General features: G+C 68.9%; 26 protein-coding genes and 1 tRNA gene (1 of these 27 running past the window's edge). 11 read left to right on the top strand and 16 right to left on the bottom strand.

What is annotated here, in order from left to right; genetic code table 11:
- From A5708_RS06135 to A5708_RS06110, 6 genes are all read left to right on the top strand, one after another.
- A protein-coding gene (locus tag A5708_RS06135) for an APC family permease (protein WP_231117827.1) crosses the window boundary here: on the top strand, positions 1 to 465 show its final stretch. The gene continues 789 nt to the left of window position 1, outside the view; the window shows 465 of its 1,254 coding nt (coding positions 790-1,254); its start codon lies beyond the left edge, outside the window; the stop codon is at positions 463 to 465.
- 94 nt (positions 466 to 559) lie between these two features.
- Positions 560 to 1,057, top strand: a complete 498-nt coding sequence (locus tag A5708_RS06130; RefSeq protein WP_065027761.1) for a flavin reductase family protein — start codon at positions 560 to 562, stop codon at positions 1,055 to 1,057.
- Positions 1,058 to 1,060: 3 nt separating this feature from the next.
- Positions 1,061 to 1,777, top strand: a complete 717-nt coding sequence (locus tag A5708_RS06125) for a pyrimidine reductase family protein (RefSeq protein ID WP_081292837.1) — start codon at positions 1,061 to 1,063, stop codon at positions 1,775 to 1,777.
- Between the two features lie 123 nt (positions 1,778 to 1,900).
- On the top strand, positions 1,901 to 2,242 hold the full coding sequence (locus tag A5708_RS06120; RefSeq protein WP_064880396.1) for a hypothetical protein: 342 nt from the start codon (positions 1,901 to 1,903) through the stop codon (positions 2,240 to 2,242).
- A gap of 171 nt (positions 2,243 to 2,413) precedes the next feature.
- A complete protein-coding gene (locus tag A5708_RS06115; RefSeq protein WP_065027760.1) occupies positions 2,414 to 4,222 on the top strand; it encodes a serine/threonine protein kinase PknE in 1,809 nt (602 codons plus the stop codon).
- 111 nt (positions 4,223 to 4,333) lie between these two features.
- The gene (locus A5708_RS06110; protein WP_065027759.1) at positions 4,334 to 5,836 is read left to right on the top strand and encodes a serine/threonine-protein kinase; all 1,503 of its coding nucleotides are present in this window, start codon (positions 4,334 to 4,336) and stop codon (positions 5,834 to 5,836) included.
- Between the two features lie 10 nt (positions 5,837 to 5,846).
- Here A5708_RS06110 and A5708_RS06105 read toward each other — a convergent pair whose 3' ends face one another.
- The 5 genes from A5708_RS06105 to A5708_RS25990 form a co-directional block, all read right to left on the bottom strand.
- A complete protein-coding gene (locus tag A5708_RS06105; protein ID WP_065027758.1) occupies positions 5,847 to 7,331 on the bottom strand; it encodes an MFS transporter in 1,485 nt (494 codons plus the stop codon).
- A gap of 45 nt (positions 7,332 to 7,376) precedes the next feature.
- Positions 7,377 to 9,167 (bottom strand): N-acetylglutaminylglutamine synthetase, encoded by a 1,791-nt coding sequence (ngg, locus tag A5708_RS06100; protein WP_065027757.1) that lies wholly within the window; start codon positions 9,165 to 9,167, stop codon positions 7,377 to 7,379.
- Entirely contained in the window at positions 9,164 to 10,969 is a 1,806-nt protein-coding gene (locus A5708_RS06095) for an N-acetylglutaminylglutamine amidotransferase (RefSeq protein WP_065027756.1), read from the bottom strand. Before A5708_RS06095 ends, ngg begins: the two co-directional genes overlap by 4 nt.
- A gap of 156 nt (positions 10,970 to 11,125) precedes the next feature.
- Complete coding sequence (locus A5708_RS06090; protein WP_065027755.1) at positions 11,126 to 42,421, bottom strand: non-ribosomal peptide synthetase; 31,296 nt, start codon at positions 42,419 to 42,421, stop codon at positions 11,126 to 11,128.
- A 56-nt stretch (positions 42,422 to 42,477) separates the two neighbouring features.
- Positions 42,478 to 42,702, bottom strand: coding sequence for an MbtH family protein (locus A5708_RS25990; RefSeq protein WP_081292836.1), 225 nt, complete (start codon positions 42,700 to 42,702; stop codon positions 42,478 to 42,480).
- A gap of 1,196 nt (positions 42,703 to 43,898) precedes the next feature.
- Between A5708_RS25990 and A5708_RS06085 the strand changes: the two genes are divergently transcribed.
- Complete coding sequence (locus A5708_RS06085) at positions 43,899 to 44,693, top strand: GAP family protein (RefSeq protein ID WP_065027754.1); 795 nt, start codon at positions 43,899 to 43,901, stop codon at positions 44,691 to 44,693.
- Between the two features lie 39 nt (positions 44,694 to 44,732).
- Here A5708_RS06085 and A5708_RS06080 read toward each other — a convergent pair whose 3' ends face one another.
- Positions 44,733 to 45,479 carry an ANTAR domain-containing protein gene (locus A5708_RS06080; RefSeq protein WP_065027753.1) on the bottom strand — a complete coding sequence of 249 codons (747 nt, stop codon included), beginning with the start codon at positions 45,477 to 45,479 and terminating at the stop codon, positions 44,733 to 44,735.
- Positions 45,480 to 45,573: 94 nt separating this feature from the next.
- Positions 45,574 to 46,806: a fatty acid desaturase family protein gene (locus tag A5708_RS06075; protein WP_065027752.1), complete on the bottom strand. Its 1,233-nt coding sequence runs from the start codon at positions 46,804 to 46,806 to the stop codon at positions 45,574 to 45,576.
- 442 nt (positions 46,807 to 47,248) lie between these two features.
- Between A5708_RS06075 and A5708_RS06070 the strand changes: the two genes are divergently transcribed.
- The 3 genes from A5708_RS06070 to A5708_RS06060 all read left to right on the top strand — a co-directional run bounded on the left by A5708_RS06070 (position 47,249) and on the right by A5708_RS06060 (position 50,002).
- Positions 47,249 to 48,805, top strand: coding sequence for a succinic semialdehyde dehydrogenase (locus A5708_RS06070; RefSeq protein ID WP_065027751.1), 1,557 nt, complete (start codon positions 47,249 to 47,251; stop codon positions 48,803 to 48,805).
- A 108-nt stretch (positions 48,806 to 48,913) separates the two neighbouring features.
- Entirely contained in the window at positions 48,914 to 49,492 is a 579-nt protein-coding gene (locus A5708_RS06065) for a cyclic nucleotide-binding domain-containing protein (RefSeq protein WP_065027750.1), read from the top strand.
- Between the two features lie 75 nt (positions 49,493 to 49,567).
- A complete protein-coding gene (locus A5708_RS06060) occupies positions 49,568 to 50,002 on the top strand; it encodes a DUF4383 domain-containing protein (protein WP_064953314.1) in 435 nt (144 codons plus the stop codon).
- A gap of 22 nt (positions 50,003 to 50,024) precedes the next feature.
- Here the strand turns inward: A5708_RS06060 and A5708_RS06055 are convergent, their stop codons facing one another.
- Complete coding sequence (locus A5708_RS06055; RefSeq protein ID WP_065027762.1) at positions 50,025 to 50,324, bottom strand: hypothetical protein; 300 nt, start codon at positions 50,322 to 50,324, stop codon at positions 50,025 to 50,027.
- A gap of 260 nt (positions 50,325 to 50,584) precedes the next feature.
- Between A5708_RS06055 and A5708_RS06050 the strand changes: the two genes are divergently transcribed.
- On the top strand, positions 50,585 to 51,256 hold the full coding sequence (locus A5708_RS06050; RefSeq protein ID WP_065027749.1) for a DUF2510 domain-containing protein: 672 nt from the start codon (positions 50,585 to 50,587) through the stop codon (positions 51,254 to 51,256).
- Positions 51,257 to 51,265: 9 nt separating this feature from the next.
- Here the strand turns inward: A5708_RS06050 and A5708_RS06045 are convergent, their stop codons facing one another.
- The 8 genes from A5708_RS06045 to A5708_RS06010 form a co-directional block, all read right to left on the bottom strand.
- The gene (locus A5708_RS06045) at positions 51,266 to 51,601 is read right to left on the bottom strand and encodes a hypothetical protein (protein WP_065027748.1); all 336 of its coding nucleotides are present in this window, start codon (positions 51,599 to 51,601) and stop codon (positions 51,266 to 51,268) included.
- A gap of 1,111 nt (positions 51,602 to 52,712) precedes the next feature.
- Positions 52,713 to 52,786: transfer RNA gene (locus A5708_RS06040), tRNA-Pro, on the bottom strand.
- A 192-nt stretch (positions 52,787 to 52,978) separates the two neighbouring features.
- Complete coding sequence (der, locus tag A5708_RS06035; protein WP_065027747.1) at positions 52,979 to 54,379, bottom strand: ribosome biogenesis GTPase Der; 1,401 nt, start codon at positions 54,377 to 54,379, stop codon at positions 52,979 to 52,981.
- On the bottom strand, positions 54,376 to 55,059 hold the full coding sequence (gene cmk, locus A5708_RS06030) for a (d)CMP kinase (RefSeq protein WP_065027746.1): 684 nt from the start codon (positions 55,057 to 55,059) through the stop codon (positions 54,376 to 54,378). Before cmk ends, der begins: the two co-directional genes overlap by 4 nt.
- Positions 55,056 to 55,799 carry a pseudouridine synthase gene (locus A5708_RS06025; protein WP_065027745.1) on the bottom strand — a complete coding sequence of 248 codons (744 nt, stop codon included), beginning with the start codon at positions 55,797 to 55,799 and terminating at the stop codon, positions 55,056 to 55,058. Before A5708_RS06025 ends, cmk begins: the two co-directional genes overlap by 4 nt.
- Positions 55,799 to 56,506: an SMC-Scp complex subunit ScpB gene (scpB, locus tag A5708_RS06020; RefSeq protein WP_065027744.1), complete on the bottom strand. Its 708-nt coding sequence runs from the start codon at positions 56,504 to 56,506 to the stop codon at positions 55,799 to 55,801. Before scpB ends, A5708_RS06025 begins: the two co-directional genes overlap by 1 nt.
- Positions 56,507 to 57,322: a segregation/condensation protein A gene (locus tag A5708_RS06015; RefSeq protein WP_065027743.1), complete on the bottom strand. Its 816-nt coding sequence runs from the start codon at positions 57,320 to 57,322 to the stop codon at positions 56,507 to 56,509.
- Positions 57,319 to 57,671: ParA family protein (locus A5708_RS06010; protein WP_155765909.1), on the bottom strand; the 353-nt coding region annotated here is incomplete at its 5' end. The genes A5708_RS06010 and A5708_RS06015, both read right to left, overlap by 4 nt.

Here is a 57,671-nt window from a genome sequence, read left to right as displayed (position 1 = left end):
CGGGTGGGCGCGGTGGTGGCGGCGGCGGGCTCCCTGCTCGCCCTCATCCTCGGTGTCTCGCGCACCACACTGGCCATGGCGCGCGACCGCCATCTGCCCCACGCCCTGGCCGCCGTGCATCCACGGTTCGGGGTGCCCCACCGCGCGGAGCTGCTGATCGGCGTCGTCGTCGCGATCCTGGCCGCCACCACCGACCTTCGGGACGCCATCGGGTTTTCCTCCTTCGCCGTGCTGATCTACTACGCCATCGCCAACGCCTCCGCGTTCACCCTCGGCCCCGACGAGGGGCGCCCGCACCGCGCCATTCCGGTGATCGGACTGCTGGGCTGCGTAATGCTGGCGTTCGCGATGCCGTCGTGGTCCGTACTTTCCGGTGTGGTGGTGCTGGGCGTCGGCGTCGCCGCCTACCTGATTCGGCGCTTCGCTGCCCCGATGAGGTTGCGGCGCAACCGGAATCAGGCCTGACTTCGGCGAATTTCGCCGGGGTCGGTCGCACACCGCCGCCGAGCAATTCGCGCCGACGCGATTCCCCGCGGGCCGAACGGGGAAGTCTGACCGGATGTCCGACCCGGGAACCGAAGCATTCGACAAGCTGGTGGCGCTGTTGAACTATCCGATGTACGTCGTCACCACGCAGGCCGACGGCACCCCGGCCGGCTGCCTGGTGGGTTTCGCCAGCCAGACGAGCATCCATCCGCCCCGCTTCCTGGTCGGCCTGTCCCGGCGCAACCACACCTTCCGCATCGCCCACGACGCCTCCCACCTGGCCGTGCACGTGTTCGACCACGACCACCTCGACGTGGTCGAACTCTTCGGCAGCCAGACCAGCGACAAGGTCGACAAGTTCGATCGCTGTGCCTGGCACCCCGGCCCCGAACGGCTGCCCATCCTCGACGACGCCGCCGCCTGGTTCGCCGGTGAGATCCTGGAACGTTTCTCGCTGGGCGACCACGTCGGGCACCTGCTGGCACCGGTGGACGGCAGTCCGCCAAGGGAACTGGAAACCTGGGTGTCCTTCGGCGACGTGCGCGAGCTCGAACCCGGCCATGAGGCCTAGCGCGTGAGCGAGTCGCCCAGGATCAGTGCCGTCCCCAGCATCATCGAACTCGCGCCGTTCTACACCGATGCCCCGGATGGCGTGCGCGCCAACATGATCTTCAGCGCCGACGGCGCCGCCGCGTTCGGCGGTCGCGCCGGTCCGCTGTCATGCCCCACCGATCAGCGGCTGTTGCACATCCTGCGCGGCCTCGCCGACGTCGTGCTCGTCGGCGCCGGCACCGCGCGTGCCGAAAACTATGGCCCGGTAAAGCTGAGCGATGCGGCGCGCGCCCGACGGCACCACGAAGGGCGGGCCGAACCACCACCCATCGCCGTGGTGAGCCGCAGCGGTGAACTACCGCCCCGGCTGTTCAGCAATCCGGATCAGCCGCCGATCCTGGTGACCTGCGCACGAACCGCGGCCCAACAGGACCCCGACGACGACCGGCAGCACGTCATGGTCGCCGGGGAGGACTTGGTGGACGTATCGCGCGCGGTCGCGATGCTGCGTGAGCAGGGCATGCGCCGCATCCTGTGCGAGGGCGGCCCGACACTGCTCGACGAGCTGGTGGAAGCCGATGCCGTCACCGAAATCTGCGTGACGCTCGCCCCGAAGCTGGCGGCGAGCCAGCCGGTGGGCCAGCGGCCACACCCGGCGCGGCTGCCCGCCCCGGTCACCATGCAACTCGAGCACGCGTTGGTCTGCGACGGCTATCTGTATTTGAAATATCGCCGATGAGCCCGGCCGGGCTCGCCGGAAATGCGGGTGCACAAAAGCGCTCAACATGCAGCCGACGGCGCCTCTTCCTATGATGAAAATGCCCGGTTTCAAACCCGATCAAGAATAGGAATCACCGGCCAGGTGAGCAGTTCAGACCACGACCATGACTACCGTAATCTGGCGGTGAACCGACTGCGCCCCAGTGAAATTCAATGGGCGCTGAACCACGACGCGGTGCACGGCATCGCCTACGCGTTCAAGAACCCCGTCGCGGTCGCAGACTCCATCGAGGATCCCGACGACGACCGAAAGACCTACCTGGTGCGGGTCAAGCGCGACGACCTGGCCAATGCACTGGAAAAAATCAACGAATGGATCTTCGACAACCCCGGACCGGCCGGGATGCAGGCCTACGGATTCGTCCGGGCGCTGTCCCGAGAAGGGCTCACCGAACGCGCCACCGGTGACGACGACAACCGTTAAATTCACACCGTCGAATTAGCTGGCTTTCGTTATTCGCCGTGCTCCGCGGTCGCGAAAACCTTAGCCTTATGCCTGCATGCCACCGCATACGCGGATTCGGCGCAGTCGCCGGCCCGCTGCCGGCGCCGGCGGCCGGTTTGCGGCGCACGGCTGGCGGGTGAGGAGTGTTCGATGGGTGACGCGACCGTGGATTCGCGGGAGGGTACGCAATTCGGGCCGTATCGGCTGCGGCGGTTGGTTGGTCGTGGCGGCATGGGCGACGTCTACGAGGCCGAGGACACTGTTCGCGAGCGCATCGTGGCCCTGAAGCTGATGTCGCGCACCCTGTCCAACGACCCGGTCTTCCGTTCGCGAATGCAGCGCGAGGCCCGCACCGCCGGACGGCTGCACGAACCGCACGTCGTGCCCATCCACGACTTCGGCGAGATCGACGGCCAGCTGTACGTGGACATGCGGCTGATCGACGGCAAAGACCTGGCCGGCATGCTGAAGCGTTACGGGCCGATCTCCCCGCCGCGGGCGATAGCGATTGTCCGCCAGATCGGTTCGGCACTCGATGCCGCCCACACCGCCGGAATCCTGCATCGGGACGTGAAGCCGGAGAACATTCTGGTGAGCGCCGACGACTTCGCCTACCTTGTCGATTTCGGCATCGCCAGCGCCACTTCCGACGAAAAACTCACGCAATTCGGAACCACCGTGGGCACCGCCAAATACATGGCCCCGGAGCGGTTCGGTGACTCCGAGGTAACCACGAAGGCCGACATCTACGCGCTGGCCTGCGTCCTGTACGAATGCCTGACCGGCTCGCCGCCCTACACCGGCGACCAGCTCAGCGTGATGGGCGCGCACGTGCACCAGCCGATCCCGCGACCGAGCGCGGCCCGACCCGGCATCCCGGCCGCCTTCGACGCGGTCATCGCCCGCGGCATGGCCAAGAACCCCGCGGACCGCTTCCTCACCTGCGGTGACCTGTCGGCGGCCGCGTACGGCGCGCTGGCCGCACCCGACCAGGATCGGGCCACCGACATCTTGGAACGCAGCCAGATGGCAACGCCACCGGCCGCATTCGCCGGCCGGCCGGCCGGCGCCTTCGCACCCGGCGCCCCCGCCCCCGTGCCACACCAACCACCCGTCGGCGCCTGGCCCGGGCCGTCGGCCGCCGTGCAACCCCTGGCTTCCGGCGTACCGGGGCTGCAACCCACCGCGTGGGGCGGCCCGCCGGTCTGGACGAACGCCCCTGGCGCGGCGACGCCACCCTGGGGCCCACCGGCGCGGCCGGGCCGCAAGCCCTGGCTGTGGGTCGTTGTCGCGGCCACCCTCACGGTGGCGCTGCTCGGGGTGATCCTCGGCGTCGTCCGCCCCTGGGAATCGAAGTCCCGGCCCGCCCCGACCCCGCCTCCGCCACCGCCGGACGCCGTCGCGTTGCGGGTCCTCGATGACGGTGTGTTCGTAGGCAGTTCGGCGGCCCAGACCACGATCGACATCTTCAACGAACCCATCTGCCCGCCGTGTGGCAGCTTCATCAGGTCGAACGCCACCGACATCGACACCGCCGTGAACAACAAGAAGCTCGCCGTGCGCTATCACCTGCTCAACTTCCTCGACGACAAGTCGCACAGCCAGGACTACTCCACACGCGCGGTGGCGGCCACCTACTGCGTCGCCGCGCAGAACGACCCCAAGCTTTACGCCGACTTCTATTCCGGCTTGTTCGCCAGCAACTTTCAGCCGCAGGAGGGCGCCGCCGAAGACCGCACCGACGGCGAGCTCGCGCAATTGGCCAAGACGGTCGGCGCCGATGCCGCCGTCGTCACCTGTATCAAGTCCGGCGACGACGTCGGCACGGCCAGGGCGAAAGCGGCGAACGGCTACTCGACGCTGTCCGCAGACAACGCCAATTCCACGCCCTTCGTGTGGGACGGCAGCACCGCGGTGAACTACCAGAATCCGGCGTGGCTGACGAAACTCACCGGATAGCAAAGCCGCCCAACCGGGGCCGGCGGCCGGGCGAGCCGCGATCGCCGAGCCGGGGGATGTTGTACGTTTCCTGCGGCGAGTTGGCCTGCGGCGAGTTGATTGGAGTCGGCGATGAGCGACGCGCAGCGGTCGCGGTCGGGGACGATGTTCGGTCCGTACCGCCTGGGGCGGCTGCTCGGGCGCGGCGGGATGGGCGAGGTCTACGAGGCCGAGCACACCGTCAAGCAGTGGGCCGTCGCGCTGAAGCTGATGTCGCACACGTTCAGCCAGGATCCGGTGTTCCGCAAGCGAATGGAGCGCGAAGCCCGCATCACCGGCCGGTTGCTGGAGCCGCATGTGGTGCCCATCCACGACTACGGCGAGATCGACGGCCAGCTGTTTCTGGAGATGCGCCTCATCGAGGGCGTCGACCTGGACAGCCTGCTCGAACGGGAGGGACCTCTGCCCGCGCCCCGCGCGGTGGCGATCATCCACCAGGTCGCGTCGGCCCTGGACGCGGCCCACACCGCCGGGGTGACGCATCGTGACGTCAAACCGCAGAACATCCTGATCACCGGCGACGACTTCGCCTATCTGGTCGATTTCGGAATCGCCAGCGCCAAGACCGACGAGAAACTCACCCAACTGGGCACCGCGGTGGGGACCTTGAAATACATGGCGCCGGAACGCTTTTCGAGTGACGAGGTAACCTCGCGCGCCGACGTCTACGCGCTGGCCTGCGTGCTCTACGAATGCCTGACCGGGGCGCCGCCGTATGGCGCCGACAGCACCGGCGCGCTGATCACCGCGCACATGATGCAGCCCATCCCCAAACCCAGCGCGCACGGCGTGAGCCCGGCCTTCGACGCGGTGATCGCGGCGGGAATGGCCAAAGATCCGGGTGAGCGCTACCCCACCGCCGGCGCCCTGGCGGACGCCGCGCACCAGGCATTGACCAGCCCCGAACGCGAACGCGCCGCGACGATCCTGGAGCGCAGCAACACCGCGAGCGCCGAGGTCCCGATCAGCCCACCCGCGCCGCCGCGGCGCCGACGCACCCGCTGGCCGGTGGTGGCCGCCGCGGCAGTCGTCGCCGTCGCGATCGGCGCCGTCGGCGTGTGGCTGGTGCTCAAACCGACCAGCCAGCCGCAGTACCGGACGAGCTCGGGCAAGACCGCGCCGCCGTCCACCGCCGCCCCTGGCGGCGACCAGACGCGACTGATCAGCCTGCTCCCGCAGGGCTACCTGCCGGGCACCTGCACGCCGTCCACTCCCGAGTCGGGCAGCATCTGGGTGCATGCGGTGGCCATGGTGACCTGCGGACAGAACACCCAGCCCGGCGGCCCGACCCGGGCCACCTACGGGCTGTTCGGAACGCCCGACCGGCTGAATAAGGCCTTCAACGACGACGTCGGCAACGTCAGCCTGGTGAACTGCCCCGGCGAGGGCCGCTCACCCGTCAGCTGGCACTACGACGAGACCCCCAACGATATGGCCGGCCTGATCGCGTGCGGTAGCTACAACAACCACCCGAACGTGATCTGGTCCAACGACGCGAGGCTTATGCTCAGCGACGTCAGCGGCGACCCGGCCACTGTCGAAGACCTGCACACCTGGTGGGACGCGTACGGCTGACCCTTCCGGCCTAGTCCGTGACCGGTGCCGAATCCTCTTGGCGCTCAGCGTCTTCCACGGTCAATGGCAACGCCAGCTCCTCAAGCGGGCGCTGTTCGGCGGCGATGCCGAGCCACAGCTCGACCAGGCCGGCCGCGGCCATCACCACCGCCCCGATGAGGAACGACCAGACGACCTCGCTGCGCATGCCCGAGTTGATCAGCTGACCGAACAGCAGCGGGCCGGTGATCCCGCCGATAGCCGTGCCCATCGCGTAGAAGAACGCGATCGCCAGCGCCCTGGTCTCCATCGGGAAGATCTCGCTGACCGTCAGGTACGCCGCGCTGGCGCCCGCCGACGCCAGGAAGAACGCAACGATCAGCACACCGATGAAGGTCCAGACGCCGCCGGCCTGGGTGAGAAACACGATCGCCAGCGCCACCACCGCGACACCGGAACCGATGTAGGTCAGCGTGATCATCGGCTTGCGGCCGACGGTGTCGAACAAGTGCCCGAGCACCAGCGGGCCGGCGAAATTGCTCAGCGCCCACAGCACGAAGAACACCGGCACCATGTCCGACGGCACGGCGTAGAACCGGCTGAGCAACGTGCCGAGGTTGAACGTGACGCCGTTGTAGAGGAACGCCTGCCCGATGAACAGCGCCAGTCCGAGGATCGCGCGACGGGGATAGAGCTTGAACGCGACGGCGGCGATCTCCCGGAACGAGATCGCCGTGCGCTGGCGGATCCGCAGCGCCTTGCCCTGCGGTTCGGGCAGCGGTTCGCCGGTCTCCTGCTGGACAGCCTCTTCGATCTCGCCGACGATCTGCTCGGCCTCCTCGTCGCGGCCGTGGATGAACAGCCAGCGCGGGCTCTCCGGGACGTTGCGCCGCACCAGCAGCACGAAAATGCCCAGGATGGCGCCGATCCCGAAGGCAAGGCGCCAACCGACGTTGGGCGGGAAGTTCGAGGTGTTCAGCAGGATCAGCGCGCCGCCCGCGCCGGCGGCCGAACCCAGCCAATAGGTTCCGTTGATCACCAGGTCGACCCGGCCGCGGACCCGCGCCGGGATCAACTCGTCGATGGCCGAATTGATGGCGGCGTATTCGCCACCGATGCCGGAGCCGGTGAAGAAGCGGGTCAGGAAGAAATACCACGGGGCGAACGCGAACGCGGTGGCGACGGTGGCCACCAGATAGATCGCCAGGGTGATGATGAACAGGTTGCGCCGGCCGAAGCGGTCGGTCAGGTGGCCGAAGAACAGCGCCCCCGAACACGCTCCCGCGATGTAGATCGCGGCCGCCATGCCGATCTGTGCGGCGTTCAGCGAGATGCCGCTGTTGTGCTCCATGAGCCGGGCCGAGACGTTGCCCACCATCGTGACCTCGAGCCCGTCGAGCACCCACACCCCACCCAGGCCGACGACGACGCGCCAGTGAAATCGGGACCACGGCAGCCGGTCCAGCCGCGCCGGGACATGGGTCGAGATGGTCTTGGTTTGCGCGCTCGCACTCATGCGGTCTCCGTTCGGTTTGACAGAGATTTACCCACTCAGCGGGCGTCACCCACGATCGGAGCGGGACTCCTCGGGAGTCCAGGCCTGCGGCTGGCCGGGGTGGCCGGGAAACAGGAAGTCGATGAAGGCCGCGGCGGTCGGCTGGGGCTCGTGGTTGGCCAGCCCCGGGCGCTCGTTGGCTTCGATGAAGGCGTACTCGGCGCCGGTGACATCGGGCACCAGCAGGTCGATGCCGGTCACCGGGATGCCGATCGCTTCGGCCGCCGTCACCGCGACGCGGCACAGTTCGCTGTTCACGTGCGCGGTGACGTCGTGGATGGTGCCGCCCTGATGCAGGTTGGCGGTGCGCCGAACCCGCAGCCGAGTCCCCTGCGGCAGCACGTCGTCCAGCTTCCAGCCGGCCTCGGCGATAGTCGACTCCGTGAGGTCGTCGAGCGGAATGCGGGACTCACCGCCGGTGGCCGCCGAGCGGCGCCGGCTCTCCGCCGCGATCAGGTCCCGCACGCTGTGCTCCCCCGTGCCGATGATCTCCGGGGGCATCCGCAGCGCGGCGGCGACGACGCGTCCGTCGATCACCACCAGCCGCAGGTCGTCGCCGGTCACCCGCTGCTCGATCAGCACGTCCGGGTATTGCTGCCGGGCCCGCGCCAGCGCGGAGCTCAGGTCGTCGGGCCCGTTGTCCGGGAGGACCCCGACGGTGATGCCCTTGCCCTGCTCGCCACGCGTCGGTTTGACGACGACCTCGCCGACCTCCTTGAGGAAGGCGAAGTCACCCTCGTCGAAGGTGGCCAGCCGGGCGCGGGGCACGGTGATGCCCGCCTCGGAGACCAGGCGCCGCGTCAGCCGCTTGTCGTCGCACCGGCACATGGCCACCGCGGAGGTGTACTCGGACAACGATTCCCGGGTGACGACGCTGCGGCCCCCGTGGGTCAGGCGTATCTCGCCGGTCTCGGCATCGAGCACCTCGACCCAGATCCCGCGGCGCAGCGCTTCGTCGGCGATGATCCTGGCGTAGGGATTGAGGTCGTCGATCGTCTCCGGCGGCGGGGTGAACAGCGGCTCGTTGATCGCGTTCTTGCGCTTGATCGCCAGCACCGGGACGCGACGGAAGCCCAGCTTCTCGTAAAGCCCGATGGCGGCGGCGTTGTCGTGCGCCACCGACAGGTCCATGTAGGCGCGGCCCGCGCTGCGGAAGTGCTCGGCCAGCGCCTTGGTCAGGGCGCCGCCGACGCCCGGCAGCCCGGCGGCCGGGTCGACCGCCAGCGTCCACAGGCTCGACCCCTCTTCCGGGTCGTTGAACAGCAACTCGTGGTCGACGCCGGTGACGGTGCCGACCACGGCGCCGTCCTCGTCGCGCACCGCGAGCAGATACTTGACCGCCGGCACATGCTGATGGTTGTCCCAGATCACGTCGACGCCGGCCGGGACCATGCCACAGCGCACGTAGACGCGGTTCATGGCGTCGGCATCGATCGGGTCGTTGAGCGTGCGCACCGTCACGCCCAGCGGCGCCGACGTCAGGTCTGTCGTCGTGGGGGTGAAACGCAGCCGGTAGGTGTGGCTGGGGTCGATGAACAGCTCGGTGGGCGCCTCGGCGACCACCACGTGCGACTCGCGAGCGTAGATGCAGATGTCGCGACGCCCCGGCCCCTCGCGGCGCAGCGCCTCGACCAGTTCCTGGGAGTTCGCGAAGGTCTGCCCGAAAATCAGCCGGCCCCAACCCAGTTCAAGCTCGACATCCTTGGCCATCGCGTCGACCAGCTCTGGCGGCGACGCGTCATGCAGACCGAGCGTGATCGCCTCGGTGTGGTCGCCGGACGGATCGCCCTTGGTCATGCAACCGGGCCCGTTACACCATGACGCTGCAACCAGAGCTCGAGCAGGGCGATCTGCCACAGCTCGTTACCCCGCAGCGGGGTCAGTTTGCCGTTCGGGTTGGCCAGCAGCGCATCGACCGCGTCGGTGTTGAACAGGCCGCGCTCCTTGGCGGTGGGCGCGTAGAGGGCATCGCGGACCATGTCGAGATACGGGCCCTCCAGGTGGGTCAGCGCCGGCACCGGGAAGTAGCCCTTGGGACGGTCGATGACCTCCGACGGAATCACCCGTCGCGCAGCCTGTTTCAGGACACCCTTGCCTTCGTGCGCGACCTTGAGTTCCGGCGGGCAGGTCGCCGCCAGCTCGACCAGCTCGTGGTCGAGGAACGGAACCCGGCCCTCCAGCCCCCACGCCATCGTCATGTTGTCGACCCGCTTCACCGGGTCGTCGATCAGCATCACGGTCGTGTCGAGCCGCAGCGCGCGGTCGATGCCGGTTTCGGCGCCGGCCTGCGCGAAGTGCTCGGTGACGAATCGCAGGCTGGGATCGCCGGGCGCGACGATGCCCGATCCGACCAGCGCGTCGACCCCGGCGTCGTCGCGGTCGAAGAACGCGCCGCGGTACTGCGCGACGGCACCGTCCAGGGTGGCCGCGGCGGCCTCGCCCATCGGCGGGTACCAGTGGTAGCCGGCGAATACCTCGTCGGCGCCCTGACCGGACTGCACGACCTTCACGTGCCGCGCCACTTCCTGGCTCAGCAGGTAGAAGGCGACGCAGTCGTGGCTGACCATCGGCTCGCTCATCGCGCCGATGGCACCGTCGAGCGCGGGCAGCATCCGGTCGGTCTCGATGCGGATCTGGTGATGATCGGTCTCGAAGCGCTTGGCCACGATGTCGGAGTACTGGAACTCGTCGCCCTTGACGCCGCCCGCCGACTCGAAGCCGATGGAGAAGGTCGACAGCCCGTGCTGGCCGGCCTCGGCGAGCAGGCCCACGATCAGGCTCGAGTCCACGCCCCCGGACAGCAGGCAACCGACCGGCACGTCGGCGACCAGGCGGCGCTTGACCGCGAGCCGCAGCGTGGACAGCACAGCGTCTTCCCAGTCGCGCTCGGACCAGTCGGCGCGGTCGGCGTGGCGGGTGAAGTCGGGCGCCCAGTAGGTGGTGACGGTGCGCCTTCCGTCGGGCTCGATGGCGACCAGCGACGCGGGCGGCACCTTGCGGACGCCACGCAGGATGGTGTTGGGCGCCGGCACCACCGAATGGAAGCTCATGTAGTGGTGCAGGGCGACCGGGTCGATCCGGGTGTCGACGCCGCCGCCGGCCAGCAGCGCCGGCAGCGTGGACGCGAACCGGACGCGGTGGTTGTCCTCGGTCAGGTACAGCGGCTTGATGCCGAGCCGGTCCCGGCCGAGCAGCACCCGCCCGCTGTCGCGTTCGACGATGGCGAAGGCGAACATGCCGAACAGGTGGCTGACGAAGTCGTCGCCCCACCGGTGGTAGGCCTTGATCAGCACCTCGGTGTCGCTGTGCGAGAAGAAGCGGTAGCCGTACCCGCTGAGTTCTTGCCGCAACTCCTTGTAGTTGTAGATGCAGCCGTTCCACGCCAGCGACAGGCCCAGCTCCGAGTCGACCATCGGCTGAGCGCCGGCTTCGGTCAGGTCAATGATTTTGAGGCGACGATGGCCGAGCGCGACGCGGCCCTGCGACCAGGCGCCGCCCGCATCCGGGCCCCGTGGTGTCAGCACCGCGGCCATCGCTGAGACCGCCGCTACATCGGGCGCCTGCCCGTCGAGCCGTACCTCCCCGGTGACTCCGCACACGCCTTCGACCCTACCGTTGTCCGATTCGAAGCGCGCGTGAGCTCCGCCAAAAGCGCTGCAACGGGCCACGTACGGCGGCGATCAACGCATGGTGATCACCGCGATCGACGGATGTGTGAACTGGCTCGCACCGTCGCCACGAACCGGCGAGAACACTCATGACGTGGTGGGCAGCTCGTCGTCGCCGGATCCCGCGCTGAACCGTTCGTGCGGGGCCAGTTCGCGACGCCGCTCCGCGCGGAGAAGACGCCGGAGCTGGTCGCCATACATCTCGACCGAGTCGGCGGTCAGCATCTCGTTGTGCGTGCAGTCCACCGCGAACGTCAGGACGTCACCCGAGGCGTAGGGCTCCCAGGATCGGGCCAGCAGCGAACTGCGATCACTCTGATCCCGCACCGCGGAGAAGACGCTGAGGTCACCGTCGAAGAGCCTCGGTTCGTGGAGCCGGTAGAGCTCGATGTTGTCGTTGAGGTTCCCGACCAGCAAATCGACGAGCTGTCGGTGCCGGGAGAGGTCCGCGACGCCCGACTCGCGCAGCAGTTCCGCCAGCTGCTCATCGGTGGGCGGGCCGGTGTGCGCGTCGGTGCTGATGTCGTAGGCCCGCAGGACGTCGTCGAGCACCTGCTGCTCGCTCAGCGCGTGCTCGGGCAGGGCGATGCCGTCGTCGATGCTGGGTTGAGCGTCGAGCAGGATGAGGCGCCCGATCACGCAGCTGCGGCGCTGCAGCTCGATGGCGATCTCGTGGGCGACGACACCGCCGAACGACCAGCCCAGGATGTTGTAGGGCCCGCCGGGATAGACCTCTTGGATCCGGTCGGCGTACATCTCGGCCAGTTCGCGGATGGACCGCGGAGCGCCCTGATCGGCCTGCGGGATTTGCTGGATGCCGAAGATCGCGCAGTCCACGTACTTCCCGAGAACCTGGTACGGCCAGCTCACCCCGCCCGCGGGGTGGATGCAGAACAGCGGCACGCCGGACCCCTCCTGCAGGGTCTGCACCGGTACCACCTCGTCGGCGTCCGTCGCCTCGGCCTGCAGCCGCTTGCTCAATGCCTTGACGGTGGGCGCGTCGAACAGGGTGCGTACCGCCAGGTCAACGCCGAGTCCCACGTTGATCGCGGCGACCACGCGCATCGCCGAGATGCTGTCGCCGCCCAGATCGAAGAACGAGTCGTCGACCCCCACCTGCTCGGCACCGAGCACCTGGGCGTAGATGTCCGCCAGGGCCCGCTCGGTCGCCGTGGACGGGGCCCGGTACCCGCTGCCGATGTACTGCGCCGCCGGCAGGGCGCGGGTGTCGAGTTTGCCGTTGGGCGTCAGCGGGAGCGCATCGAGCGCGACCACCGCCGCCGGAACCATGTAGACCGGCAGCCGCCCGGCCAGCGCGGTGCGCGCCTCGCCCGGGTCGGCGGTCCCGGTGATGTACCCGACCAGACGCTTGACGCCGGGCTGGTCCTCGCGCGCGATCACTACGGCCTGGTCGACGTCGTCGAGAGCCGCCAGCGCGGCCTGGACCTCGCCGAGTTCGATGCGGTAGCCGCGGATCTTGACCTGTTCGTCGGCGCGGCCGAAGTACTGCAGCTGTCCGTCGGCGCCCCAGCAGACCAGGTCACCGGTGCGATACATGCGCGTTCCCGACGCGCCGAACGGGCACGCCACGAACCGCGACGCCGTCAGCCCGGGCCGCCCGACGTACCCGGCGGCCACGCCGTCGCCGGCCACATACAACTCGCCGACCACACCCGCGGGCACCGGCCGCAACCACGGGTCGAGCACGAACAGGGCCGCGCCGCCCACCGGCGACCCGATCGGCGGCGTTCCCGAACCCTGTGTCAGCGGGGCGCTGATCGCCACGCACATGGTGGTCTCGGTCGGGCCGTAGGCGTTGATCATCACCCGCCCCGGCGCCCACCGGTCCACCACCTCGGGCGGGCAGGCCTCGCCGACCACCGCCAGCGCCACCGAATCCAGGCCCTCCGGCGAGAGCATCGCGACCGCCGACGGCGTCTGGGTCAGCACCGTGACCTCCGCGTCGACGAGCAGGGCGTGGAAGTCCTTCGGCGAGCGCGCCACCGACTCGGGCACCACGACCAGCCGGCCGCCGCGCAGCAGCGCGCCGAAGATCTCCCAGACCGAGACGTCGAAGGCGTACGAGTGGCTCTGCGTCCACACGCCCACCCGCGGCAGGCCCGCGTCCAGGGACTCCAGCAGCTGGGTCACGTTGCGATGAGTGATGGCGACGCCCTTGGGGACACCGGTGGTGCCAGAGGTGTAGATGACATAGGCGATGCCGTCGGCCGCGGGTGCCGGCAACGGCGTGGCCGCCTGGTCCTCGATCCGTGGGTCCTCGATGTCGATGACCGCCAGGTCGGACCCGTTCAGCCGCGACCGCAGGCCCGCCGTGGTGACGGCGGCGACGGGCGCGGAGTCGTCGAGCATGAAGCGGATCCGGGCGCCGGGCGCCGCCGGGTCGATCGGCAGGTACGCCGCCCCGGTCTTGAGCACCGCCAGGATCGCCACGATCGCCTGTGCCGACCGCGAAAACAGCAGCGCCACAGACTCTCCCGGCCCAGCACCCTGATCGGCGAGCAGGTGGGCCAACCGGTTGGCGGCCTCGTCGACCTCGCGGTAGGTCAGCGACGTGCCGCCCCAGGTGATCGCCACCGCGTCGGGCCGGTCGGTGACCTGGGCGTGGAACAGGGCGGGAATCGACGGGAGTGCGGGCAGCGGCCGGTCCAGTACCGCGCGGTTACCGATCTCGTCCAGGCGGGTGCGCTCCGGCGCGTCCAGCAGGTCCACCGCCGAGAGCGGCCCGTCCGGATCGGCGGTCATCGCCAGCAGCACCCGCTCCAGCCGGTCGCCGAGCGCCTCGATGGTCGGCGTGTCGAAAACCCCGGTGTCATACTCCACCCGCAGGCCCACTTGCTGGCCGGACAGCGCGGCCTGCATGGTCAGCGGATAGTGGTTGCGCTCGAACATGTTGACGTCGGCGATCGCCAGTTCGTGATCGACCGCCATCGCCGAGGCGTCCAGCGGGTAGTTCTCGTAGGCGAACAGGGTGTCGAAGAGCTTCTCGTGACCGGTGATCCGGTGCATCTCGCTCAGCGACAGGTGCTGATGGTCGAGCGTCTCGGCGTGATCGCGCTGCAGCTGGCCGAGCAGCTCGGTCGTGGTGGTCGCCGGCGTCATGTTGGCGCGCACCGGGACGGTGTTGATCATCAGCCCGACCATCGATTCGGCGCCGACGACATCGGCCGGCCGGCCCGACACGGTGGTGCCGAAGGCGACGTCGTGCTGGCCGGTCAGCCAGGCCAGCAGCTGCGCCCAGGCGGCCTGCAGCACGGTGCTGACCGTGGTGTGGCTGGAGCGGGCCAACTCGCTGAGCGCCCGGGTGGTGTCCTCGGACAGCGCGAACGATTGCACGCCGCGGGCACCGAACTCGCACTGCTGCGGCGGCCCGACCAGCGTCGGGGTGTCGAAGCCGTCCAGCAGCTCACCCCACGCCGCGCGTGCGGCGTCGAGGTCACGCTCGGCGAGCCAGGTGACGAACCTGCGGTACGGCGCGGGCGCGGGCAGCCGCTGCCCGGTGTAGCAGGCGAACGTCTCGTTCAGCAGGATCGGCACCGACCAGCCGTCGAGCACGATGTGGTGGATGGTGAGGACCAGCCGGTGCCGGTCGTCGCCCATGCGCACCAGCGCCGCGCGGACGGCGGGCTGGTCGGCCAGGTCGTAGACCGCGGCGCGCTCGGAGGCGCATAGCCGCCGGATCTTCTCCTCGGGCTCGCTGCCGTTCGGCTTGAACTCGAGGCGCCGCCACACCATCGCGGGGTTCGCCGGGATGATCTGGACCGGCTCGTCGAATTGGTCGCGGAATCGGGCCACCAGGTGCGGGTGCCGGCCGACGACGGTGTGCATCGCGTCGCGCAGCCGGTCGCCGTCCAGCGGGCCGGTCAGGGTGAGATCCAGCTGCACGACGTAGAGGTGGTCGTCGTTGCCCCGCGTGGTGTTGGCGTGGAAGAGCAGCCCTTCCTGCAGCGGGGTCAGCGGCAGCACGTCGGCGATCCGCAGCCGGCGCTCGAGCTCGTCGATCTGCTGCTGGTCCAGGCGGGCCGGGAGGATGTCCGACGGGGTCAGGCCGCCGCCACCGGAGCGCACGTGCGCGCAGATGCCGGCCAGGGCCTCGAACCACAGCCGGCTCAGCCGGGTGATCTGTTCGCGGTCCAGCGCCGAGGCCGCCCACGTCCAGTTGGCGTGCAGCTGAGGGCCTTCCGCGGTATCCATGGTGCCGGCGTTGAGGTCCACGGTGTGCATCAGCGGCATCGGCACCGCCGTGCTGGTGGCGGTGGCCGACGAGCCGTCGGCGCTGATCCGCCACAGCTCGTCGGAGAGCTCGGCGGCCGCGCCGCCCAACCGGCCCAGGTAGTTGAACCCGATCGCCGGGTCGGCGCCATCGAGGTCGACCTCGTTGTTCAGGTACCGCAACAACCCGTAGCTCAGCGGATCCGGCAGCGCGCGCAGTTGTTCCTTGGCGTCCTTGACCAGCGCGCCCAGGAGCGGCGCACCCGCCGTGACCTGCGCCCAGGACAACCCGCCGACGTTCAGCGCCACCGGGTATTTGGTGGTGAACCAGCCCACGGTCCGGGACAGGTCCACTCCGGCGGCCAGCTCTTCGTGGCGGCCGTGACCCTCGACGTCGATGCCGATCGGCGAGCCGACGTTGCCCAGGAACTCGGCCCAGGCCAGCGCGAACCCGACCAGCAGGATGTCGTTGATGCCGGCGTGGAATGCGGCCGGCGCCTCGCCGAGCAGCGTGCGGGTGGTCTTCGCGTCGAGCGTCACCGACATGTTCTCGGCGGTCTCGTAGGTGTCGACCTCGGGCCGCACCGCCGGCAGGGCGGCCGGTGTCGCGGCGACCCGCCGCCAGGCGTCGGCCTGCGCGACCACCGCAGGCGACGACGCGTGCTCGGCGAGCAGCGCGGACCACCGGGCGAACGACGTGCCGCCGGCGGGCAGTGCGATCGGTTGCCCGTGGTGGTGCTGGCCCCACGCGATGTTGAGGTCTTCCAGCAGCACTCGCCACGACACCCCGTCGACCGCGAGGTGGTGAACGATCAGCACCAGCTGGCGGGCGGAGACCGCCCAGAGCGCGCTGAGCATCACCCCGGCGGCCGGGTTCAGCCGCGACCGCGCCTCGATGATCGCCGCGTCGGACAGCTCGTCGACGGCGTGCACGCGCTGAGCCGCGTCGACCGAGCCCGGCTCGGGCACGGTCAGCGACCATTCGCCGGCGTCATCGTCGACCCGCAGCCGCAGCATGGCGTGCCGGTCCAGCAGGGCCTGCAACACCGTCACCACGTCGGCCTCGGTGACAGCGGCCGGGGCCTGCAGCACCATCGTCTGGTTGAACTGATCGACCGGGCCGTCGACGCTGCGCAGCCAGCGGATGATCGGGGTGGCGGCGATGTCGCCGACGCCCTCGTCGGCCACGCCGTACTCGCCGTCCGTCACGCCGGCCACCCGGGCCAGCCGGGCCACGGTCTGCTCGGTGAAGATGTCGCGCGTGCGCAGCACCAGGCCCGCGGCCCGCGCGCGGGTCACCACCTGCATCGAGGAGATGCTGTCGCCACCGAGGTCGAAGAAGGAGTCGTCGATGCCGACCCGGTCGACGCCCAGGACCTGGGCGTAGATGCCGGCCAGGGTCTCCTCTACGGGGGTGCCGGGCGCGCGGTACCGGTCGACGTCGCGGTATTCGGGTGCCGGCAGGGCCCGCACGTCGAGCTTGCCGTTCGGCGTCAGCAGCAGCGCGTCGAGCGTCACGATGGCGGCCGGGACCATGTACGCCGGCAGGTGATCGGCCAGCCGGGTGCGGATCTCGACCGGGTCCGCTCCCCCAGTGATGTAGCCGACCAGGCGCTTGTCACCGGGCCGGTCTTCGCGGGCGATGACCACGCCCTGCTCCACGCCGTCCAGCGCGGACAGCGCCGAGCGCACCTCGCCGAGTTCGATGCGGTAGCCGCGGATCTTGACCTGCTCGTCGGCGCGGCCCAGGTACTGCAGCTGCCCGTCGGCGCCCCAGCGCACCAGGTCGCCGGTGCGGTACATGCGTGCGCCGGGCGCGCCGAACGGGCAGGCCACGAAGCGCGATGCGGTCAGTTCGGCGCGGCGCCAGTAGCCGGCCGCGACGCCGCCGCCGGCGACGTACAGCTCGCCGACCACGCCGTGCGGCACCGGTCGCAGGGATTCGTCCAGCACGAACGCCGCGGCGCCGGGCACCGGGGAGCCGATGGGCACTGGCGCGGTAGTGGGCGATCCCGCCTGCAGCGGCGCGCTGACCGCGGCGTACACCGTCGCCTCGGTGGGGCCGTAGGCGTTGATCATCGCGCGGCCGGGGGCCCACCGGTCGACCAGCTCGGTCGGGCAGGCCTCACCGGCGACGACCAACGCCGCGGACTCGAGCCCCTCGGGCGACAGCACGTCGGCGGCGGACGGGGTCTGGCTGATCACGGTGACGCCTTCGGCGACCAGCAGCGCGTGGAAGTCGTCCGGCGACCGGACCACCGAGTCGGGGACGACCACCAGGCGCCCGCCCTGCAGCAGCGCGCCGAAGATCTCCCACACCGAGACGTCGAAGGCCAGCGAGTGCCACTGTGACCAGACGCCCTCGCGGGGCAGGCCGGACTCCCCCGACGCCAGCAGCTGCGCGACGTTGCGGTGCGCGACGGCAACGCCTTTGGGCACACCGGTGGTGCCGGAGGTGTAGATCAGGTAGGCGATGTCGTCGGCGCTCGGCATCGGCAACGGGGTCGACGGCTGGGCATTGAGGTTCGGGACGGCGGGGGCCCAGATATCACCGACGTCGATGACGACGACGTGGTGGCCGTACAGCCGCTCCGCCAGCTCGGCGGTGCTGATCGCGACCATCGGCGCGGCGTCGGCGAGCATGAACCCTATCCGCTCGGCCGGCAGCCCTGGGTCGATCGGCAGATATGCGGCCCCGGCCTTGAGCACGGCCAGGATCGCCACGATCGCCTCGGCCGAACGCGGGAACAGCAGCGCGACCCGCTCGCCGCGGCTGACGCCCAGCCCGGCCAGGCGGTGGGCCAGCCGGTCGGCGGCCTCGTCGAGCTCGCGATAGGTCCACGAGCGGTCGTCGCAGCGCAGCGCCACCGCGTCCGGGGTGCGCGCCACCTGCTCGGCGAACAACGCCGGCACCGACGCGTCGGTGGTGGCGGGCGCGGTCAGCGCCGCGCGGTTGCCGAGAGCGTCCAAGCGGGCGTGCTCGTGCCGGTCGAGCAGATCGACCGTCGACAGCGCGCGGGTGGGATCGGCCGTCATCGCCTCCAGGACGCGCTGTAGGCGGTCGATCAGCCTCCGGATCGTCTCCGCGTCGAACACGTCGGTGCGGAACTCCACCCGCCCGCCGATCCCGGCGGGCTCGTTGTCCTCGGCCCAGCGCTCGGCCAGCGAGAACACCAGATCCATCCGGGCGACCTGAGTGTCCAGCGGAATCGACGTGACCTGCACGTCGCCCAACGCCAGCCCGGCGCCCGGTTCGCTGTCCTGCCCGGCGAAGTTCTGCCAGGCCAGCATCACCTGCACCAGCGGGTGATGCGTCAGGCTCCGGGTCGGGTTGACCCGCTCCACCAACACCTCGAACGGCACGTCCTGGTGCTCGAACGCCTCCAGGCTGCGCGTGCGCACCCGGGTCAACAGGTCGGTGAAGCTGGGGTCGCCGGCCAGGTCGACCCGCAGCACCAGAGTGTTGACGAAGAAGCCGACCAGGTTTTCGAGCGCGGGGTCGCGCCGGCCGGCGATCGGGAAGCCGACCGCCACGTCGGTGCTGGCGCTGATCTTGGACAGCAGAACGGCCAGGGCGGCTTGCACCACCATGAAGCTGGTCGAGTTGTACTCGCGGGCCAGCCCCGCGACCTGCTGCTGCAGGTCGGCCGGCCAGTCCACCTCGACGGCCGCACCGCGCTGGTCGGCCATCGGCGGGTAGGGCCGGTCGGTGGGCAGCTGCAACCGCTCCGGCATGCCGGCCAGCGCGTCCTGCCAGTAGGCCAGCTGCCCGGCGATGCGGCTGCCGCTGTCGGCGAGCTCGCCGAACTGGGCGCGCTGCCACAGCGTGTAGTCGACGTACTGCACAGCCAGCGGCTCCCACTCGGGGGCCCGCCCGGCGCACCGGCTGGCGTACGCCATTCCCAGGTCGCGGACGAGCGGCCGCAGCGACCAGCCGTCCGCGGCGATGTGGTGCACGACGGCGACCAGCACGTACTCGTCGTCGTCAACGCGGAACAGCGAAGCGCGCAACGGGATCTGGGTGGCCAGGTCGAAGGTCTCGAGAGCCGCGGCGTCGATGGCCTCGCGCAGCCGGCTCGCCGACCAGCCGCGAGCGTTCACGGTCCGCCAGCTCAGATCGGCTTGCTCGACCGGGATCACCACCTGCTGCGGCGTGTCGTCGGTGGCGGCGAACACGGTGCGCAGGCTCTCGTGGCGAGCCACCACGTCGGCCAGCGCCGCGCCCAGCGCCCGGACGTCGAGGCGTCCGTGCATCCGCAGCGCCGCCGCCATGTTGTAGACCGGCGACGGTCCCTGCAGCTGGTCGAGGAACCAGAGCCGGCTCTGCGCGAAGGACAGCGGGATGACCGCCGGCCGTTCGCCCGCCACCAGCGGGTCCAGCCGGCTTGTGTCCTCGCCGATGCGCGGCGCCAGCTGCGCGACGGTGGGTGACTCGAAGATGACGCGGACCGGGACGCCGACGTCCATGGCGCTGTTGACGGCCGCGATCACCCGCATCGCGGAGATGCTGTCGCCGCCGAGGTCGAAGAACGAGTCGTCGACGCCGACGCGCTCGACACCGAGCACGTGGGCGTAGATGCCCGCCAGGATCTCCTCGGTGGGCGTGGTCGGCGAGCGATACCCGGCCGCGGAGTACTCGGGTGCGGGCAGGGCGCGGACGTCGAGCTTGCCGTTGAGGGTCATCGGCAGCGCGTCGAGCACCACCACCGCCACCGGGACCATGTAGGCCGGCAGCCGCTCGGCCAGCTGCGCGCGGGCCTCGGCGGGATCGGCGGCGCCGGTGATGTAGCCGACGAGGCGCTTGTCGCCGGGCCGGTCTTCGCGGGCGATGACGACCGCCTGGTCGACGCCGTCGAGCGCGGCCAGGGCCGATCGCACCTCGCCGACCTCGATGCGGTAGCCGCGGATCTTCACCTGCTCATCGGCGCGGCCGAGGTAGTGCAGCTGCCCGTTTCGGCCCCAGCACACCAGGTCCCCGGTGCGATACATGCGCGATCCCGGCTCGCCGAAGGGGCAGGGCACGAAGCGCGTCGCGGTCAGCCCGGCCCGTCGCACGTAGCCGTAGCCGACGCCGCGACCGGCGACGTACAGCTCGCCGACCACTCCGGCCGCCACCGGGCGCAGCCACCCGTCGAGGACGAACAGCGCCGCCCCGGGCACCGAGGAACCGATCGGCGGCGCTCCCGAGCCCGCGGGCCCGACCGTCAAAGGCGTGCTCATCGACGAGAAGATGGTGGCCTCGGTCGGGCCGTAGACGTTGAGCATCGTGCGTCCGGGCGCCCAGCGGTCCACCAGCTCGGGCGGGCAGGGCTCGGCCCCGATCACCAGCGCCGCGGACTCCAGGCCCTGCGGCGACAGCATGCGCACCGCGGACGGGGTCTGGCTCAAGACGGTGACCTTCTCCGCGACCAGCAGGGCGTGGAATTCCATGGGTGAACGGGCCACCGAATCGGGCACCACGACGAGCCGCCCGCCGTGCAGCAGCGCACCCCAGATCTCCCACACCGAATAGTCGAAGGCGTACGAGTGGAACTGGGTCCACACCTGGTCGGCCGACAGCTCGACGCCGACGGCCGGCGCGTCGAACAGCCGGGTCACGTTGTGGTGGCTGACGGCCACGCCCTTGGGCACACCGGTGGTGCCCGACGTGTAGATGATGTGCGCGACGTGCGCCGGCGCCGGCGCCGGCAGGGCCGTACGGGGCTGACACGCCACGGCGCGGTCGTTGATGTCGATGACGATCAGGTCGTGGGCGTCGAGCTTGTCCGTGAGCTCGGCGACGGTGACCGCGGCCATCGGCGCGGTGTCGGTGAGCATGAAATCGATGCGGGCGGCCGGCAGCGCCGGGTCGATCGGCAGGTAGGCCGCACCGGTTTTCAGCACCGCCAGGATCGCCACGATCGCGTCCGCCGACTTTCCGAACAGCAGGGCCACGGCCTCGCCGGGGCGCACACCGCGCTCAATCAGCAAGTGCGCCAACCGGTTCGACTTCTCGTCGAGCTCACGGTACGACATGGACCGGCCCTCGAAGGTCACTGCCTTGGCCCGCGGGCTGCGCGCGGCCTGCGCGGCGAACAGCGCCGGGATCGACGTTTCAGTGCTGGGCTGGGCGAGTACGGCCCGGTCGCCCCACGCGTCCAGCCGGTCGTGTTCGGCGTCGTCGAGCACGTCGATCGACGACAAGCGCCGCGCCGGGTCGGTGGTCATGACGACCAGCAGCCGCCGCAGCCGCTCGATCAGCGTCGCGATTCGTGCCGCGTCGAAGACGTCGGTGTCGTATTCGATCTGCAGGCGCAGTTCCTTGCCGGGCTGGGCCTGCACCGTCAGCGGGTAGTGGGTGGATTCCCGGCTGGTGATGTCGGTGACGGCCAGCTCCTGGTCGGCCGACAGTGCGCCGGCGTCGATCGGATAGTTCTCGTACGCGAACAGCGTGTCGAACAGCTGGTCCTGTCCGGTGATGCGGTGAATCTCGTTGAGCGCCAGGTGCTGATGGTCGAGCGTGTGGTTGTACGCGCCCTGCAACTGGTCGAGCAGTTCGGCGGTGGTGGTGGTCGCGGTGATGTTCGCCCGCACCGGCACCGTGTTGATGAGCAGGCCCACCATGGTGTCCGCGCCGGCGACCTCGGCGGGCCGGCCCGACACGGTGGTGCCGAACACGACGTCGCCCTGGCCGGTCAGGCCGCACAGCAGCTGCGCGAAGGCGGCCTGCAGCACGGTGTTGACGGTGGTGTGGCGCGAGCGGGCCAGGTCGGTGATGGCCTGGCTGAGTTCGGCCGGCAGCGAGTACGACTCGACGCTCTGCTCTCCGAGCTCGGTGCGGTCCTGCGGACCGACCAACGTCGGGGCGTCGAAGCCGGCGAAGACCTCGGCCCAGGCCGCGCGGGCGGCATCGAGGTCGCGCTCGGCCAGCCAGTCGACGAAACCGCGGTAGGGCGCGGCCGCCGGCAGGCGCTGGCCGTAGTAGACGGCGAAGATCTCCCCGAGCAGGATCGGCATCGACCAGCCGTCGAGCACGATGTGGTGGTTGGTCAGCACCAGCCGGTAGCGCTCGGGTGCGGTGCGTAGCAGCGCCACCCGATAGGCCGGTTGGTCGGCGAGGTCGCCGCAGACCGCGGCGCGCTCCGCGGCGCACAGCCGCTGAACCCGCGCGTCGGCATCGGCGTCGCCGTCCAGCTCGAGGTACTGCCAGGCCGCCGCCGGGTCGGCCGGGATGACCTGGACGGGCTCGTCGTACTGGTCGCAGAACCGGGCCACCAGGTTGGGATGACGCCCGATCATCGTCTGCACCGCGTCGCGCAACCGGTCGGGGTCGAGCGGGCCGGTGATGCTGATGTCGAGCTGGCCCGCGTAGAGGTCCTCGGTCGCCTGCGCGGTGTTGGCGTGGAAGAGCAGGCCCTGCTGGACCGGGGTCAGCGCCAGCACGTCGGCGATGTGGTGTTGCCGCGCAAGCTGATCGAGCTGCTGTTGGCTCAGGCGGGCGGGCGCGATGTCCGACGGCGTCAGGCCGCCGCCGCCGGAACGCACGTGGGCGCAGATGCCGGCGAGGGCCTCGAACCACAGCCGGCCCAGGCGGGTCACCTGCTCGTCGTTCAGCGCCGAGGGCGCCCAGGTCCAGTTGGCGTGCAGCTGCGGGCCGCCCTCGGCCTCGACGGTGACCGCGTTCAGCTCGACGGTGTGCATCAGCGGCATCGGGATCGCGGTCGCCGCGCGGGTGACCGACCAGCCGTCGGGCTCGGGGCGCCACATGTCGTCGGTGAGCTCGGCCGCACCGCCCTGGCGTCCCAGGTAGTTGAAGCCGATCGGCGGCTCCGGGGCGTCCAGGTCGACGTCGGTGTTCAGGTAGCGCAGCAGCCCGTAGCCCAGCGGATCCGGCAGGGCCCGCAGCTGTTCCTTGGCGTCTTTGAGCACCGCGCCCAGCGCGGCGCCGCCTGCGGTCACCTGCGCCCACGAAATACCCTGTACCGCAAGGGAAACCGGGTATTTGGTGGTGAACCAGCCCACGGTGTGGGACAGGTCGACGTCGCGGCCCAGTTCCTCGTGGCGTCCGTGGCCCTCGACGTCGATGCCGACCGGCGCGCCCGGATCGCCGGCGAACTCGGCGCACGCCAACCCGAACGCGATCAGCAGAATGTCTTGCACGCCGGCGTGGAACGCGGCGGGCACGTCACCGAGCAGCGTGCCGGTGGTCTCGGTGTCAAGCTCCATGGCGAGGTGTCCGGCCGTGGCGAAGGTGTCCGCGTCGGGGCGCACCGCGGGCAACGCCGCGGGCGTGGCCGCCACCCGTTTCCAGGTGTCGGCCTGATCCACCACGTCCGGGTGGTGCGCGTGCTCGGCCAGCCGCGACGACCACTGGGCGAACGAGGTGCCCGCCGTCGGCAGCGTCACGGGCTGCCCGCTGTGATGCTGGACCCACGCGATGTTCAAGTCCTGCAACAGGATTCGCCAGGACACGCCGTCGACGGCCAGGTGGTGCACGATGACCACCAGTTGTCGGGTGGCGCTCGCCCACACCGCGCTGAGCATCACGCCGGCGGCCGGGTTCAACCGCGACCGCGCCTCGATGACCGCCTCGTCGGACAGTTCGTCCACCGTGTGCAGGCACGCGCGGGCATCCACCGAGCCGGGCTCGGGCACCGTCAGCGACCAGCCGGTGGCGGCGTCCTTGTCGACGTGCAGCCGCAGCAGGGCGTGGCGGTCCAGCAGCGCCTGCAGCACCGTGACGACGTCGGTCTCGGTGACCGCGGCGGGGGCCTGCACCAGCATGGTCTGATTGAACTGATCGACTTGTCCGCCAGCGCTTTCCACGTCCTGCAGCCACCGGATGATCGGGGTGGCCTGCACCGGCCCGAGGCCCTCGTCGGCCACGGCGGATTCGGCGTCGACCACTTCGGCCACCCGGGCCAGCCGGGCCACGGTCTGCTCGACGAAGATGTCGCGCGTCTTGCACACCAGGCCGGCGGCCCGAGCCCGCGTCACCACCTGCATCGACGAGATGCTGTCGCCGCCAAGGTCGAAGAAGGAGTCGTCGACGCCGACGCGCTCGAGGCCGAGCACCTGCGCGAAGATTCCGGCCAGAATTTCTTCAATGGCGTTGTCGGGGGCGCGATACCGGTCCGCGTCCTGATAGTCCGGCGCGGGCAGGGCGCGGGTGTCGAGCTTGCCGTTGGGGGTGAGCGGCAGGGCCCGCATCACCACCACGGCGGTCGGGATCATGTAGCCCGGCAGCCGCTCGGCCAGCGCGGCACGCACGGCGGCCGGGTCGGCGGTGCCGGTGACGTAACCGACGAGGCGCCTGTCACCGGGGCGGTCCTCGCGGGCCACCACGACCGCCTGCTCGACGCCGTCCACCCACGCCAGTGCGGTGCGCACCTCGCCGAGTTCGATGCGGTAGCCGCGGATCTTGACCTGCTCGTCGGCGCGGCCGAGGTAGTCCAGCTGCCCGTCCGCGCGCCAGCGCACCAGGTCACCGGTGCGGTACATGCGCGCGCCGGGCTCGCCGAACGGGCATGCCACGAAACGCGATGCGGTCAGGCCGGCCCGCTGCCAGTAGCCGCAAGCCACTCCGGCGCCGGCCACGTACAGCTCGCCGACCACGCCGGGGGGCACCGGCCGCAGCCATTCGTCGAGCACGAACGACGCCGCGCCCGGTACCGGCGAGCCGATCGGCACCACGCCCGGCGCTCCCGCCTCCAGCGGCGCGCTGATGGCGGCGTAGACCGTGGCCTCGGTGGGGCCGTAGGCGTTGATCATCGCCCGGCCCGGCGCCCACCGGTCCACCAGTTCGGACGGGCAGGCCTCACCGGCGACCACCAGCGTGACCGACTCCAGCCCGGCGGGCGAGAGCGCACCGGCCGCGGACGGGGTCTGGCTGAGTACGGTGACCTGTTCGGCGACCAGCAGTGCGTGCAGGTCTTCGGGTGAGCGCGCGACCGATTCGGGCACCACGACCAATCGGCCGCCGTGCAGCAGGGAGCCGAAGATCTCCCACACCGAGACGTCGAACGCCAGCGAATGCCATTGCGACCACACGCCGGCGCGCGGCAGTCCCGAGTCGCCGGAGGTCAGCAGCTGGGTGACGTTGCGATGCGTGACGGCAACGCCTTTGGGGACACCGGTGGTGCCCGAGGTGTAGATCAGGTAGGCGAGGTTCTCCGGATCCGGCGCCGGCAGCGCGGTGCTGGGCTGGCTGTCGATGGCGCGGTCGTTGACGTCGATGACCTTGACGTCGTGGCCGTCGAACCGGTCGGTCAGCTCCGCGGTGGTGATCGCGGCGATGGGGGCGGCGTCGCCGAGCACGAATCCGATCCGGGACTCGGGTAGCGCCGGATCGATCGGCAGGTAGGCCGCTCCGGACTTGAGCACGGCCAGGATTGATACGATCGCCTCGGCCGAGCGCGAAAACAGCAGCGCCACAGTCTGTCCCGAAGCGGCGCCGTGGGCCGTCAGGCTGTGCGCCAGCCGGTTCGACGCCTCGTCCAGCTCGCGGTAGGTCAGCGAACTGCCGTCGCAGACCAGCGCGACGGCGTCCGGGGTGCGGGCCGCCTGGGCGGCGAAGAGCGCGGGGATGGAATCGGTGCGGGTCGCCGATCCGGTCAGCGCGGCGCGGTTGCCGATCTCGTCGAGCCAAGCGTGTTCGGCGCCGTCGAGCAGGTCGACCGCCGAGACCGCCTGCGCGGGATCGCTGGTCATCGCGAGCAGCACGCGCTGCAGCCGGTCGATCAGCGCCTGGATGGTGGCCGCGTCGAAGACGTCGGTGCGGAATTCGACGGTGCCGCCGATGCCGGCGGGCTCACCGCCGTCGGTCCAGCGCTCGCCCAGCGAGAGGGTCAGGTCCATGCGGGCGGTCTGGGTGTCCACCGGTATCGGTGTGACGTCGACGTCGCCCAGCGACAGCCCGGCCGCGGGGCCGCCACTGTCGTGGCCGGCGAAGTTCTGCCAGGCCAGCATCACCTGGACCAGCGGGTGATGCGTCAGGCTGCGGGTCGGGTTGAGCCGCTCCACCAGCACCTCGAACGGCACGTCCTGGTGCTCGTAGGCGGACAGGCTGCGCTGGCGCACCTGCGACAGCACCTCGGCGAAGGTGGGGTCGCCGGCGACGTCGACGCGCAACACCAGGGTGTTGACGAAGAAGCCCACCAGCTCGTCGAGCGCGGGGTCGCGCCGGCCGGCGATCGGGAAGCCCACGGCCACATCGGGATTGGCGCCGATCTTGGACAACAGCACCATCAGCGCGGTCTGGACGACCATGAAACTGGTGGCGTTGTGCTGGCGGGCCACTTCGCCGAGGCGGCGCTGCAGCTCGGTCGGCCAGTCGATTTCGACCGTGGCGCCGCGCTGGTCGGCCACCAGCGGGTAGGGCCGGTCGGTGGGCAGCTGCACCCGCTCGGGCATCCCGGTCAGGGCGTCTTCCCAGTAGGACAGCTGGGCGGCGATGCGGCTGTTGCCGTCGTCCAGGTCGCCGAATTGCGCGCGCTGCCACAGCGTGTAGTCGACGTACTGCACCGGCAGCGGCGTCCAGTCGGGGCGGCGTCCGGCGGCCCGGCTGGCATACGCCACCCCCAGGTCCTGCACCAGCGGGGTGATGGACATGCCGTCGGCGGCGATGTGATGCACCACGGCCACCAGCACGTGCTGGTCGTCGCGGAGCCGGAAAAGCTCGGCCCGCAACGGAATTTGGGCCGACAGGTCGAAGGTGTAGCGGGCCGTGGCGCCGATCGCCTCTTCCAGCTGGCTTGCCGACCAGCCGCCGGCGTCGACGACCTCCCAGCCGAAATCGGCCTTGTCCGCGGGGATTACCACCTGCTGCGGGGTCCCCTCGGGGGCCGCGAACAGGGTGCGCAGGCTCTCGTGGCGGGCCACCACGTCGCCCAGCGCGGCGCCGAGCGCATCGGCGTCGAGCCGGCCGTCCAACCGCAGCGCGGACGACATGTTGTACACCGCTGAGGGACCCTGCAATTGATCGAGGAACCACAACCGGTTCTGCGCGAACGACAGCGGGACGACCGCGGGCCGCTCACCGGCCGTCAACGGCTCCAGTCCGGTTCCGCCCTCGCCGATCCGGGGCGCCAGCTGGGCCACCGTGGGCGCCTCGAACACGACGCGCACCGCGAGATCGGCGTCCAGGCTCGCGTTGATCGCGGCGATCAGGCGCATGGCCGAGATGCTGTCGCCGCCGAGGTCGAAGAAGGAGTCGTCGACGCCCACCAGCTGGGGCGGTTCGACGTTGAGGATCTCGGCGTAGATGCCGACCAGGATCTCTTCGGTGGGGGTTTCCGGGGCGCGGTATTCACCGGCGGTGTATTCCGGTGCCGGCAGGGCACGGGTGTCGAGTTTGCCGTTGGCGGTCAACGGAAGTGCGTCGAGTGCCATCACCGCGGCCGGGACCATGTAGGCGGGCAGCCGTTCGGACAGCGCGGCGCGCACCACGGTCGCGTCGGCGCTGCCGGTGATGTAGCCGACGAGGCGCAAGGCAGCGGGACGGTCCTCGCGGGCGATGACGACGGCCTGATCGACGCCGTCGAATCCGGCCAGCGCGGACTGGATTTCGCCGAGTTCGATGCGGTAGCCGCGGACCTTGACCTGCTCGTCGGCGCGTCCGAAGTACTGCAGCTGGCCGTCGGCGTTCCACCGCACCAGGTCGCCGGTGCGATACATGCGGGTGCCGGCTCCGCCGAACGGGCAGGCGACGAACCGCGATGCGGTCAGGCCGGGGCGGCCGACATATCCCGCGGCCACACCGGATCCGGCGACGTACAGCTCGCCGACGACGCCGGGGGGCACCGGCCGCAGCGACTCGTCGAGCACGAACAGCGCCGCCCCCGGCACCGGGGACCCGATCGGCACCGGCCCGTTGGCTGCCGAGCCCGGCGCCAGGGGCGCGCTGATGGTCACGCACATGGTGGTCTCGGTCGGGCCGTAGGCGTTGACCATGACCCGTCCGGGCGCCCACTGGTCGACCACCTCGGCCGGGCAGGCCTCACCGGCCATCACCAGCGACACCGACTCCAGGCCCTCGGGCGAGAGCATCGCCACCGCCGACGGGGTCTGGGTCAACACGCTGACTTTCTGGGTGACCAGGACGTCGTGCAGGTCTTGCGGAGAGCGCGCGACGGAGTCGGGCACCACGACCAGCCGGCCGCCGCGCAGCAGCGCGCCGAAGATCTCCCACACCGAGACGTCGAACGCCAGCGAGTGGCTTTGCGACCACACCCCCGCCGCCGGCAGGCCGGCGTCCAGCGATCCCAGTAGCTGGGTCACGTTGCGGTGAGTGATGGCAACGCCTTTGGGGACACCGGTGGTGCCCGAGGTGTAGATCAGGTAGGCGACACCGTCCGCCGTCGGCAGCGGCAGCCCCGTTTCGGGCAGGGTGTCGATGCGTCGATCGTCGACGTCGATGACGGACACGTCATACCCGTCGAACCGCCCGGCCAGGTCGGCGGTGGTGACCGCGGCGACCGGCTTGGCGTCACCGAGCATGAACTCGATCCGGGTGTCCGGCGAGGAGGGATCGATCGGGAGGTAGGCCGCCCCGGTTTTGAGCACCGCCAGGATCGACGCGATCGCCTCGGCAGACCGCGAAAACAGCAGCGCCACAGTCTGTCCCGGAACGGCGCCATGCTCCACCAGGCAATGCGCCAACCGGTTCGACGCCTCGTCCAGCTCCTGGTAGGTCACCGAGAGGCCCTCGCACACCAGCGCGACGGCGTCCGGCGCGGCGGCGACCCGGGTGGCGAACAGTTCGGGCACCGACGCGGGTGCGCTTGCAGGCCCGGTCAGAACACCGTTGTTGCCAAGCTCTTTCAGGCGGGCGTGCTCGGCCTCGTCGAGCAGGTCCACCGACGACAGCAGGTGCGTGGGATCGGCGGTCATCGCCGTCAGCACCCGCTGCAACCGCGCGATGAGCGTCTCGATGGTGGCCGCGTCGAACACGTCGGTGCGAAATTCGACCCGCCCGCCGATGCCGGCGGCTTCGCCGGCGGTGTTCCAGCGCTCGGCCAGCGAGAACACCAGGTCCATGCGGGCCGACTGGTCCTCCACCGGCACGGAGGTGACCTCGAGGTCGCCCAGCGCCAGACCGGCGGCCGGGTCGTCATGCCCGGCGAAGTTCTGCCAGGCCAACATCACCTGCACCAGCGGGTGGTGCGTCAGGCTCCGGGTCGGGTTGACCCGCTCCACCAGCACCTCGAACGGCACGTCCTGGTGCTCGAACGCCGCCAGGCTGCGCGCCTGTACGCGCTGCAGCAGTTCGGCGAAGCTGGGGTCGCCGGCCAGGTCGACCCGCAGTACCAGGGTGTTGACGAAGAACCCGACCAGCTGGTCGAGGGCGGGATCGCGCCGCCCGGCGATCGGGAAGCCCACCGCCACATCGGAACTCGCGCCGATCTTGGACAGCAGCACCGCCAGGGCGGCCTGCACCACCATGAAGCTGGTCGCGTTGTGTTCGCGAGCCAGGCGGCGCACCTGCTCCTGCAGCTCGGCCGGCCAGTCCACGACCACACTGTCACCGCGCTGATCGGCCACCGGCGGGTAGGGCCGATCGGTGGGCAGCTGCAGCCGTTCGGGCATGCCGGCCAGCGCCTGCTCCCAGTAGGCCAGCTGGGTGCCGATGCGGCTGGTGCTGTCGGCGAGGTCACCGAATTGGGCCCGCTGCCACAAGGTGTAATCGATGTACTGCACCGCCAATTCGGTCCAGCCAGGGGTGTGTCCGGCGCACCGGCTGGTGTAGGCCACGCTCAAATCGGCGCCCAGCGGCGTCAGCGACAGGCCGTCCGCGGCGATGTGGTGCACCACGATCACCAGCACATGCTCGTCCGCAGCGACCGCGAAAAGCTGTGCCCGCATGGGGATTTCGGCTGCCAGGTCGAATGTGTAGCGAGTCGCCGCCTTGATCGCGTCGTCCAGCTGGCCGGCCGAGCATGCGGTGGCGTCGACGACATTCCAGCCGAATTCGGCGCTCTCGATGGGCACCACCACCTGTTGGGGGGTTCCCTCGTGCGCCGGGAACAGGGTGCGCAGGCTTTCGTGGCGGGCCACCACGTCGGCCAGCGCCGCGCCGAGGGCCTCGGTGTCGAGCTGCCCGCGCAGCCGCAGCGCGGCCGCCATGTTGTACAGCGGTGAGGGGCCCTGGAATTGGTCGACGAACCACAACCGGTTCTGCGCGAACGACAACGGGACTACCGCGGGCCGCTCACCGGCCACCAGCGGCTCCAGGCCGCCGGCATTCTCCGCGACCCGCGGTGCCAGCTGCGCGACGGTGGGCGCCTCGAAGACGACGCGCACCGGAAGGTCGCTGTGCAGCGCGGCGTTGATCGCGGTGACCAGGCGCATGGTGGACAGCGAATCGCCGCCCAGGTCGAAGAACGAGTCGTCCACGCCGACCCGTTCGACGCCCAGAACCTGGGCGTAGATGCCGGCGAGGATCTCCTCGACCGCGGTGCTCGGGGCGCGGTAGTTGTCGACGGCCCGGTAGTCGGGCGCCGGCAGGGCGCGGGCGTCGAGCTTGCCGTTGACCGTGACGGGCAGCGCGTCGAGCACCACCACCGCGGCCGGGACCATGTAGGCCGGGAGGCGCTCGGCCAGCGCGGCGCGCGCCGTGCCGGGATCCGCCGACCCGGTGACATAACCCACCAGGCGCTTATCGCCGGGGCTGTCCTCGCGGGCGACGACGACGGCCTGCTCGACCCCGTCGAGCGCGGACAGCGCGGCCTGGATTTCGCCGAGTTCGATGCGGTAGCCGCGGATCTTGACCTGCTCGTCGGCGCGGCCGAAGTAGCGCAGCTGTCCGTCCGGGCCCCAGCAGACGAGGTCGCCGGTGCGGTACATGCGGGTGCCGGGTTCGCCGAACGGGCAGGCCATGAACCGCGACGCGGTCAGCCCGGGGCGACGCCAGTACCCGACGCCGACGCCCTGGCCGGCCAGGTACAGCTCGCCGACCACGCCGGCGGGCACCGGGCGCAGCCACTCGTCCAGGACGAAGAACGCCGCGCGCGTCACCGGCGAGCCGATCGGCGGAAATCCCGACCCGGCCTTCAGCGGCGTGCTCTTGCAGGCCCACATCGTGGTCTCGGTGGGGCCGTAGACGTTGACCATCGCCCGGTTCGGCGCCCAGCGGTCGACCAGCTCGGGCGGGCAGGGCTCGGCGCCGATCACCAACGACGTCCCGTCCAGGCCGTCGGTGGGCAGCAACCCCACCGCCGAAGGGGTTTGGGTCAGCACCGTGACGCCCTCGCGGACCAGCAGAGCATGGAACTCTTCGGGTGAACGCGACACCGAATCGGGCACGACGACGAGCCGGCCGCCGTGCAGCAGCGCTCCCCAGATCTCCCACACCGAGAAGTCGAAGGCATACGAGTGGAACTGGGTCCACACCTGCTCGGCCGACAGCGCGAAACCGAGGCGCAGGTCGTCGAACAGCTGCGCGACGTTGTGTTGGGTTACCGCAACGCCTTTGGGCACCCCGGTGGTGCCCGACGTGTAGATGATGTGAGCCAGGTCGGTGGGCGCCGGGGCGGGCGGCGCGGTGCTGGGCTGTTTCGCCACCGCCGGGTCGGCCGCGTCGATGACGATCAGGTCGAAGCCGTCGAACCTGCCGGCCAGGTCGGCAGTGGTGACCGCGGCCATCGGCGCGGCATCGGTGAGCATGAACTCGACGCGCGCGGCCGGCAACGCGGGATCGATCGGCAGATACGCCGCCCCTGACTTGAGCACCGCCAGGATCGACACGATCGCCTCGGCCGAGCGCGAAAACAGCAGCGCGACAAACTCTCCCGGGCCGGCGCCACGCTCGGCCAGCAGGTGCGCCAACCGGTTGGCGGCCTCGTCGAGCTCCCGGTACGTCATCGACCGGTTCTCGAACGTCAGCGCCACCGCGTCCGGGGTGCGGGCCGCCTGCGCGGCGAACAACCCCGCCACCGTCACCGGTTCCACCGGCTCGGCCAGGATGGCCCCGTTACCCCACTTCGCCAGTCGGGCGTGCTCGCTGGCATCCAGCAGATCCACCGAGGACAGCCGCCGCTCGGGCTCGGCGGTGACCGCGGTCAAGAGCCGTTGCAGCCGCTCGATCATCGCCTGGACCGTGTCCGCGTCGTACACGTCGGTGCGGTATTCGGCCGTCACGGCGATGCCCGCGCGCTGACCGGACTCGGTGAACCGTTCGGCCAGGGAGAACGTCAGATCCATGCGGGCGGTGTCGGTGTGCAACGGCATCGGGGTGACCTGCAGGTCACCCAGTGCCAGCCCGGCCGCGGGGGCGCTGACCTCCCCGGGGAAGTTCTCCCAGCCCAACAGGACCTGAATCAGCGGGTGATGGGTCATGCTTCGGGTGGGGTTGAGCCGCTCCACCAGCAGTTCGAAGGGCACGTCCTGGTGTTCGAAGGCCGCCAGGCTGCGCCGGCGCACCTGGGCCAGCAGCTCGGCGAAGGTCGGGTCCCCGGCGACGTCGACGCGCAGCACCAGGGTGTTGACGAAGAACCCGATCAGCTCGTCGAGCGCGGGCTCGGGGCGCCCGGCGATCGGGAAGCCCACGGCCACATCGTCACTGGCACTCATCTTGGACAGCAGCGCGGCGAACGCGGCCTGGATCACCATGAAGCTGGTCGCGTTGTGCTCGCGCGCCACCCGGCGCAGCTGCTGCTGCAGCTCGGCCGGCCAGTCCACCGCCAGGCGGGCGCCGCGGTGGTCGGCGACCGGCGGGTAGGGCCGGTCGGTGGGCAGCTGCAGGCATTCGGGCAGCCCGGCCAGAGCGTCTGCCCAGAAGTCGAGCTGCGCGGCGATGCGGCTGCCGCCGTCTTCCACGTCGCCCAGATACGCGCGCTGCCAGAGCGTGTAGTCGACGTACTGCACCGCCAGCGGCGGCCAGTCGGGGGCGTGCCCCTCGCACCGGCTGGCGTATGCCACGCCCAGGTCGCGCGCGAACGGCGTGATCGACCAGCCGTCCGCGGCGATGTGGTGCACCGCGACCACCAGCATGTGTTCGTCGTCGTTGACGGTGAAAAGCTCTGTGTGTAACGGGCTTTCGCTCGACAGGTCGAACGCGTACTGAGCCGCTGCCGCCATGCGTTCACGCACCCGGTCCTCCGGCCAGCCGCGGGCATCGATGACCTCGCAGCCGAAGCCGATCTGCTCGGCGGGAATAACCACCTGCTGCGGTATTCCGTCCGCTGCCGCGAACACCGTGCGGAGGCTCTCGTGGCGGCCCACCACATCGGCCAGCGCCGCGGCGAGCGCGTCCGCGTCAAGCTCCCCGCGCAGCCGCAACGCAACGGTGACGTTGTAAATCGGTGAGGGCCCTTGGAATTGGTCGATGAACCACAGTCGGGTCTGGGCGAACGACAGCGGAATCACCGCCGGGCGCTCCCCCGCCACCAACGGTTCCGGCCGATCACCGTCGCCGCTTGCCAGGAGCGCGAGCTCTGCCGCGGTCGGCGCCTCGAACACGGCGCGCACGCTGAGATCCGAGTTCATGCTGGTGTTGACGGCGGCGATCAAGCGCATGGCCGACAGGGAATCGCCACCCAGGTCGAAGAACGAGTCGTCGACGCCTACCCGTTCCAGGCCGAGCACCTGGGCGTAGATGCCCACCAGGATCTCCTCGGCCGCGGTGGCCGGGGCGCGATAACGGTCCACGTCCTGGTATTCCGGTTCCGGGAGGGCCTTGCGGTCGAGCTTGCCCGATGAGGTCATCGGGAATTCCTCCAGCGCCACGATGTGCGTCGGCACCATGTATTCCGGCAGCCACGCGCTCAGCCGCTCGCGCACCTCGCCGATCTTGGTGTTGGTGCGCGGGTCGTTGGCGTGGCTGGTGCGGCGCCGGATCCCGGTGGGCGGCAAGTAGAGATCCGTCAGGGGTGCGGTGTCGGCGGCATCGACGAAAACGGCGCTCAGAGTGCCGGATTGGGCGCCCCAGGTCACCGCAACGCGATATCCGAGCGACTCGCCGATGCGGTGCACCTCTTCGGCGACCGCGGCGTCGGCGACGGAGTCGGCTTGGGCGAGCGCGTCGGCCACGGGTTGCCCCTCGGCGAGCGCTGCTTCGACGCGGACGTCGGCGATGACGCCGGCGTGCGGGATGTCGGTGACGCGGACGACGGCGGGCCGTTGGGACGCCAACACGTCGCGCAGGCCGTCCAAGCCCGCGCATTCGGTCCACGACCAGGTGGGTGCGCCGGCGACGGAGCGCACGGGTGCCGGCGCTTTGCGGATGACGACGTCGTAGCGGTACCGGTTCAATTCGTTGTCGGCGAATCCACGTTTGACTTGGATGTCGACGCCACCGGCCGACGGGCAGTTGACGGCCCAGGTGGTGAAAAACTCGGGAGCCAACAGCAATTCGGTCTCACCGAGCATGGCGTGGCGTACCCGCTTGCGGAGTTCGGCTGCCTCGGTGGCCGAGGTGCCGCCGCGGGCCAGCGCGATCGCGGTCTGGAACGCGCCCTGCAGGCTGTGGTTGCGGACGTCACCGACGAACACGGTCCCGCCGGGGGCCAGCAGCTCCATGGCGTTGTCGATGACCTCGGCCAGGTATCCCGCGTTGGGGAAGTACTGAACGACCGAGTTGAGGATGATCGTGTCGAAGTGGCCGCGCGGCAGCCCGTCGGTGACGTGGGCCGGTTGGGTTCGCAGCTCAACCCGGTCGCGCCACGGCAGCTGCAGCCGCTCCATCGAGCGGGCCAGGTTCTCGATCGCCACCGGCGAGAAATCGGTGGCCACATACTCTTGCGCCTGCGGGGCGATCTGCGACAGCAGCAACCCCGAGCCCGCACCGATCTCGAGGACACGCCGCGGCTGCAGGGCGTTGATCCGGTCCACGGTGGCGGCGCGCCACTCGACCATCTCCTCGAGCGGGATGGCGTCGCCGGTGTAGCTGCTGTTCCAGCCGCGGAAGTCCTCGCCGAAGCCGGACTCGAGGTCGGCGCCGTAGAGGTCGTCGTAAAGCTGTTGCCACTCTTCGACGTTGTCCTCGTCATGGTCGGCGCTGATGGTGTGGTCGAGCGTGACGTAGGCGACCAGATGGGAACCGGTGCCGCCGTCGCGCACAGTGACGGCGGCCTGAGTGACCTGCGGGCAGGCCAGCAAGGTGTTCTCGATCTCGCCGAGCTCGATGCGCTGGCCGCGCAGCTTGATTTGGCTGTCGGCGCGACCGACGAAGTCCAAGTCGCCTTCGCGGGTCCAGCGCACCAGGTCGCCGGTGCGGTACATCCGCTCACCTGGAGCGCCAAATGGGTTGGCCACGAACCGTTCCGCGGTCAGGTCCACCCGCCCCAGGTAGCCGTGCCCCAGCGCCGGCCCGCTCACATACAGGTCGCCCATCACGCCGACCGGAACCGGCTTCAGCCAGGCGTCGAGCACGACCGCGCACACCCCAGGAAGCGGGGTGCCGATGCGAACCGGGCCGTCTGCCGACAGCGGCGCGCTGGAGGTGACCCACACGGTGGTCTCGCTCGGGCCGTAGACGTTGAACATCCGCCGCCCGGGCGCCCAGGCGGCGACCAGTTCCTTGGGGCAGGCCTCGCCCCCGATCATCAGCTTGTCGAAGCCGGGCAGCCGGGCGCGATCCAGCGACGACAGCACCGTCGGGGTCAGGAATGCCGCGTTGACCCGCTGGCTCTGTAGCAGGGCGGTCAGCGGCTCGCCGGCGTACACCTGTGGCGGTGCCACCACCAACGCGGCCCCCGACGCGGCGGCCATCGACATCTCGCCGACCGACGCGTCGAAGGTCGGCGAGGCCACCATCAGCACCCGCGTGTCGGAGTCCAAGCCAGACGACTTGCATTGCGCCGCGGCCCATCCCAGTAGACCGGCATGGCTCACCAGCACACCCTTCGGCGTGCCGGTGGAGCCCGATGTGAAGATCACGTAGGCGGAGTCGTGCGCGGTCAGGGGTGCCAGACGGTCGGCGTCGGTGATCGGCGCGGAGCTGTGCGCGGACAGGTCCAGCCCGTCGATCCGCACGACCGGGCGCGACCCGGCACCGGCGACCTCATCGGTGCCATTCGTCAGCACGCACACCGCGTCAACGGAGTTCAGCACGGAGGCGACGCGGTCGACCGGATGGTCGAGGTCCACCGGGGCGTGGATGCCACCGGCCTTGACCACGGCCCACCAGGCGACCACCAGTTCGGCGCACCGGCCCATCGCCACGCCGACGGCGCGCTCCGGACCGACACCCGCGTCGATCAGCTTGCGCGCCAGCCGCGTTGACCATTCGTCGAGTTCGCGGTACGACAGCTCCCGATCACCGTCGACCACCGCCGTCGCTTCCGGGGCGGTCGCCAGCGCGGAGGCCAACAGCTCCGGCGCCACCCCGATCGGCCCGGTGACGCCGGCGCCCGACAACCGCGAGAGCACCAGCTCGCGCTCATTGCGAGCCAGCAGCTCGACCGTCGACAGGCGCTGGGCGGGATCGGTGGTCATCGCCACCAGCACACGCTGGAATCGGTCCAGCAGCGAGGCGATTTCGGCGGTGTCGAACACCTCGGCGTCGTATTCGACGTGCAGGCCGAGCTCACTGCCGGGCAGCGCCTCCACCGTCAGTGGGTAGTGGTTGTACTCGCGGTTGGTGATCTCGGCGATGGCCAGCCCGTCGGCGCCCAGCGTCATGCCGTCTTCGACGGGGTAGTTCTCATACACGAACAGCGTGTCGAAGAGTTGGTCGTGCCCGGTGACGCGGTGAATCTCGCTGAGCGCCAAGTGCTGATGCTCGAGCGCATCGTTGTGGCTGTTCTGCAACTGGGCCAGCAGTTCCGCGGTGGTGGTCGTCGGGCTGATGTCGGCGCGCACCGGCACCGTGTTGATCAGCAATCCCACCATCGATTCGGCGTCGTCGACCTCCAGTTGGCCGACGCGGGACCGCGGGGTGCCGAAGACGACGTCGTGCTGACCGGTCAGCGACGTCAGCACCACCGCCCAGGCGGCCTGCAGAACGGTGCTGACCGTGGTGTGGCATGAGCGCGCCAGCTCGGTGAGCGCCTTGGTGGTTTGCTCAGGCACGCAGGTCTTTTCGAAGCCGCGGCTGCCGTGTCCCAATCGGCCGTCCGGTGCAACCAGGCTTGGGGTTTCGAAGCCGTACAGCACCTCACCCCAGGCCTCGCGGGCGGCGTCGAGGTCGCGACCGGCCAGCCAGGTGAGGAACGCCCGGTAGGAACCCGCGGCGGGCAGCCGCTCGCCGTAGTAACTGGTGAAGATCTCGCGCAGCAGGATCGGCAATGACCAGCCGTCGAGCAGGATGTGGTGATTGGTCAGCAGGAACCGGTGCCTGCGGTCGGCGGTGCGGATCAGCGCCACCCGGAACGCCGGCTGGCCGGCGAGGTCGCGCACCGCGGCGCGCTCGGAAACGCACAGCTGCTCGATCAGCTCGCCGGCTTCGGCCTCGTCGGTGCCGTCGAGATCGAGGTATCGCCATGCGACGACGGGATCGGCAGGAATGATCTGCACCGGCTCGTCGTATTGCTCGCAGAACAGGGCCGCCAGGTGCGGATGCCGGTTGACGACGGTGTGCACCGCGTCGCGCAGGCGGTCGGGGTCCAGCGGTCCGGTCAGCGTGAAATCCAGTTGCACCGCGTACATGTCGTCGCTGCCCTGCGCGGTGCTGGAGTGGAACAGCAATCCCTGCTGCAGCGGGGTCAGCGGCAGGATGTCGGCGACGTGGTGCCGGCGTTGCAGTTCGTCGATCTGCTGCTGGCTCAGGCGGGCAGGCGCGATGTCCGACGGGGTCAGTCCGCCCCCACCGGCACGCACGTGCGCGCACACGCCGGCCAGCGCCTCGAACCACAGCCGGCTCAGCCGGGTGATCTGACTTGCGTCGAGAACCGAAGTCGCCCAAGTCCATTCGGCATGCAGGTGTGGGCCGGTGGCGGTGTCGATGGTGCCGGCGTTGACCTCGACGGTGTGCATCAGCGGCATCGGCACCGCCGCGGCGGCGCCGATCAGGGACAGCCCGTCCTGGCTGATCCGCCAGCCCTCCCCCGCCGAATCGGACGCTGCGCCTTGGCGTCCCAGGTAGTTGAAGGCGATCGACGGGTCGGGCCCGGTCAGCTCGACCTCGTTGTTGAGATAGCGCAGCAGCCCATAGGTCAGCGGATCCGGCAGGGCCCGCAGCTGCTCCTTGGCGTGTTTGATCACCGGGCCCAGTGCCGGGTCACCGGCCGCCACCTGCGCCCAGCTCAGCCCGGCCAGGCCCAGCGACACCGGGTACTTGGTGGTGAACCAGCCGACGGTGCGGGACAGGTCGACGTCCGAGGCGAGTTCCTCGTGGCGCCCGTGGCCCTCGACGTCGATGCCGATCGAATCGGCTGTCTCACCGAGAAATTCGGCCCAGGCCAGGCCGAACGCGATCAACAGGATGTCCTGGATGCCGGCGTGGAACGCCGTGGGCACGTCATTGATCAGCGCCCCGGTGGTCTCGGCATCGAGCTGCAGCGACAAGCGCCCGGCGGAGGCGTAGGTATCCAGCTCGGGGTCGGCCGCGGGCAGGGCGGCGGGAGTCGCGGCCACCTTCTTCCAGGCGCTCAGCTGGCTCACGACGTTGGGGCGGTGGGCGTGGTCGGCCAGCAGCGTCGACCACCGGGCAAAGGACGTGCCCGTCGGCGGCAGCTCCACCGGTTGCCCGGCGCTGTGCAGCGCCCAGGCAATGTTGAGGTCCTCCAACAGGATCCACCACGACACCGCGTCGACGGCCAGGTGGTGGATGATCACCGTCAGCTGGCCGGTGGACTCGACCCACAGCGCGCTCAGCATCGCTCCGGCGGCCGGGTTCAACCGCGACCGCGCTTCCAGCAGCACCTTGTCGCTCAGCTCGTCCACCGATTGCAGGCAATCGGTGGCGCGCATCGACCCCGGTTCGGGCACCTGCAGAGACCAGCCGCCCGCTTCGTCGTCGTCGACGCGCAGCCGCAGCATGGCGTGCCGATCCACCAAGGCCTGCAACACGATTGCGACGTCGGCCTCGGTCACCCCGCCGGGGGCCTGAACCATCACGGTCTGGTTGAACTCGCCGATCGGACCGCCGGTGCTTTCGATGCCCTGCAGCCACCGCATGATCGGGGTGGCCAGCACCGGTCCGACGCCCTCGTCGATTTCACCGGCCGTCCCGTCGGCGACGCCGGCCACCCGGGCCAGCCGGGCCACGGTCTGTTCGACGAACACGTCTCGCGGCCGGCACGTCAGCCCGGCGGCGCGCGCTCGCGCCACGACTTGCAGCGACAGGATGCTGTCGCCGCCGAGCTCGAAGAACGACTCGTCGACGCCGACGCGGTCCACACCGAGCACCTCGGCGTAAATGCCGGCCAGGATCTCCTCGACCGCGTTGCCCGGGGCGCGATACTCGCGCGCGGTGTACTCGGGTGCCGGCAGCGCGCGGGTGTCCAGCTTGCCGTTGACCGTCAGGGGCAGCGCCTCGAGTGCCACGACCGCGGTCGGCACCATGTGCGTCGGGAGCCGTTCGGCCAGCGCGGCGCGCGCCCCGGCCGGGTCGGCGGTCCCGGTGACGTAACCGACCAGTCGTTTGTCGCCCGGTCGGTCTTCGCGGACGATTGCCACGGCCTGGTCGACACCGTCGAGTGCGGCCAGCGCGGCCTGGACCTCGCCGAGTTCGATGCGGTAGCCGCGGATCTTGACCTGTTCGTCGGCGCGACCCAGATACTGCAGCTGGCCATCGGGGCCCCAGGACGCGAGGTCGCCGGTGCGGTACATGCGCGCGCCCGGCTCGCCGAACGGGCACGCCACGAACCGCGACGCCGTCAGCCCGGCTCGGCCGACATAGCCACCGGCCACTCCGGCGCCGGCGACGTACAGCTCGCCGACGACTCCGGGTGGTAGCGGTCGCAGCCAGCCGTCGAGGACGAACAGGGCCGCGCCGGGCACCGGGGAACCGATGGGCGGCACGCCGGATCCCGCCGCCAGCGGCGCACTGATCGCGACACACATGGTCGTCTCGGTGGGGCCGTAGGCGTTGACCATCACCCGTCCGGGCGCCCACTGGTCGACCACCTCGGGCGTGCAGGCCTCCCCGACCACCGCCAGTGACACGGACTCCAGGCCCTCGGGCGACAGCATCGCGACCGCCGACGGCGTCTGGGTCAGGACGCTGACTTCCTCGGCCACCAGGACGTCGTGGAGTTCTTCGGGCGATCGGGTTGTGTCCTCAGGCACCACCACCACGCGTCCGCCGCGCAGCAGCGCGCCGAACATCTCCCACACCGACACGTCGAATGCGTACGAGTGACACTGCGACCACACCCCTTCGGCCGGCAGACCCGCATCCAGCGTGCCCATCAGCGCAGTGACGTTGCGATGAGTCACCGCAACGCCTTTGGGTACGCCGGTGGTTCCCGAGGTGTAGATCAGGTAGGCGATATCGGCAGGATTCGGCATCGGCAGTGCCGTGGCGGGCTGGGCGTCGATCCCAGGATCGGCGGTGTCGACGACGGTCAGCCCGTGGCCGTCGAACCGTTCAGCCAGGTTCCCGGCCGTCACCGCGGCGACCGGCCGGGCATCGGCAAGCATGAAGTCGATCCGCGTCTTGGGCGACGAGGGATCGATGGGCAGATACGCGGCGCCGGTCTTGAGCACCGCCAGGATCGACGCGACGGCCTCGGCCGACCTCGAAAACAGCAGCGCCACAGTCTGTCCCGGGCCCGCACCGTGGGTCAGCAGGCAATGCGCCAACCGGTTCGACGCCTCGTCCAGCTCCCGGTAGGTCACCGAAAGGCCCTCGCACACCAGCGCCACCGCGTCGGGCACGCGGGCCACCTGCGTGGCGAACAACTCCGGCACCGACATCGGCGAATCCACCGGCTCGGTCAAAACCCCGGTGTTTCCAACCTCTTCCAACCGGGCATGCTCATCTGCATGCAGCACGTCCAACGACGACAAGTGCCCTTCGGGGTGGGCCACCATCGCCGCCAGGATCCGCTGCAGCCGCTCCCGCAGGTCCGAAACGTCGAAGTTGGAGAACGGTTGCCCGGTACCGACGGTGCTCAGGAACTGCTGGTCGCCGAATCCAAGGAAGAACAGCCCGAAGTGGCCCACCGGGCCATAGCTGGTGTATTTCGCCGTGGCCGGCACGCCGCCGAGGCTGAGCGTGAGGCGGGCCGGGACGAAGTTGACGACGACACGGTTGGGCGCCTGCCTCGGACCGCTGAAGTCGCCTTCGCCGTCGAGCGTTCGTGTTGGGAATCGCTGGTGCCGCAACGCTTCTCGTGATCGTGTGTCGACGTGCTGGCAGAACTCGGCGAACGTCGTGTCCGGCGCGGCATTCAACACAAGTGGTACAACCCCGGCAAGCATGCCGGGATGGGTCTTCGAATCAGGATCGACTCGCCGGCTGACCGGGAAGTCGAGCACGACCTCATCCGAGCCGTCGGCGGACCAGCCGCGCACCAGAAGAGCGCAGGCGGCCGTCAGAACCGATGACCGACGGACGCCCAGCGCCTTGGAGAGCGCTTTGAGCGTGCCGACCACCGACTGATCCAGTTGCACTGGCGGAGAGGGTGCATACGGGTCACGGCCATCGTCGGGCGCGGTCGTCGGGTAGGCCGCCCCGTCGCCCTGGGGGCGGTGCGCGGTCCAATATTCCTGGTCCTCAACGAATTCGGACGAGGCCTCGTATTCCAACTCGCCACTGACGAGGTCATGCAGCGAGCCGAAGAAGGCGGGCGGAATCGGTTTCCCGGAGGCGAGCGCGGAGTAGATGGCCGCGATCCGCCGACCGATCAGCGCAATGCCCATCCCGTCGATGGCGATGTGGTGGCAGGTCGTGAACCAGTAGTACTCCTCCGGCGCGGTCCGGAATAATGCGAATTTGATCATCGGGCCGGTGAGCGGCATCGGCGTGTTCTGAATCGATGAAGCCGTTTCACGAACTTCCCGCTCGGGATCACGCGACTCGGTCAAATCGTAGAAGACAAGATCGACATCGTCGTATTCGACGGCCCTCTGGAAGACCTGTCCATCGGCCTCAAAGAACGAAGCCCTTAGGCTCTCAGCCTCATTCACCACGTGTCGCATAGCTTGATGCAACAAATTGGTGTCTATTGCGCCCTCAATGTGTACGAGCACACCCAATTGCCAAGCCACATCGAAATGGCCCGTCTGCTGCGCCAGCCAGATATCCAGTTGACCCCGCGTTACAGAAAGTGCCCGGTCAGCACGCTCCACTACACGCCCCCCACTAAAAGTTTGACCCCGAAACCCTTCTTACCGACATTTGTCTATCAATCACAAACCGGCGCGGTCAGCGTGTCGCGCAAACTTTTCGCCCGTATATCGGGCCAGGCTTCTTCGATGTAGTGCAGGCATGTGGCGCGGTCGGCTTCTCCAAAAACTACTCTCCAACCGGCGGGAATGACAGTAAATGTTGGCCAAAGACTGTGTTGTTCTTCATTATTGACCAAGACGAAAAAACGGCCATTGTCGTCATCGAACGGATTGAGCGGCAACGGATGGACCCCCTTACATCAACGACAATTTACAAATCACGCTGCGCGCACCGCGAGCGTCCTTGCAGCGCTTGAGGATTGAGCCGTCAGGCCCGGCCAGTATGTCGACCAGCTCCCACGCCGGAAATCAGCGTCATCGAGCTCGGTCGTGAGGGATGGCGCCGCAACATGATGGTGGCGGTACCCATTCCGACCCCTCGCCGACAGTCGCCGTTTACCAAGCAGCGCAGCCCATGCGCACTGCTACGACCATCGACGTCGCGATCCACGGTCGCCGGGTACCCATCGGTCGCTCCCCAAAACATCTGAATTCCGTTCTCACATAACCCGATCCGCGATAAATTCTACTGCCGCGCGATTGTGTTGCCGTGCAGCAAAAGACCGTGTTGCGCAGGTGTTGCATTAATCACTGCTTCGCGGGCGCATCTGACGCGTGCACAACAGTACCGGCGCCATGGTGTTGGCCGTTTGCCGAAGTCAACACGCAGAGCGCACCCGGATGATCACCCAATCTTTGCTTCTGACTTCCGGTTTCACCCGATGCGGACAGCGACCCGCTGGCAGCGCCTCGCAGCGCTATTCCGCAACTACAACACCATAAGGGTTCTAGCAGCGCATTCACGGATGTTCCCGCACAAGCTTACCCGCGTTCGCCCCGTTGTCGAATCCCCCACGCGCACTGTGCAAAAAGGTACGGGCACTTGCTAGGCATAGGCCGACGTCATCGCGGAAATCCACCGAGCCCTTCGGCGCTCATTGCTGCCGACACCGGCGCGTGTCGACCGCGGTGTCGGCGCCGGGACCCCATCGCCCGCTGGTCTCGTCGGGCGTGACCGTCGCCGGCTACGTTTGCCGGCTGGCCTTGTCCAACCCCCGGGCAGCCCGTCACGCAGGCTCGTTGTGATTGATCTCACGCGCCCTGGGCAAGCGCGGAATTCGCCAGCGCGCGCGCATCACACGAGCCCGCTAACGCGGCCACCCCGAACGCGGGGGCACCAGCCCGGTGGCGTCAGCTCGCGGATCCGCTGCCCAACTGGCCCGCGGAGCGGCCGGCGGCATATCCCGAATCCGTTGAACAAGATCAAATTTGGCGCACACAGCTGATTCATAGCCGGCTTTGCCGAACGATGATTTCGCGTTCTCAACGGGGTTCGGCGGCGTTTAGACGCAGGCGGTGTCGGGTAGTGCCTCGAACCATGTGGGGGTCGGTGCTGGGCTTGGGGATCCTGGCTGCGCTCAATCCTGTCCGTCTCGGGCTCGCCCTGCTGATGATCTCTCGGCCACGGCCCGGGCCGAGCCTGCTCGCGTACTGGCTCGGCGGGCTGACCGTGTGCATTCCCGAGTTGCTCATCCCGCTGATGCTGCTGAACTTCACCCCGATGTTCGGACACGTTGCGCACGGTTCGGCGTCCCCGTCGACGAGCTCGACCCTCAGCAAGATTCAAATCGGCCTCGGTGTGGTCGGCCTGTCGATCGCCGCTGTGATGACGGTGCGTTTCCTTACCCGCGCACGGACGCCGCAACCCGTGCCCGAGGACGAGCGCCCCCGGGAACTGTCGATGGTCTCGGGCGCGCCGATCGCGATGCCGCGGCTGCTGACCCGGGTCCCGGATGAGTCGACCGAGAACCCGCCGCTATTCCGGCGTCTGCTCGGCCGCATCCACAACGCGTGGGAGAGCGGGTCCTCGTGGGTCGCGTGGGTGATCGGCATGATCTCGGTGCCGGTCGACGGTGTCCTGTTCATCGTCGCGATCATCGCGGCCTCGGGGGCATCGGTCACCGCCCAGGCGAGCGCTTCCGTCGCGTTCATCCTCCTGATGTACGCCGTCGTCGAGGTCATTCTCGTCGGCTATGTGGTCACGCCGGCGAAGACCCACTCTCTCTTGCTCGTGCTGCACGACTGGGTGCGGACCTACCACCGGCAGATCCTGGTGGCGCTGTTCACGGTGGTCGGGGTGTCACAGCTGGCCCAGGGGCTGCACCTCCTCTAAAGCGGCCCACTAAAGCGGCCCTCTAAAGCGGCGCGGCCCTCAGCCCGAACGCGGCGGGCGCTCCGCCTCGACAAGGTGCTTGGCGATCTCCTCGACCCGGGTGTTGGTCTCCTGCGAGAGCCGCGCCAGCAGGCCGAACGCTCGATCGGCGTCGATGTTGAATCGCTCCATCAGCATGCCCTTGGCCTGGCCGATCGTGTCCCGGGACGCGATGGCGCGCATCAGTTGCCTGTTCTCCTTGGCCAGCGCCTGCTGCCGCTGCAGATACTGGCCGGTCTCCACCGCGCTGACGGCTTCAAGGGTGTGCAGCAGGTCCACCGAATCCCAGGCGACGCCGTGATCGACGTCGCGGGCCACCTCATCGAGAAGTTGCTTGCTTTTCGAGACTTCCGCCACGGTGTGCACCACCCCCACCAGCTCGCCGTGATCCAGCAATGGCGAGTTGGTGGGCCTCCACACCTTCGGGATGAATTCGTCGGGGTCGGCGGGATCGGGGATGTCGTATCGCTGCATCCGCATCCTGTGGAGACGGCCGCTGCGCATCGCGGTCTCCAGCGACGACGCGAGCTTCGCCGTCCCGTCGGCGCGCGGATCCCTGGGATTGTCCGGAAAGGCGTCGAAGAGGTACTGCCCGGGAAGTTCGCCGTGCTCGCGAAGTGTCACGCGCTCGTAGTCTTTGCTTGCCGCGCGGATCCGCAGATCGCGATCGAGAAGCAAGCAACACACGCCCGATGCACCTTGGACCACTTCTCGGGCGATCAATTTGAACCGATCCTGGTTGCGCATTGTGGGTGGCGCTTACCCGTTTGCCCCGGTGTCTAACCCACGATGAGCAGCAGGCATCGGAGGCAGCAGACTGCGCTGCAGCGTGATTCGACGGCTAGGCGGAGCGTCTCCAGAGCTCCCGGCGGTCACCGCGATCCAGGATCGCGGTCGCCAACCCACGTCGCTTCATGTCGCTTTCCCCGCTCGGTGATCGCCGGGCGGTATTGCGGAACCTGTGCTCGGACGCCGTCTCGGGTGCGTCGTGGGACGTAGCCGACAGAAGCCAGTCCGGTAGCGCCAATTTGCAGATCGTGCGCACCGTGAGCAGGTATTGGCGAAGCAGCGAACCGGTCGTGTAGGGCAGGTCGTAGGTGGCGCACACCTCGCGCACCCGTGCCGCGATCTCGCGGTAACGGTTACTCGGTAGATCGGGAAAGAGGTGATGCTCGATCTGGTAGCAGAGATTTCCCGTCATGAACCCCAATACCGGGCCGGCCTCGATGTTCGCGGTACCCAGCATTTGACGCAGGTACCACTCGGCCTGCGTCTCGTCCTCCAGCACCGATTCGGTGAACTTCTCCGCACCGTCCACCAGGTGGCCGCAGACGATCACGATGTAGGCCCAGACGTTGCGCAGGCCGTTGGCCACCACGTTGGCCGCGAGGGTGCGCCACCACCGCCGACGGCTCAGCGCCGGGAAGACGACATAGTCCTTACCCGCCTGGCGAGCCATCTTGCGAAGCATCGCCGTCTTGTGGGCGGATTTGGCGGCGTCCGTGGCTTCGAGTTCCTGGACTGCTATCAAGCCATGTATCGCGACGCCCCACTCGAAGGCCAGCGCCAGCAGCACCGCATACAACGGCTGCAGCAGCGCGCCGGGTTGCCACTGCTGGTCCCGGCTGACACGCATGATGCGGAATCCGAGGTCGTCGTCCACGTCCACGATGTTCGCGAAGACGTGGTGTCGGTAGTTGTGGGAGTGCTGCCACTGGGATGTGAGACCGGCGATGTCCCACTCCCAGGTATTGGAATGGATCTCCGGGTCGTTCATCCAGTCCCATTGACCGTGACTGATGTTGTGGCCGAGTTCCATGTTCTCGATGGTTTTGGCGGCGGCCAGGGCGGCGGTCCCGACGGCCCAGCCACACCTGCCCTTGCTCATGCCGATAGTGAGCCTGGCCGCGACCTCGAGGCATCGGTGAAAAGCGATGGCGCGCTTGATGTATGCGCGATCCTTGGCGCCGCGTGAGGCCTCGACATCGGAACGGATGGCTTCCAGCGCGGCCGCGAAGGCCTCCAGGTCCGCCTCGCTGAGATGGGCGTATTCGGCGATGTCGGTGATGGCCATCGGCGCTCAACCCGCTCGGCGCGCGCTGAGCGGCGTTTGTGCGGCACGCAGGCAGGCACGGTTTGCGAGCCGCAGCATTCTTTATTACGTCCGATCTATCGGTTCGTCGTTTCCGCGCACACGCACCCAGCGCGACGTCAGCCAAGCAGGAGAACCTCAACCGGTACAGCGGACCCGCGGCACCGAACCACAATCGATACCTTCGAACGCGGCCGCCAACCGTATCCCCCCACGGCCGACCTGAGCGACGCGACGGACAGGCCGCCTTGCGTCGAGCGACGATGCTACATGCCCCGCCAGTTTTCTCAACCGGCGGATGAACCTTCCGCCCCCGGACCAGTGCCGCACCCCGCAGACGCCTCGCTCCGACTGAACACGACCGCCTCGCCCGGAGCCGAAGCCAATAGGCTGGTGTTTTGGACACCGTTCGAGAGGTGATGACATGCCCGCACCGTCAGCCGAGGTCTTCGACCGTTTGCGTCAGCTCGCCGCGATCAAAGACATCACCGGACGCCAGACGAAGACGATCGACGAGGTCTTCACGGGCAGGCCGCTGACCACGATCCCGGTCGGCACGGCCGAAGACGTCGAAGCCGCGTTCGCCGAAGCGCGCGCGGCCCAGGCCGTTTGGGCGAACCGCCCGGTCACCGAGCGCGTCGCCGTTATCGCCCGCTATCGCGACCTCGTCGTGAAGAACCGCGAGTTCCTGATGGATCTCCTGCAGGCCGAGGCCGGTAAGGCCCGCTGGGCGGCCCAGGAGGAACTCATCGACCTGATGGCGAACGCGAATTACTACGCAAGCGTTGCCGCGGATCTGCTCAAACCCCACACGGTGCCCGCGCTGCTGCCCGGCATCGGCAAGACCACGGTCGGTTACCAGCCGAAGGGCGTGGTCGGGGTGATTTCGCCGTGGAACTACCCCATGACGCTGACCGTGTCCGACTCGGTGCCGGCGCTGCTGGCGGGTAACGCGGTGGTGCTCAAGCCGGACAGCCAGACCCCGTACTGTGCGCTCGCGTGCGCTGAGCTGCTCTATGAGGCGGGGCTGCCGCGGGCGCTCTATGCGATCGTGCCCGGGCCGGGCTCGGTGGTCGGCACCGCGATCATCGACAACTGCGACTACTTGATGTTCACCGGTTCGACCGCCACCGGCAGGCAGCTCGCCGAACACGCGGGTCGCCGGCTGATCGGTTTCTCGGCCGAACTCGGGGGCAAGAACGCGATGATCGTCACGCGGGGGGCCAACTTGGATAAGGCCGCCAAGGCGGCCACCCGCGCGTGCTTCTCGAACGCGGGCCAGCTGTGCATCTCCATCGAGCGAATTTATGTGGAGAAGGACATCGCCGACGATTTCATCGGCAAGTTCGGTGCCGCAGTGCGAAACATGAAGCTGGGCACCGCATATGACTTCTCGGTCGACATGGGCAGCCTGATCTCCGCGGGCCAGCTCGATACCGTGACGGATCATGTCGACGATGCGAAAGCCAAGGGCGCCAAGGTGATTGCCGGCGGCAACGCCCGGCCCGACGTCGGGCCGCTGTTCTACGAGCCGACGGTGCTGACCGACGTCACGCAGGAGATGGAGTGCGCGGCCAACGAGACGTTCGGGCCGGTCGTCTCGATCTATCCCGTCGCCGACGCGGATGAGGCCGTCGAGAAGGCCAACGATACCGAGTACGGGCTCAACGCCAGCGTGTGGGCCGCGTCCTCGGCGGAGGGCGAGCGGCTCGCCTCGCGGTTGCGGTCGGGGACGGTGAACGTCAACGAGGGTTACGCGTTCGCGTGGGGCAGTCTCAGCGCACCGATGGGCGGGATGGGCCAGTCCGGCGTCGGCCGCCGGCACGGCCCCGAGGGTCTGCTGAAGTACACCGAATCGCAGACGATCGCGACCGCGCGCGTGTTCAATCTCGATCCGCCCCTTGGCATTCCGGGGAAACTATGGCAGAAGTCGCTGTTGCCCATCGTGCGGACGGTATCGAAGCTTCCCGGTCGGAAGTGAGTCTCGTCGGCGGCCCGGCGATTTACGTCGCTGCATTATGCCGTTCGTAGCGTAAATCCGCGTTACGCTCGTCGATGTCAGCGGCACATCGCACGTCAGGAGCCCGCTATGAAGGCCGATGCGAAGCAATATGTGGAAGACGCTCGGCGGCTACGCGGGTACGCCACATTCGGCAACTTCTCGGTTGCTCAACTACAGCGTCTCGCCCGAGTGGCCCATCGCACTGCGACAACGGCGGCATTGCCGCTGATTCATGAGCAGACCCCGTCGGACTCCTGTTACATCCTGCTCAGCGGGGAGGTGGGCGTGTACATCGGCCGGGACCGTGTCGCCTCGCTGGGGCCGGGCGAGGTGATCGGCGAATCGGCGCTTCATCGTGGCAGGCTGCGTTCCGCGACCGTAACGACGATGGGGCCGGCCGAGTTGTTACGGATAGAACGCGACGACCTCGACGCGTTGCTCGGCGAGATACCGGCACTTCGCGAAATCATCGACGCGTCCGTCGCGCGACACGTACCCGTAGACCTGCCGCCGAAGCCAAAACCACCGTTCTCCAGGTTGGGCGCCTCGGTCCGCACCGACTTGGTCGAGCGGTTTGAGCAGGCCGCTGTCAGCGCCGGTGTGGACGTCGCGACCGCGCTCGAAGATGCGCTGACCCGTTGGATCGAACGGGACGGCACAGCGTAGCCCCTGCGTTCGTTGACCCCGATCTACTACCGGGCGTAGTATTCGGGCATCTCGCCACGCACAAGGGGGTGCAATGTGAGGTGGAGCTTCGCCCAGGTCGGGCTGGTGATCATCTGCGTTTTTCATGTCATTCAGGCGGTAATCGGGTTCATCCTCAATCCCAGCTTCGCGACCGGACCTGATGCGCCGACCGTGCAGCTGCTCGGCATGGACTACAACGGCTGGCATGCCGTCGCCGGACTGGCGCTGTTCGCGCCGGGGCTCGTGTGCGCGCTGCGGAAGTCGCTGGCCGTGTTGTATCTACTGCTCGCCGCGATAGCCGGTGCGCTGCCGGGCATTTGGGCCTTCTTCTCGCATCAGGTCGCGTTCGTGTTCAACTTCCCCAACAACACGGTTGACGCGGTGGTGCACTTGGTGACCGCCGCGATCATGGTTGCGGTCGCCGCCGTCCAGATCCGGATGGATGGTGGGCTTCGAAACTCGCTCGCCGATCTCCGGAAAGCACCGTAACGCAAGGCTTTTGAACTAGTCTCTAGTCGTTGCCGCCGATGGCGCCGATGCGCTCGCTCACCCGAACCAGCGCCTCGTCGAAGATCTCCACCTTTTCGCCGCGCTTTTCGTTGGCCGGCTGCGCGGAGCCGCGGGCGCCTTCGGAGGCCACCCGAGCCGCGCCCTGACGCCGCAACAGGCTGAAGTTCTTCTCGCGCGCTTGCCTCAGCCGGCTCTGCAAGTCCTTCAGCGACCTCTCGTCCAGGCGCGTGAGAGCCTCGGGATGACTCTCGCCGATCAACGAGCTTTCCTGCGGGGTCAGGTTCACGCGGTGGGTGCTCACGCCTAGATTCATATCCCGCACCGGGCGCGCCGACGCGTCGAACGCCGAACCGTCACGCCGGGGCCATCGCGAGTTCACATCTCCGGCCCGCCGCCGTCACACATGTCCAGCGCCTAGGCTTGCCGGAGCGGCTTACTCGAAGTTTGCGTCCTCGGGGTCTTCAGATCGCACGCTGCGGGTAGCCCGTCGGTCGAAGAAGGAGGTTGCGATGCCGCCGGGGTGGGTAGCCCGAATCTCTTTGGCACGACCAAAATGGATAGATGCCGTCTGAACAGGCGCCGCCCCCGCCGAAATCGGCGCCGGGCTGGTACCCCGACCCCGCCGTAGGCCACGGGCTGCAGCGGTACTTCGACGGCACCAGCTGGACCAGCGAGTGGGCGTTCTCCGCGGAGCCGCCGAAGAAGGGCCTCTCCGGGAAGGCGGTCCTGGCGCTGGCGGCGCTGTGCGTCCTCGTCCTCCTCATCCTGGTGGGCAAAAGCTGGATTTTCGACCCGAAGAATGCCGGCCACTCGACCCCATCGAGCAATTCGGTCGCGGCGGGCCCGGCGGAGGCGGCGCCGTCGACACCGGCCGGCCCCAAGAAGCCAGAGGGCGTCACGTTCACCACCTCTCCGGGCCCGACCGGCGACGTCGTCAACGCCCGATTCGCCATTCGTGACAACTACACCGAGCAGCTGATCAAAGACGGCGCCCGGCTGGACACCATCGACATCCTCAAGTACGCGAAAGCGACCTATCCGGACGCGTCCGCGGTGAACGTGCAGGGCACCTTCCCGATGACCGACCCGTACGGCAACACCTCGACTCAGGTGGCGATCGACCTCACGTATTCGAAGGCGACGCTGAACAAGATCAACTTCGATGGCATCAGCAAGGCCAGCATCTGGGAGATCCGCGATTCCGGCAATGTTCTTCCGGCCTTTCAGCCGTAGGCCGGTCTACTACTTCGGTGGGGTGCGGGCGTCCTCATAGCGGACGGACGCCACCATAGCCAGGGCGAGCAGGATCAGCACTGGCACGAACACCAGGGGGTACGCGGCGACCGCGGCCATGGCGATGAGCGAGCCCGGCACCAGCAACGCCATCGCGGCCGTCGGATGCTTCTCGCTCAGACTGACGATCCTGGCAGGCACCTCGAATGCCAGCGCGGCCTGCTGATACCGATCCGGCCGATCTGCGTCGTACGAGCAGCGGGTGTCTAAGCCGCAACCCGTGCAGTTGCGCCAATAGGAGTAACGGGTTTCCAGGCCGCAGCCCATGCAGGTGTGCGTGGTCATCGGAGGCCATGCTCTCATCGCGTCGGGTGGCGGTTGCGGGCGAGGGGGATCCCACCGCCTCCCCTCGATCGACACAAAGCGAGTAGCGGACTACTCATCCCAACTTCGCAGCCCGGCAACACAATCAAACGGTAGCCAGTGCCCCGACTCTAAGGGCATCCGACCACGCAGTCAGCGGGCGAGATGCCAATCTTCGGCGCGTCGCATCGCTCTGGGAAGGAGCTAAAAATGTCCATGAAACTCAGTCGGGTTCTAGCGATAGCAGCAGTCGCGGCTGTTCCTTTCGGGGCGATGCCGGTGATCACACCGGCTCCTGCCCAGGCAGGTCCGCTGTGCCCGCCACTTCCCGCCAACGTCCAAATGACACCCCGGCTTCAGCAGTTGCACGAGCAGTGTCTGCAGGCCGAGAGGAATCAGAACTATTGCGGTCTGGCAAGCGGATGCACTCCTGGCGATCCGTGCGTCGTTGGTTCGCCGATTGAAATTGCCGCATGTAACGATGCCCGCATGTCGGGCCAGCAGCCCCGCTACTGAGGAGCCCACATGAAGATCGCAGCAGTGGCTGTCTCAGCCGCGTTACTTATCGCCCCTCTGGCGGTGTCCATGCCAGCACAGGCTGACCCAGGTTGTACGCAGGTCTCCGGTCGTCTCAGCATCTGCCAAGACCCGAGTCAGTGGCCTTTGGTGCTGCCGGAGGGTTATTTGGGTAAGGCTGACCAGAACGGGTCGTGTGGCGCTTTTGCTGTGACGTGCAAACCGCCCTGCCACATGATGAGTCAGCTCACCGGGCAGTTGGTGCCCAACCCTCACCGTGGTACGGGTGAGTGGTGTAGCGACACGGGCCAATAGCAGATGCAACTCTCACTGCTGGCCGGCGGCATCGCGGCGGCGCTGCCCGTCGTCGGCTTCATCTGCGCGATGGAGAGCCACCGCTTCGCGGGACTCAGAAGCAAATTCGGCCCAGACCGACGATTCCATCGAGTTCAATTACGCAGGCCGCGACCTTTGCAAGTTCGACCTGGTGCTCGGATGGCTTTCGTAAGGGTGGGTCCTCAGCGGGGAAGCATTGGAATGCTTCATCGCGGGGCTCGTAGAGTTCGTCTCACCTGTGTCGGGCTGACAGGATTTGAACCTGCGACCACTTGACCCCCAGTCAAGTGCGCTACCAAACTGCGCCACAGCCCGCGCGCCGATGCGTGCACCGGCAGCAGGTCGAAAGCCTACCGCAGAGGACCCGGCACCCCGCCAATCGACCTTCCCCGTCGTGGCGTCGACTCCGGGCATCCCGGTAAGGATGGTGTGCTTCCCGAATACGCTAGCGCCGGTGCTAGCGCGTTTGAAAGTCACCTAATGCTCTGGACAGAGCCGAAAACCCGCTCAGCGCCGCCGCGCTCCCCGCTTTTCGCGCACCCGCACGTTGATCCGGATCGGCGAGCCCTCGAACCCGAATGTCTCGCGCAGCCGTCGCTCCAGGAAGCGCCGATACCCGGCCTCTAGAAAGCCTGTGGTGAACAGCACGAAAGTCGGGGGCCGGGCGGTGGCCTGGGTGGCGAACAAGATGCGCGGCTGCTTGCCCCCACGCACCGGGGGCGGCGTGGCCGCCACCACCTCTTTGAGCCACGAATTCAGCGGGCCGGTCGGGATCCGCGCGTCCCACGACGCCAGCGCGGTCTCCATCGCGGGCACCAGCTTCTGCAGCGCCCGCCCGGTCTTGGCGGAGATGTTGACGCGCGGCGCCCACCGCAGCTGCAGCAGTTCGCGGTCGATCTCACGCTCCAACAGCTCGCGGCGGTCTTCGTCGACCAGGTCCCACTTGTTGAAGGCCAGCACCAGGGCGCGGCCGGCCTCGATAACCATCGACAGCACCCGCTGGTCCTGTTCGGTGAGCGGGTCCGACCCGTCGATCAGCACGATCACCACCTCGGCCGCGTCAATGGCCGAGTGCGTGCGCACCGAGGCGTAGAACTCGTGCCCGCTGGCCTGACCGACCTTGCGCCGCAGACCCGCGGTGTCGACGAACCGCCACACCTTGTCGCCCAGCTCGATCAGCGAGTCCACCGGATCGACCGTGGTCCCGGCGACGTCGTGCACCACCGAGCGCTGGTCGCCGGCGAGCTTGTTCAGCAGCGAGCTCTTGCCGACATTGGGCTTGCCGACCAGTGCCACGCGCCGCGGGCCACCGGATGCGGGCGCCACCTCGGAGACCTCGGGCAGCGCGGCCAGCACGGCGTCGAGCAGGTCCGCCACGCCGCGCCCGTGCATCGCGCTGATCGCGTAGGGCTCACCGAGCCCCAGCGACCACAGCATCGCGGCGTCCGCCTCGGCCTTATCGCTGTCAACCTTGTTGGCCGCCAAGAAGACCGGCTTGCCCGACCGCAGCAAAATCCGGGCGGCGGCCTCGTCGGCCGTGGTGGCGCCGACGACGGCGTCGACCACCAAAATCACCGCGTCGGCGGTGCGCATGGCGACCGACGCCTGGTCGGCCACCAGCTGCTGCAGTCCCTTGGCATCGGGTTCCCATCCCCCGGTGTCCTGCACGACGAACCGGCGCCCGGTCCACAGCGCGTCGTAGGACACCCGGTCGCGGGTGACGCCAGGGATGTCCTGCACCACCGCTTCCCGTCGGCCCAGGATCCGGTTCACCAGGGTCGACTTGCCGACGTTGGGCCGGCCGACCACCGCGACCACTGGCGCCGGGCCGGCCTCCTCCTGTTCGTCGAGGCCCAATTCGACGGAATCCCAGTCGCTTTCGTCGCTCCATGTGCCGTCTTGACTCACCGAACCGCTCCGCTTCGCTGCTTGACCAGGTCTCGCAGGTGCGAGATCACCTGGGCCTCGGTCATCTCGCTGGTGTCCACGACCACCGCGTCCGGGGCCGCCCGCAGCGGCGATACCGCCCGGGTGGAGTCCAAATGGTCGCGGCGGCGGACGTCGGCCAGCACCGACTCGTAGTCGTCGGCCAGCCCGGCGGCCACGTTTTGATCGTTGCGTCGCCGCGCCCGCGTCTCGGCCGACGCGGTCAGGAAGATCTTCACGGGTGCGTCGGGCAGCACGACGGTGCCGATGTCGCGGCCCTCGACGACGACACTGCCCGGGCCCCCGGCCATTTCGCGTTGCAGGTCGACAAGCCGGGTGCGCACGGCCGGAACCGAGGACACCGCCGACACCGAGCCGGTGACCAGGTCGCCGCGGATCTCCGTCGAGACATCCTCTCCGCAAAGGAAATAACGGTCGCCGTCGGGGCGATAGTCGATCGACATCTGCACGGTTTCCGCGGTGCGGGCGACGGCATCGGCGTCGGCCGGGTCGATGTCGGCGCGCAGCACGGCCAGCGTCACCATCCGGTACATCCCGCCGGTGTCCAGGTAGCGCGCACCGAGCGCCTGCGCCAATCCCTTTGACACCGAGGACTTCCCGGTGCCCGCTGGGCCGTCGATAGCGATTACCACATCGCTCACAGGCCCACCGCTTTATACAGCTGGCCAATCTCGTGATGAGCCAGCGCCCGGAAGGTGCCCGGCCGCTGCTTGCCCAGCGAGACCGGCCCGATGTCGGTGCGCACCAACGACTCCACCGGGAATCCCGCGGCCGCCAACAGTCGGCGCACAATGCGATTGCGACCCTCGTGCAGCGTCACCCGCACCAGCGTCTTGCCCGGAATGGCGTCCACCACCGCGAACTCGTCGAGTTTGGCCGGCCCGTCGTCCAATTCGATGCCGGCACGCAGCTTCTTGCCGAGCCCACGCGGCACCGACCCCGTCACCGTCGCCAGGTACGTCTTGGGCACCTCGTGGGAAGGGTGCATCAACCGGTGCGCGAGCTCGCCGTCGTTGGTCAGCAGGATCAGCCCTTCGGTGTCGGCGTCCAACCGCCCGACGTGAAACAGGTTCTTGTTGCCGCGCACCTTGCGCTCGACCAGATCGCCGATGCAGGGCCGGCCGCGGTCGTCGGACATGGTCGAGTGCACACCGCGCGGCTTGTTCAGGGCCAGATACACCTGCGAGTCGTCGAGCACCACCCGGGCGCCGTCGACGCGGATCACCGCGGAGTCCGGGTCGACCCGGGCGCCCAGTTCTGTCACCACCTGCCCGTCGACCTCGACGCGGCCGTCGATGATCAACTTCTCGGCGGCCCGCCGCGATGCAATTCCGGCCTGGGACAACACTTTTTGCAGCCGGATCCCCTGAGCTTCTTCCATCAATCCTGGTCCACGTCGAACGTCAGCGACTGGTCGGACGGTTGACCGCCGGACAATTTGATGAAACGTGGCTCGCTGTCCAGGGATTCGCTGAGGTCCTCGATCGTGTCGACGTCGGGAAGCAGCGGCGCGATGTCCGGCAGATCTGCCAGCGAGGTCAGCCCGAGGCGCTCCAGGAACAGGTCGGTGGTGGCGAACGTCACCGCGCCGGTATCCTCGTCCACCCCGGCCTCGGTGATCAGGCCGCGCGTCAGCAGCGTGCGCATCACGGCGTCGACGTTGACGCCGCGCACCGCGCTCACCCGCGCGCGCGTCACGGGCTGGCGGTAGGCGACCACCGCCAGTGTCTCCAGCGCGGCCCGGGTCAGCTTGGACCGCGCGCCGTCCAGCAGCAGCTTCTCGACATAGGGCGCGAACCGGGCGCGGGTGTACATCCGCCACCCCTCGCTGTTTTGCCGCAGGTCGATGCCGCTGTCGCGCTCGGTGAGCTGCTCGGCCATCTCCTGCAGCTTGGTGGCGATCCGGTACACCGGTTGCTGGGTGGCCGACGCCAGCGCCTCGGCGGTCACCGGGGTGTCCACCACCAGCAGCAACGCCTCGAGCACGGAACCGAGTTCCTCGGCTTCCATGGGCGCGACTTCGGCGATGTCCGGGATGCCCACGTCGAGATCCGTTTCGAGATCGACGTCCGGCATGTCTTCAGTCACTTATTCGTCCCGCACTTCTACCAAGGCTTCACTGGCCGGACGTTCCCCGGTCCACGAGATTTGGAGCACGCCAAGCGGCTCTGACTGGTCGAATGCTACCGCCCGGGACCGATACAGTTCGAGCAGCGCCAGGAAGCGCCCGACCACCTCCATCGACGCCTCGCAGTCGGCGACCAGGTCGGAGAACGTCGCCCACGTCCCGCTGCCCCGCGCTTCGAGGATAGCCAGCAGCTTCTTGGCCTGCTCGGGCACCGACACCTGGACCTGGTGCAGGTGCGCGACCGACACGGTCGGGACGGGGCGCGGGCTGAACGCGATCGCGGCGATCTGAGCGAACCGTTCGGCGTCGACGCCGATCATCACCTCGGGTAGCAGTTCGGTGAACCGGTCCTCCAGCGACACCGAGCGCGGATAGCTGCGCAGCGCTGTGGCCTCGAGTTCGGCGAACATCTCGGCGACGTGCTTGAACGCGCGGTACTGCAGCAGCCGGGCGAACAGCAGGTCCCGCACCTCCAGCAGCGCGAGGTCCCCGTCGTCGTCGACCTGTCCGGCGGGCAGCAGCCGCGCCGCCTTCAGGTCCAGCAGGGTCGCGGCGACCACCAGGAACGCCGTGGTCTCCTCCAGCTCCAGCTGCGGACCGATTTCACGGGTGTAGGCGATGAAGTCGTCGGTGACCTGGTGCAGCGCCACCTCGGTCACGTCGAGGCGATGGGCGAAGATGAGCTGCAGCAGCAGGTCGAACGGGCCCTCGAAATTGGTCAGGCGGACCTGGAAGCCGTTCTGCTGTGGCGCCTCACCGGTTTCGGTCGCGTTCACGCGCCGAATCGGTCGATGAACTCACGGGCCAGCGCGCGATAGGCGATGGCCCCCGTGGATCGCGGGGCCCACGTGGTGATGGGTTCGCCGGCCACGCTGGTCTCCGGGAAGCGGACGGTCCGGGTGATCACGGTGTCGAACACCAGATCCCCGAAGCGCTCCACGACCCGGGCCATCACCTCGCGCGAGTTGACCGTGCGCGGGTCGTAGCGGGTGAGCAGGATCCCGCTGATCTCGAGCTTCGGGTTCAGCCGGTCGCGCACCTTGTCGACGGTGTCGGTCAGCAGCGCCAGCCCGCGCAGCGAGAAGTACTCGCACTCGGTCGGGATCACCACGCCGTCGGCGCAGG

The organism is Mycobacterium colombiense (assembly GCF_001672755.1).
Lineage (GTDB): Bacteria > Actinomycetota > Actinomycetes > Mycobacteriales > Mycobacteriaceae > Mycobacterium > Mycobacterium colombiense_C.
Note: the sequence above shows the minus strand (reverse complement) of the source record. Positions and strands in the feature narration are given on the sequence as shown.

What these genes read in the sequence shown, in the direction of transcription:
- A5708_RS06105 (WP_065027758.1), bottom strand. Translation starts at nt 7,331, where the DNA reads ATGAGTGCGAGCGCGCAAACCAAGACCATCTCGACCCATGTCCCGGCG.
- ngg (WP_065027757.1), bottom strand. Translation starts at nt 9,167, where the DNA reads ATGACCAAGGGCGATCCGTCCGGCGACCACACCGAGGCGATCACGCTC.
- A5708_RS06110 (WP_065027759.1), top strand. Translation starts at nt 4,334, where the DNA reads ATGAGCGACGCGCAGCGGTCGCGGTCGGGGACGATGTTCGGTCCGTAC.
- A5708_RS06025 (WP_065027745.1), bottom strand. Translation starts at nt 55,799, where the DNA reads ATGGAAGAAGCTCAGGGGATCCGGCTGCAAAAAGTGTTGTCCCAGGCC.
- A5708_RS06085 (WP_065027754.1), top strand. Translation starts at nt 43,899, where the DNA reads ATGTGGGGGTCGGTGCTGGGCTTGGGGATCCTGGCTGCGCTCAATCCT.
- A5708_RS06070 (WP_065027751.1), top strand. Translation starts at nt 47,249, where the DNA reads ATGCCCGCACCGTCAGCCGAGGTCTTCGACCGTTTGCGTCAGCTCGCC.
- A5708_RS06115 (WP_065027760.1), top strand. Translation starts at nt 2,414, where the DNA reads ATGGGTGACGCGACCGTGGATTCGCGGGAGGGTACGCAATTCGGGCCG.
- A5708_RS06050 (WP_065027749.1), top strand. Translation starts at nt 50,585, where the DNA reads ATGCCGTCTGAACAGGCGCCGCCCCCGCCGAAATCGGCGCCGGGCTGG.
- A5708_RS06075 (WP_065027752.1), bottom strand. Translation starts at nt 46,806, where the DNA reads ATGGCCATCACCGACATCGCCGAATACGCCCATCTCAGCGAGGCGGAC.
- A5708_RS06080 (WP_065027753.1), bottom strand. Translation starts at nt 45,479, where the DNA reads ATGCGCAACCAGGATCGGTTCAAATTGATCGCCCGAGAAGTGGTCCAA.
- A5708_RS06130 (WP_065027761.1), top strand. Translation starts at nt 560, where the DNA reads ATGTCCGACCCGGGAACCGAAGCATTCGACAAGCTGGTGGCGCTGTTG.
- A5708_RS06065 (WP_065027750.1), top strand. Translation starts at nt 48,914, where the DNA reads ATGAAGGCCGATGCGAAGCAATATGTGGAAGACGCTCGGCGGCTACGC.
- A5708_RS06045 (WP_065027748.1), bottom strand. Translation starts at nt 51,601, where the DNA reads ATGACCACGCACACCTGCATGGGCTGCGGCCTGGAAACCCGTTACTCC.